The organism is Bacteroides xylanisolvens (genome assembly GCF_018289135.1).
Lineage (GTDB): Bacteria > Bacteroidota > Bacteroidia > Bacteroidales > Bacteroidaceae > Bacteroides > Bacteroides xylanisolvens.
This window is the reverse complement of the sequence record NZ_CP072216.1, coordinates 461,372-519,042: the sequence shown is the minus strand read 5'-3', so window position 1 is coordinate 519,042 and position 57,671 is coordinate 461,372. Positions and strand designations below refer to the sequence as shown.

At 38.5% G+C, this 57,671-nt stretch carries 47 protein-coding genes, 1 tRNA gene and 1 pseudogene (2 of these 49 running past the window's edge); 5 read left to right on the top strand and 44 right to left on the bottom strand.

All coding sequences use genetic code 11. The features are described from left to right. The 5 genes from INE92_RS02320 to INE92_RS02300 all read right to left on the bottom strand — a co-directional run. Nucleotides 1–590: the 5' portion of a glycoside hydrolase family 18 gene (locus INE92_RS02320; RefSeq protein ID WP_015532717.1), read on the bottom strand. It extends 481 nt beyond the left edge of the window; only the first 590 of its 1,071 coding nucleotides appear in the window; it begins with the start codon at nt 588–590; the stop codon falls past the left edge of the window. A gap of 29 nt (nt 591–619) precedes the next feature. Next, nucleotides 620–2,260: a SusD/RagB family nutrient-binding outer membrane lipoprotein gene (locus tag INE92_RS02315; RefSeq protein WP_118407693.1), complete on the bottom strand. Its 1,641-nt coding sequence runs from the start codon at nt 2,258–2,260 to the stop codon at nt 620–622. Between the two features lie 22 nt (nt 2,261–2,282). Continuing rightward, nucleotides 2,283–5,603 carry a SusC/RagA family TonB-linked outer membrane protein gene (locus tag INE92_RS02310; RefSeq protein ID WP_195435602.1) on the bottom strand — a complete coding sequence of 1,107 codons (3,321 nt, stop codon included), beginning with the start codon at nt 5,601–5,603 and terminating at the stop codon, nt 2,283–2,285. 253 nt (nt 5,604–5,856) lie between these two features. Then, nucleotides 5,857–6,777 carry a FecR family protein gene (locus INE92_RS02305; RefSeq protein ID WP_004314747.1) on the bottom strand — a complete coding sequence of 307 codons (921 nt, stop codon included), beginning with the start codon at nt 6,775–6,777 and terminating at the stop codon, nt 5,857–5,859. A 172-nt stretch (nt 6,778–6,949) separates the two neighbouring features. Next, nucleotides 6,950–8,245: an InlB B-repeat-containing protein gene (locus tag INE92_RS02300; protein WP_008019074.1), complete on the bottom strand. Its 1,296-nt coding sequence runs from the start codon at nt 8,243–8,245 to the stop codon at nt 6,950–6,952. Nucleotides 8,246–8,622: 377 nt separating this feature from the next. On the opposite strand from INE92_RS02300, the gene INE92_RS02295 reads away from it, so the two are divergent. Beyond that, nucleotides 8,623–9,186, top strand: coding sequence for an RNA polymerase sigma-70 factor (locus tag INE92_RS02295; protein ID WP_009040768.1), 564 nt, complete (start codon nt 8,623–8,625; stop codon nt 9,184–9,186). A 440-nt stretch (nt 9,187–9,626) separates the two neighbouring features. Here INE92_RS02295 and INE92_RS02290 read toward each other — a convergent pair whose 3' ends face one another. The 14 genes and pseudogenes from INE92_RS02290 to INE92_RS02225 form a co-directional block, all read right to left on the bottom strand. Further along, nucleotides 9,627–10,760 carry an AMP-binding protein gene (locus tag INE92_RS02290; RefSeq protein ID WP_195435590.1) on the bottom strand — a complete coding sequence of 378 codons (1,134 nt, stop codon included), beginning with the start codon at nt 10,758–10,760 and terminating at the stop codon, nt 9,627–9,629. Nucleotides 10,761–10,780: 20 nt separating this feature from the next. Further along, nucleotides 10,781–11,806 carry an o-succinylbenzoate synthase gene (locus INE92_RS02285; RefSeq protein ID WP_195435588.1) on the bottom strand — a complete coding sequence of 342 codons (1,026 nt, stop codon included), beginning with the start codon at nt 11,804–11,806 and terminating at the stop codon, nt 10,781–10,783. Between the two features lie 172 nt (nt 11,807–11,978). After that, entirely contained in the window at nt 11,979–12,803 is an 825-nt protein-coding gene (menB, locus tag INE92_RS02280; RefSeq protein ID WP_004310001.1) for a 1,4-dihydroxy-2-naphthoyl-CoA synthase, read from the bottom strand. A 3-nt stretch (nt 12,804–12,806) separates the two neighbouring features. Next, complete coding sequence (menD, locus tag INE92_RS02275) at nt 12,807–14,474, bottom strand: 2-succinyl-5-enolpyruvyl-6-hydroxy-3-cyclohexene-1-carboxylic-acid synthase (protein ID WP_008643120.1); 1,668 nt, start codon at nt 14,472–14,474, stop codon at nt 12,807–12,809. A 19-nt stretch (nt 14,475–14,493) separates the two neighbouring features. After that, entirely contained in the window at nt 14,494–15,609 is a 1,116-nt protein-coding gene (locus INE92_RS02270; protein ID WP_195435586.1) for an isochorismate synthase, read from the bottom strand. After that, entirely contained in the window at nt 15,606–16,838 is a 1,233-nt protein-coding gene (locus tag INE92_RS02265; protein ID WP_004315182.1) for a Cof-type HAD-IIB family hydrolase, read from the bottom strand. The genes INE92_RS02270 and INE92_RS02265 overlap by 4 nt, the downstream gene beginning before the upstream one ends. A gap of 84 nt (nt 16,839–16,922) precedes the next feature. After that, nucleotides 16,923–17,285 carry a DUF488 domain-containing protein gene (locus tag INE92_RS02260; RefSeq protein ID WP_151926930.1) on the bottom strand — a complete coding sequence of 121 codons (363 nt, stop codon included), beginning with the start codon at nt 17,283–17,285 and terminating at the stop codon, nt 16,923–16,925. Between the two features lie 65 nt (nt 17,286–17,350). Further along, nucleotides 17,351–19,108, bottom strand: coding sequence for a helix-turn-helix domain-containing protein (locus INE92_RS02255; protein WP_195435571.1), 1,758 nt, complete (start codon nt 19,106–19,108; stop codon nt 17,351–17,353). Between the two features lie 154 nt (nt 19,109–19,262). Then, nucleotides 19,263–20,030: an N-acetyltransferase gene (locus INE92_RS02250; RefSeq protein ID WP_008643116.1), complete on the bottom strand. Its 768-nt coding sequence runs from the start codon at nt 20,028–20,030 to the stop codon at nt 19,263–19,265. A 50-nt stretch (nt 20,031–20,080) separates the two neighbouring features. Further along, on the bottom strand, nt 20,081–21,016 hold the full coding sequence (rlmF, locus tag INE92_RS02245; RefSeq protein ID WP_008643115.1) for a 23S rRNA (adenine(1618)-N(6))-methyltransferase RlmF: 936 nt from the start codon (nt 21,014–21,016) through the stop codon (nt 20,081–20,083). A gap of 376 nt (nt 21,017–21,392) precedes the next feature. Beyond that, a pseudogene (locus INE92_RS02240) lies at nt 21,393–21,614 on the bottom strand (MATE family efflux transporter); the annotation flags it as partial. Continuing rightward, nucleotides 21,611–22,312, bottom strand: coding sequence for an epoxyqueuosine reductase (locus INE92_RS02235; RefSeq protein WP_008643110.1), 702 nt, complete (start codon nt 22,310–22,312; stop codon nt 21,611–21,613). The pseudogene INE92_RS02240 and the gene INE92_RS02235, both read right to left, overlap by 4 nt. Beyond that, complete coding sequence (locus tag INE92_RS02230) at nt 22,309–23,436, bottom strand: GyrI-like domain-containing protein (RefSeq protein WP_004315189.1); 1,128 nt, start codon at nt 23,434–23,436, stop codon at nt 22,309–22,311. The genes INE92_RS02235 and INE92_RS02230 overlap by 4 nt, the downstream gene beginning before the upstream one ends. 518 nt (nt 23,437–23,954) lie before the next feature. Beyond that, a tRNA-Ser gene (locus INE92_RS02225) sits at nt 23,955–24,039 on the bottom strand. A gap of 133 nt (nt 24,040–24,172) precedes the next feature. On the opposite strand from INE92_RS02225, the gene INE92_RS02220 reads away from it, so the two are divergent. The 3 genes from INE92_RS02220 to INE92_RS02210 all read left to right on the top strand — a co-directional run bounded on the left by INE92_RS02220 (nt 24,173) and on the right by INE92_RS02210 (nt 29,041). Then, nucleotides 24,173–26,674 (top strand): endonuclease MutS2, encoded by a 2,502-nt coding sequence (locus INE92_RS02220; RefSeq protein ID WP_004315190.1) that lies wholly within the window; start codon nt 24,173–24,175, stop codon nt 26,672–26,674. An 86-nt stretch (nt 26,675–26,760) separates the two neighbouring features. Further along, on the top strand, nt 26,761–27,813 hold the full coding sequence (gene corA, locus INE92_RS02215) for a magnesium/cobalt transporter CorA (RefSeq protein WP_004315191.1): 1,053 nt from the start codon (nt 26,761–26,763) through the stop codon (nt 27,811–27,813). Nucleotides 27,814–27,832: 19 nt separating this feature from the next. Further along, complete coding sequence (locus INE92_RS02210) at nt 27,833–29,041, top strand: L-serine ammonia-lyase (RefSeq protein ID WP_008775057.1); 1,209 nt, start codon at nt 27,833–27,835, stop codon at nt 29,039–29,041. A gap of 65 nt (nt 29,042–29,106) precedes the next feature. Here INE92_RS02210 and INE92_RS02205 read toward each other — a convergent pair whose 3' ends face one another. From INE92_RS02205 to INE92_RS02085, 25 genes are all read right to left on the bottom strand, one after another. Continuing rightward, the gene (locus tag INE92_RS02205) at nt 29,107–29,607 is read right to left on the bottom strand and encodes a PepSY-like domain-containing protein (RefSeq protein WP_151921440.1); all 501 of its coding nucleotides are present in this window, start codon (nt 29,605–29,607) and stop codon (nt 29,107–29,109) included. A 37-nt stretch (nt 29,608–29,644) separates the two neighbouring features. Continuing rightward, nucleotides 29,645–30,091, bottom strand: coding sequence for a PepSY-like domain-containing protein (locus tag INE92_RS02200; protein ID WP_008021510.1), 447 nt, complete (start codon nt 30,089–30,091; stop codon nt 29,645–29,647). A 346-nt stretch (nt 30,092–30,437) separates the two neighbouring features. Continuing rightward, nucleotides 30,438–30,794 (bottom strand): hypothetical protein, encoded by a 357-nt coding sequence (locus tag INE92_RS02195; RefSeq protein WP_015532616.1) that lies wholly within the window; start codon nt 30,792–30,794, stop codon nt 30,438–30,440. Between the two features lie 1,105 nt (nt 30,795–31,899). Continuing rightward, on the bottom strand, nt 31,900–32,868 hold the full coding sequence (locus INE92_RS02190) for an NAD-dependent epimerase/dehydratase family protein (protein ID WP_151927930.1): 969 nt from the start codon (nt 32,866–32,868) through the stop codon (nt 31,900–31,902). Next, nucleotides 32,865–33,986: a glycosyltransferase family 4 protein gene (locus INE92_RS02185; protein WP_151927931.1), complete on the bottom strand. Its 1,122-nt coding sequence runs from the start codon at nt 33,984–33,986 to the stop codon at nt 32,865–32,867. The genes INE92_RS02190 and INE92_RS02185 overlap by 4 nt, the downstream gene beginning before the upstream one ends. Nucleotides 33,987–34,010: 24 nt before the next feature. Then, entirely contained in the window at nt 34,011–35,078 is a 1,068-nt protein-coding gene (locus tag INE92_RS02180; RefSeq protein ID WP_008643085.1) for a glycosyltransferase family 4 protein, read from the bottom strand. Beyond that, on the bottom strand, nt 35,078–36,343 hold the full coding sequence (locus tag INE92_RS02175; protein WP_008021503.1) for an O-antigen ligase family protein: 1,266 nt from the start codon (nt 36,341–36,343) through the stop codon (nt 35,078–35,080). The genes INE92_RS02180 and INE92_RS02175 overlap by 1 nt, the downstream gene beginning before the upstream one ends. Beyond that, nucleotides 36,327–37,481 carry a glycosyltransferase family 4 protein gene (locus INE92_RS02170; protein WP_008021500.1) on the bottom strand — a complete coding sequence of 385 codons (1,155 nt, stop codon included), beginning with the start codon at nt 37,479–37,481 and terminating at the stop codon, nt 36,327–36,329. The genes INE92_RS02175 and INE92_RS02170 overlap by 17 nt, the downstream gene beginning before the upstream one ends. Beyond that, a complete protein-coding gene (locus tag INE92_RS02165) occupies nt 37,478–38,587 on the bottom strand; it encodes a glycosyltransferase WbsX family protein (protein WP_008021498.1) in 1,110 nt (369 codons plus the stop codon). The genes INE92_RS02170 and INE92_RS02165 overlap by 4 nt, the downstream gene beginning before the upstream one ends. Before the next feature lie 76 nt (nt 38,588–38,663). Beyond that, nucleotides 38,664–39,320: an acyltransferase gene (locus INE92_RS02160; RefSeq protein WP_270828079.1), complete on the bottom strand. Its 657-nt coding sequence runs from the start codon at nt 39,318–39,320 to the stop codon at nt 38,664–38,666. Between the two features lie 86 nt (nt 39,321–39,406). After that, on the bottom strand, nt 39,407–40,312 hold the full coding sequence (locus INE92_RS02155; protein ID WP_008021494.1) for an alpha-1,2-fucosyltransferase: 906 nt from the start codon (nt 40,310–40,312) through the stop codon (nt 39,407–39,409). Between the two features lies 1 nt (nt 40,313). Continuing rightward, nucleotides 40,314–41,555 (bottom strand): protoporphyrinogen/coproporphyrinogen oxidase, encoded by a 1,242-nt coding sequence (locus INE92_RS02150; protein ID WP_008021492.1) that lies wholly within the window; start codon nt 41,553–41,555, stop codon nt 40,314–40,316. A 354-nt stretch (nt 41,556–41,909) separates the two neighbouring features. After that, nucleotides 41,910–43,025, bottom strand: a complete 1,116-nt coding sequence (locus INE92_RS02145) for a WavE lipopolysaccharide synthesis family protein (protein ID WP_015532609.1) — start codon at nt 43,023–43,025, stop codon at nt 41,910–41,912. Beyond that, complete coding sequence (locus tag INE92_RS02140) at nt 43,010–44,461, bottom strand: oligosaccharide flippase family protein (protein ID WP_008643076.1); 1,452 nt, start codon at nt 44,459–44,461, stop codon at nt 43,010–43,012. Before INE92_RS02140 ends, INE92_RS02145 begins: the two co-directional genes overlap by 16 nt. A 310-nt stretch (nt 44,462–44,771) precedes the next feature. After that, on the bottom strand, nt 44,772–45,485 hold the full coding sequence (locus INE92_RS02135; RefSeq protein ID WP_008643074.1) for a glycosyltransferase family protein: 714 nt from the start codon (nt 45,483–45,485) through the stop codon (nt 44,772–44,774). After that, entirely contained in the window at nt 45,482–46,339 is an 858-nt protein-coding gene (locus INE92_RS02130) for a phosphotransferase (protein WP_008021484.1), read from the bottom strand. The genes INE92_RS02135 and INE92_RS02130 overlap by 4 nt, the downstream gene beginning before the upstream one ends. Beyond that, nucleotides 46,329–46,907 carry an HAD family hydrolase gene (locus INE92_RS02125; RefSeq protein ID WP_008021481.1) on the bottom strand — a complete coding sequence of 193 codons (579 nt, stop codon included), beginning with the start codon at nt 46,905–46,907 and terminating at the stop codon, nt 46,329–46,331. Before INE92_RS02125 ends, INE92_RS02130 begins: the two co-directional genes overlap by 11 nt. Next, nucleotides 46,907–47,617: a glycosyltransferase family 2 protein gene (locus INE92_RS02120; protein ID WP_015532607.1), complete on the bottom strand. Its 711-nt coding sequence runs from the start codon at nt 47,615–47,617 to the stop codon at nt 46,907–46,909. The genes INE92_RS02125 and INE92_RS02120 overlap by 1 nt, the downstream gene beginning before the upstream one ends. 238 nt (nt 47,618–47,855) lie before the next feature. Continuing rightward, nucleotides 47,856–49,268 (bottom strand): undecaprenyl-phosphate glucose phosphotransferase, encoded by a 1,413-nt coding sequence (locus tag INE92_RS02115; protein ID WP_008021478.1) that lies wholly within the window; start codon nt 49,266–49,268, stop codon nt 47,856–47,858. Between the two features lie 19 nt (nt 49,269–49,287). Beyond that, nucleotides 49,288–50,424 carry a Wzz/FepE/Etk N-terminal domain-containing protein gene (locus tag INE92_RS02110; RefSeq protein ID WP_008021475.1) on the bottom strand — a complete coding sequence of 379 codons (1,137 nt, stop codon included), beginning with the start codon at nt 50,422–50,424 and terminating at the stop codon, nt 49,288–49,290. A 15-nt stretch (nt 50,425–50,439) separates the two neighbouring features. Then, on the bottom strand, nt 50,440–52,854 hold the full coding sequence (locus tag INE92_RS02105) for an SLBB domain-containing protein (RefSeq protein WP_203462749.1): 2,415 nt from the start codon (nt 52,852–52,854) through the stop codon (nt 50,440–50,442). Further along, nucleotides 52,832–53,428, bottom strand: coding sequence for a UpxY family transcription antiterminator (locus INE92_RS02100; RefSeq protein ID WP_203462750.1), 597 nt, complete (start codon nt 53,426–53,428; stop codon nt 52,832–52,834). Before INE92_RS02100 ends, INE92_RS02105 begins: the two co-directional genes overlap by 23 nt. Nucleotides 53,429–53,764: 336 nt before the next feature. Further along, nucleotides 53,765–54,730, bottom strand: a complete 966-nt coding sequence (locus INE92_RS02095; RefSeq protein WP_195436464.1) for a tyrosine-type DNA invertase cluster 3b — start codon at nt 54,728–54,730, stop codon at nt 53,765–53,767. Between the two features lie 186 nt (nt 54,731–54,916). Beyond that, the gene (locus INE92_RS02090; protein ID WP_195436463.1) at nt 54,917–56,113 is read right to left on the bottom strand and encodes a heparin lyase I family protein; all 1,197 of its coding nucleotides are present in this window, start codon (nt 56,111–56,113) and stop codon (nt 54,917–54,919) included. A 123-nt stretch (nt 56,114–56,236) separates the two neighbouring features. After that, complete coding sequence (locus tag INE92_RS02085; RefSeq protein WP_008643053.1) at nt 56,237–56,788, bottom strand: DUF4738 domain-containing protein; 552 nt, start codon at nt 56,786–56,788, stop codon at nt 56,237–56,239. A gap of 240 nt (nt 56,789–57,028) precedes the next feature. Between INE92_RS02085 and galB the strand changes: the two genes are divergently transcribed. Next, on the top strand, nt 57,029–57,671 hold the beginning of the coding sequence (gene galB, locus INE92_RS02080) for a beta-galactosidase GalB (protein WP_195436462.1). 1,805 nt of this gene lie beyond the right edge of the window; 643 of the gene's 2,448 nt are visible here — the first part of the coding sequence; it begins with the start codon at nt 57,029–57,031; the stop codon falls past the right edge of the window.

The following is a 57,671-nucleotide window of genomic DNA, read 5'->3' as shown; positions in this document are numbered from 1 at the left end:
ACTTTATATTGCTCATCACACTTAGGTCCCAGGTATTTACTCATTACATCAATAAAAGTACGCATCATCTCTGTGGTATAACTATCTCCGCCGAAACTTGGTTCATAATCCAAATCAAATCCATCCAATCCCCATGTATAAATAGAATCAACCAGATTCTCAGCGTATACTATCATCGAATCTAAATCCTCTCTTCCTTCTCCAGTCGTAGCAAAATATTTATCCGGCCACATTGTCAATAATACCTTGGTACCTCTGCGCTCTTGAAGGAATTTCACATCCTCCCGATTCTGTTTATTATTCACATATCCGGTAAAGAATGAGACAATATCAAGGCTATCAGGGATACCTCTTAACCGAGTCTGCATGGAAGAAGTAGCAGGACTATAATTCATCCATGCAAAGAATATCTTATGATCCGAATTCTTGTAAGCAATCAATGCAGCCTCTTCTTCCGGTGTCAATTCTTTATATTTCATTTCCGGTAAAATAGTCGGTTCAGCTTCAATCCAATCGCTGCATCCGATAATCTGAGTCACCATAAACAGGCAACACAGAAATTTTATTATCCGATCGTTTTTCATATCCATATAAAACTATTAAGATTATACACTATTTTTTAATTCTGATAAGGTTTATCATTTCTTTTATCCCACCAAAGTTTCGTACCTCCATTGTCGGCGCCATCCAGCAATTCGGCATTATTCACAGCTTCCTGGTATAAATCAGGATAGTCTTTCGACAAGTTGGTAGGATAAGGCAATCTTGCCACTTGCTTTTTAGTGTCGATACGCCCGCCACTATTATTTCTGGCCACCCGAATCACTCTCGGACATCCTGTTCTTCTGAATTCGCTCCATGCCTCTTGCCCGTCGGGGAACAGGGCAATCCACTTTTGAGTAATGATTTTTTCCAATCTTTCATCAAAATTGGTAGCATCCGCCCAGTTCACAGACACCTGTCCCGTACTACTGTCACTATAACTGGAATTTTTGGGGTCAACATAACCTTTTGGCAAAGTAGTCCGCTTCATGTACGCAGTTGCATCTCCCGCTTTTGCCTGGGTAGCCCCCAGAGGTTGGGAAAAAGCAGTCGCAATCCCATTTTCATATAATGTTTCTGCGTCTCCTCCCGCATTCCATTTACGCAAAGCAGCTTCCGCACGTAGAAAATAGACTTCCGCAGCATTCATAAACTGGATAGGCGTACTTGAAGAGACATTCAGATTAGAAAATACCTTATAGTCATTTCCATTAAACATACTACCGCATCTGATTCCGTTATATTCTTTAAATCCGGAAACTTCCGATTTGGCAAACCAAATATCCAGACGAGGATCTTCATACCCTTTCAAATAGCCCTCCAGGGTTGCTCCCAAACGACTGTCATTGTAAGTGTAACAAATCATATACAAAGGATTGACCGTTGCAGAGCCATCCACTTTTAACATGGCATTATCCTCATTATCAATAAATACACCGTCTCTTATTGCCTCTTCAGCTTTCTGCTGGGCCATCGTTTCGTTTACATAAACGATACGAAGAGCTAGGCGCAACTTCAAAGAATTGGCAAACTTTACCCACTTTTCAAAATCACCGCCATAAATCTTATCATAACTTACCAATGGCTTGGCACCGGGATTATCTTTGATAAACTCTTTCAATATCCCGATTGCCTCATCCAGTTCGCTAAAGAACTGTTCGTAAATGTCTTGCTGTGAAGTGAACGGCACATCGGAAGCAGGTGCGAAATCCTTATAAGGAATCGGACCATACATATCCGTGATGCGGTGCATACCGAAAACTTTCAAAATCTGTCCCACTGCAAATGTGGAAGGGTTGATATTCCTTTTAGTATAAAGGGTATACCAAGGACTCATATAATTCTGATAAGCCACAGTATAAGCCGCCGCACACCAGTCGGGATACATATCATACGTCGTATTGTTTCTTCCGTTACTATCAAACATGTTGGAAGCTCCCTGATGCCCGGAAAAGATATCTCCGGCAAGGCTAAACATTTTCTGATAGTTATTGACATCTATATTCTGGTCTTTTGTAATACACGGATACATCTGATACTGCATCTGCGTTATCATCGAGCCCGTACCCAAGTTGTCATATCCCAGCTCTTCTTCCGTCACAGCATTGGGATCGGTATTTGTCTCCATGAAATCTCCTGTACAAGCTCCTAATATCCACAAAGAACAAGCAGAAACCAGAAGCAGACTTTTGCCGAAATATCTATTATTTAGTATCATTTTCATCTGTTTGTTAATTTAATTATAATGTAAATTTAAGACTCACACCGAAGCTTCTTAAACTCGGCATCATGAAATAGTCTATACCTTGATAGAAAGTACCCACTGAAGAGGTTAGTTGCGGGTCAAAAGGAGCCTTATTATAAATCATAAACAAATTACGTCCGGTCACGGACAGAGTCAAATCCTTCACAAAGTTCTTGAACAATGGTTTGAAACGATAAGAAAGCGAAGCTTCCCTCAAACGTATATTGGTAGCATCATATACATAATTGGACAACACGCCTGTACCTGCCCCCACTTGAGTATAGTAAGTTTCTGCATCCATCAGCACTCCGTTTACAAGCACGCCACCATTGTCACGCGCCTTTGCACTCTGTTCAGATGCACCGAAAGAATCCAGAACAGCTTGTGTGGCAGAAACCACTTTTCCGCCAATCCGGGCATCAATCAGGAAGGAAAGCGTAAACCCTTTATAGCTGAACGCATTGTTAAATCCCAAAGAACAATCCGGATTGGTATTTCCCGCATAAATCAAATTCTCATTGTCCACCATCATGCTCAAGGTATTCGGATTCACATATACATATCCGTTTCCGTCTTTTTTCACCGAATTGACATATATATCACCGATAGAACCACCTTCATCAATATAGTTACGGAATGAATAAGAAAGTCCTCCCATGTCGAAATGTGAAACATTCATATCGGCTCCGGTAAACGGATTAGGAATATTTCTCACCAATTCCACAATTTTGTTTTTATTGTAGGTTACCGTAAGTTTCGGTGAATAATTGAAATCTCCGAATGTCAAATCCGCATCAATAGAAGCCTCAAGACCTTTATTGTTTACTTTACCGGCATTCACATAGAAATTGGCATAACCGCTGCTTTCCGGTGCTCTGAACTTAAACAACTGGTCGTAGGTGTTAGCGTTATAATATGTTATGTCTAATCCTAACTTGTTATTCAGGAAACGGGCATTCAAACCAATTTCAAACGACTGTGTCTTTTCAAATTTCAAATTGTCGATAGGAAGGTCGGGATTGATACTTACACCACCGCCCGGACTAATCGGATAAGACGGAATAGTAATTCCGGCAAGTGACATCGGCACATTTCCTACCTTAGCATACGACAGACGAAGCTTGGAGAACGTCAATATTTTCTCCGGCACTTTGAAGAACTCTGTCAACACAAAAGACATACCTACCGACGGATAGAAGAAACTCTTGTTCTTGGTATTGGCAAGCAACGAAGTCCATTCGTTACGTCCGGTTACATCAAGGAATATTTTTCTTTTCCAATCCACAGAAGCACTAAAGAATACGGCTTGCGACTTCATCTTTTTACCTTCCTGATATTGGGGTTCCGGAGTCAGGTTGTTCAATGTAAACTTATTGGCTACACTGGCGAGAGGTGCTCCGAATTCTAGTTTGTTAGAATTGGCCGTATAATCGAATGAAGCATTCTTAAAGCTGGCACCCGCATTGACTACAAATCCCCAGTCTGATACCGTTTTCTGGAAATTGGCAATCACATCTCCATAATCCTGTATATTCTTTTCCGTTGCCAACAAGTACGAGCCTTTATCCGAGCTGGAAGCCAGCAACAGCAATGTAGAAGCATAATTTTTGATTTCATTCTTCTTGTTATCACGGTCCGTACGGAAACGGGCACTGATGTTAAACCATTCATTGAACGTATATTTCAAACTTCCACCAATAATAAAACGTTCATTATGGTTTATATTGAAATTGCGGTGTGTAATCCAATATGGATTCTGGATGCTTCTCTTTTGGTCGCCATAGGGCCAGAATTGAACCGGGAATCCTCTGTCCGCACTATAACGCTCATAAGATTTATACTTATCTATATTATCACCGCGAGGAAACAGATAAATCGGTACAATCGGATTATAATAGTCACCTTGCGAAAGCATATTCTGCGCTTTCTTGTTCGTATACATAAAAGTAGCTCCCAAAGAAAGTTTGTCCGTAATGGTATATGTACCATTATAGGAAACATTGTAACGGTCGAGGTTGTTATTATGAACTACCCCACGGGCATTGTAAGAAGAAAGGGAAATATAGGATTTATGATTCTCCGTTCCCAACTGTGCCCCGATACTGTTAGAGAAACTCATACCCGTGTCAAAGAAATCTGCCGGATCATAATTCGCAGGAGTCTCCAGCTTCGGCCCCCAACTGGAAAATTCATCCGTACGACTTCCGTACGTATTTTGCAACTTTGGCAAGAGAAGTGGTTGGTAGAAATCGGAATAATGGGAAAATGAAATACGAGGCTTTCCGTCTTTCAGTCCTCCTTGTTTGGAGGTCAACATGATTACTCCATTCGCAGCCTGACCACCATAGAGAGCAGCTGCCGAAGGTCCTGTCAACACAGTCACTTCCGCAATATCCTCCATATTGATATTGGAGATACCGTCACCTTCGTCTACTCCTCCATACTGTGCATTAGAGGTAGCCCCTCTCCGCGGGAAAAGATCGGGAAGCGGTATACCGTCCAACACATACAATGCATTATTGTTTCCTTCCGCGTTTACAGACTTGCTACCACGCATCACCACCTTTGTGGACCCACCAATACCGGAAGCCCCTTGGCTAATTGTGACACCTGCCACCTTACCGTTCAACGCATTCGGCACACTGGCTTCCTTGACAGACATAAACTGTGCATCGCCCAATTTCTGCACATTATAACTCAATGCCTTGTCCGAACGCTTGATACCCAATGCAGTGACAACGACTTCATCAAGCACTGCATTGTCTTCTTGAAGTACAATATTCAAAGTCGCATTTCCCGTAATTGTTACATTTTGAACCGTGTATCCTACATAAGAAAATTCAAGGACATCTCCTTTCTTCGTCCTAATCGTAAAATTACCGTCAATATCTGTAATTGTACCGACATTTGAACCTTTTACTTTTACATTTACTCCAATAAGAGGTTCGCCATTCACATCCTTTACTATACCTTTTACCGGAATAGTCGCATCTTCCATTGTTTTCTGTACGAAAGGTTTTGCGGAAAGAATAATCTGTTTATCCACCACCGTATAAGATATAGAAGTGCCTCGGAATATTTCATCCAGAATATCCTGTATCTTGCCGGAATTATTATTCACTGAAACAATGCGGTTCTTCTGAATCGCCTTATCATTATAAAGGAACACATAATCCGAACTTTCCTCTATCTTATTCAGTACCTGTTCAATAGATACATTATTCATCGAAATGACTCCCCGTATACGTTGGGCATAGCCATTTGCTGCAGAAAGTTGCAATACGACTGCAAAAAGTAATGTTAGACTAATCCTCATAACTAAAGGAAGTTTTAGATTTAAAGCATATTTAAAGCATAATGCAATAAATGAATGATTTTTTTTCATACATTTGTAGCTGACTAAAGTTTATTACTAAATGAACTAAGGTGTTGATTCCGGTTAGCGTTTGCGAGACCCTGTACCGTGAATCTTAGATTTGGGAGAAGACAGCCGTTGGTAGCGGCCCTCCTCCCTTTTTTGATTATCAATATGTGTTATATCATAGGCTATTTGTTTTTTCAGATGATTACTAATATAAATCTACTATTATTTTCGTCTTTGTAAATGTATCATCTTCCCGTTGTTCGGGAGTCAAAATCTTCCATTTCAGGTTTGCCGACTTAGCTAAATAATCTAATATCTGCGTCAATGTTTCCGTTCTGAAAGTAGCCCGATAGCTATACTCCTTTCCCAAATGATTATTGAATTCAATATCTACGTTGAAATGACGTTCCAGACGCTTGATTATTTCTTCCAACGAAGCATTCCGGAATATCAATTTTCCATCCTTCCAAGCCACCTTCCCATAAACATCCACTTTATTTTTCTGCACCTGGCGGGTTTGTTTGTCATAAACCAATTGTTCGCCGGGAATCAATGTAATCGTCTCCTGCCCGGGAGTCACTACATTGACTTTTCCTTTCTCCAATACAGTTTCTATGTAGTTATCGTCCTCGTAAGCTGTCACGTTAAATTGCGTACCATACACATATACACTCAACCCATTTGGCGTATTCACATAAAACGGACGCTCCGGTTCTGCCTCCACTCGAAAATAAGCCTCACCAGTCAGTTCCACATTGCGGTTGTCTTTTTTGAAAACAGTAGGATAACGCAACTTACTACCTGAATTGAGCCAGACAACAGAATGGTCCGGAAGTTCATAACGCACCACCGTTCCCATGGTAGAAATAACTTCTGCGTATCTTATTTCTTCTTCCGACTCTGCAAAATATAAATATCCCAAAATCAATGAAGCCAATAGCAACGGTATGGCCAGAAATGCAGCACAACGTATCAGTTGATTGTGCAGTCTCATTCTTTTCAGCCCTCTAATCTTCATTTGAGACTGTCGATAAGCAGCTAATGCATCAATCGACTCCATTTCTCTAATATCATCACCCAAAGCTTTCGCCTTGCGGAATGATGCCTCCAGTTCTTTATTATTCATACTTCCTTTTTTTATAATTGCAACTATATTAATAGTACAATCGACTCATTGAAAAGGGACATCAAAAGCCAATCATTTTTCAATAATCTGAAAAAAACATCCGTAGACTCTTTAATCTACATATAAGGAAAATCTACGGATGTTTTTCCATTCTCTTCTCTATTGATATAGACTACAACGGTCCTGTATATTCAAATCCCACAATATTAACAGAAGGATACGACGCATCTGCCCGCAAATTTAATACCCCCTCTATAGTATAAATATCACTAACCGCATCATATTTTACAATAAACGAACCGGGATCGTCAGAGTCTAAGCTTCTATAGCTGCCACCGCCTGTTACTGTCACATATGCACTATTTATTTGGGCTTTAGAATATTCTCCCGGTTGTAATTCGGATAATTTCAAACTTAATTGTATACGATTACTATCATCATCCGAAAGTATTAGCGTCAAACTGCCATACGAATATTTATATGCATCAGTCATTGTTAAATAGACATCAGTATTAGGCATAGTTTGAACTTCTACATTTACATTTTCATTCAGTTTTTTCAGATTACTTTCCCAAAAAGCGATTTGTTCCTCAGACAATAACACTTCAACTGTCCGGGCTTCTCCATCTATTGTTGTTTGGTTACCACAATGAAGCATAAAACCATCTTCATATAGCATAGCCTTCAACTTCAATGAGGACAAATGATTATTGTTACAATATAACTCTTTAAGATTTTCACTTTTTCCTACGGACAAATTGCTCAATTTATTATGGCTACAATCAAGTTGTGCAAGTTTAGGCCATGCTACATTTAATGTAGTCAATTCATTTCCACTAACTTTCAACACTTCCAGTCCTGCAAATTCAACCAATTCATCCACACTTTTTATTTTGACTCCATTCACCCCACCGGTAATATCAATAGCTTTTACTGCTGACGCTTCATCAGGGGAAAGTACACCGTTACCATTCGTGTCCCACTTCGGGTAAGTAACTCCGTCTATTTCCTGCTCTGTATCCATTCTGGATTGACAATAAGCTTTCAATGCAGGGTCGGTTATTCTTTCAAGCACATCATTTCTTATCATAAATGTAGCTACAATTACTACATCCTCCATAGGCATAGTAAATGTGGAAGGATTTGCCTGCACATTCTCAACTATAGTATTACCGACTCTCACTTTCCATTCTTTAAATAAAAATCCATCAGCAGGAGTAGCCGTAACAGTCACAGCTTCTCCCGCTACGGCTATTTCCTTATCAGCTGTTGCAATGGCGCCACCATAACCGGCAAATGCAGTAATTGAATGACCCTGCTTGTCTTCATCTTCTCCACACGAAAAGAATATAACACAAACTACAGCCATCAATAAAAAACTCAATCGTTTCATGTTTTTCAATTTTTGTTGATTAATAAATTTATTACTAAATGATTCAATGTTACCAACAAACTCATCTTGTTTCACTAAGGCGGTGAATTATCCTCACTTATCCACATTCATACTGATGATAAACTCACTTTCGATTCCCGGCAGTGTTTGCGAGACCCCGGACTATGAATCTAAAAACAAAAGAAGAAGATTGTTAATCAAGGTTCGTAATGTTATTCAATTGAAATATATATATTCCATAGGCTATTATTTTAAGTTCAACAACATTAATAATACAAATAGGATTCCTAAAAAGGACAGAGAAATCAAACTTTTTTTTATTTTTTTCCGAATTCAGTTAAAATGAAACGATAATACCAACTGAAACACAAAAAAAGAATGGGAAATTAGGGTTAATCAATTATTGTATTATATATTTGTAGCAAAATGAAAAAACACAGAATCCCTAAATAATGAAAATTTCTTTTTCCAAACAGACTAAAGAACGGGCTTTCAAGCAACTTTATGAGGAATATTATGCCCCATTTTGTTTGTATGCCAAAAGGTTTGTTGACGATAAAGAAACACGTGAGGACATCGTTTCGGATGTATTCACTTCATTATGGGATAAACTGGATACTGACTCTTTTGATCTTCAATCGAACACTGCATTAGCTTACATTAAAATGTGTGTGAAAAATAACTGCCTGAATTTCTTGAAACATCAGGAATATGAATGGAGCTATGCGGAAAATATTAAGAAGAAAACTCCAATTTACGAAACAGAACCGGATAGTATATATACTCTTGATGAACTATACAGAATGTTGTATGAAACATTGGACAAACTTCCGGAAAACTATCGTACAGTATTTATGAAAAGCTTCTTTGAAGGCAAAACGCATGTAGAAATTGCAGAAGAGATGAATCTCAGTGTGAAATCCATCAACCGTTACAAGCAAAAGACAATGGAACTTTTGCGCAATGAACTGAAAGACTATCTGCCATTGTTACTTTTGTTATTCTATCGCACATAACAGTCTCTCCTTATCATCACATACAAACTATTACTTTTCCGTCTGAAAAATATTAATAGTAAAGTTGCTTTTGACTAATAGCAAACTTCCAATCCTTTATATATAAAGTTACTTTTGACTAATCATAAACTATAAATGCAAGCTTCGTTTTTATAATCAAAGGTTGCATTTATAAAAATGAAACTTGCAATTATATAATCAAAGCTTACAATTATAGTTTATAATAGGTAAAAAACAAGTTTACTATTAACCCAAAACAAGTTTATCTATAATGAAGAATAACTTTACTGTTAATGATTCAGGCGTAAAATAGCAGTAGACCGTTATACAACCGCTATGAGAAATAATGAGAATGAGTATGAGAAATGAAAATGCTGAATCACCCGGGAGGTAAGCCTAAGTCAAATTTACAAATTCACTAGTTTTACCGGGGCCCCCAACTACATTACATCATCATGTAGTTCTATGGATGGGAACTGATGTGAATGGGAAAGGTGTGATAATGCCAAAGTGCGGCATCCGACACGGTCTATTTTACCGTTTTCCGTCTGTGGGATAAATTTTGTAATAAAAATATGTTTGGGACGATAATATGGTTCCAATGTTGTCTGCAACTTATTTTCTAACTCTCTTGTATCCAACTGTCCCACTATCAATAAGGTTACAGCCTGCCCTAAACGCTGGTCCGGAACTGAGGTAATAACAAATGGCACAGGAATAAAAGGACGAAGCAATTTCTCCATTTCCTCCGCCTGAATTTTAATTCCTCCACTATTTATCACATTGTCTTTCCGACCTAGAATCATAAAACTTCCATCGGGATAAATATGTGCGATATCATTGGTCTGCAATATTTCATCACAGACAAGGGGGGCATCAATCACCAATGTGTTCTCTACAGATAAAGACAATTTTACTGAAGAAAACGGATAATAATGTTCCGAAGCCAATGTTCCGTTCAGCCGACGAAGAGCAATATGAGATAAAGTTTCAGTCATGCCATAAGTAGAATAGGCGGCAGTCGGAAGATGTTTGATCTCCGCCTCTAAAGCCTCATCAATAGCTCCACCACCTATAATCAAAATATCCGTCTGTTTCAATCGCTCTTTCTCTTCGGGAACTTGCAACGTATTATAAACTTGCAGGGGAACCATTGCCACAAATCTCAAAGGCTCTTTTATATCCGCTAAAGGATGACCGGAAGCAGGACGTACAATCAAATTCAAGCCTGCAACCAACGAACGTACGACCACCATCATTGCACCAATATAACGAAGATTCATACAAAGTAATGCCGTCTCTCCTTTCTTCAAATCCAGAAACTCACAAGTCAGACGCGCACTTTGCATCATCTGGTCTTTACGTACAATCAACTCTTTAGGTGTACCCGTAGAGCCTGATGTATGAACAGTGATGACAGGAGAATCGTTAAACCATTCGTTCAGGAAAAGATATAAATCCCAACTAGCAGGAGAATGAGCCTCCGCTCCTCCTGCTATTAATCGGCTTATATCCTCAAAAGCATATTCTTTTCCTTCCAGTAACAAGCGTTGTTGTTTTCGATCAAATATCATCGGATTATCCTTTAACACCATCATTTACAAAACCACAGGCAATCTTTTCTTATTTCAAGAGGCACTTCCACGTTGTCTGTAAAGAGCGCCCCTGTTCCCAGTCCCTGTGGCAACGGATTGCTAAATGTTGCACACCACTGGGCAATGGCATTCAGACCAATGTTTGATTCCAGAGCGGAAGTTATCCACCAGCCGATCTGTTGTTTTTCAGCTTCGGTAATCCATTCGTCTCCTCCGCATATTCCTCCATGAAGAGAAGGTTTAATAACGATATATTGCGGACGAATTGTTGAAAGCAGCTCCTGTTTCCTTTCCAGCGTATTGCATCCTATCAGTTCTTCATCCAAAGCAATCGCTAATGGAGATTCGGCAGCAAGCCGAGCCATTTCCTCCCATTGTCCGGCACGGATTGGCTGTTCGATAGAATGTAAATCAAACTCGGACAGACGTTTCAGTTTTTCCATTGCGTCCACGGGTGAGAAAGCACCATTTGCATCTACACGCAACTCTATTTCTTTAGAAGAGAAATGCGTACGAATATGGCGCAACAATGTCAGTTCTTCTTCGAAATTGATAGCACCTATCTTTAACTTGATACAACGAAATCCGGCTTCCATCTTTTTCTCAATCTGGGATAACATGTTCTGAAAATCTCCCATCCAAATAAGGCCGTTAATCGGAATACCAACTTCTCCACGTGAGAAAGCCGTATCACATAAAGCCCAGTTTCCTGCAAAGAAATGCCGGATGACCGTTTCCAGACCAAATAAAATTGAAGGATAGTCACACAAGCCATCCATATCCAATCTGCCTTGTTCCCTCTCTACTTTCCGGCAGACTTTCACTAATATATCTTCGTAATCAGGAAGATCGTCACAACTTAAAGCGGGCAAAGGTGCACACTCCCCTATTCCCACTCTGCCAGGGAAGTCAGGAGAGGTAAAATGAAGATACCAAACTTTACGCGTAGTATATGTTCCTCTGGAAGTCCCGGCAGGTTGCTTGAAATGGAGCAATCGGGGAATAATTTCTATTTTACAATTCATCGTGAATAATTTTTCAATTCACCACAGAATAACACAGAGCCTCACGAAGTTTTAACAAGTTATATCTCTTGCAGTTCTCCTACCATTCTCTCCTCCACAGTCTTGCTTTGCAGAAAATCGGGCTTAAACGCAGGAAAAGCAAACTCTGTGGTACTCTGTGGCAAAGCCGATTTTAAGGGAATTTCGGATATTGTTTGAAGTTCGGTTTACGTTTCTCCAAGAACGCATTCTTGCCTTCCTGTGCTTCATCAGTCAGGTAATAAAGCAACGTTGCGTCACCTGCCAATTCCTGAATACCTGCCTGACCATCCAGTTCGGCATTCAATCCTGCTTTAATCATGCGCAAAGCCAACGGACTAAGCAACATCATTTCTTCTGCCCACTGCACATATTCGTCCTCCAACTGTTCCAAGGGAACTACTTTATTCACTAATCCCATATCCAATGCTTCTTGTGCATTATACTTCCGGCAAAGGAACCAGATTTCGCGTGCTTTCTTCTGACCGACCACACGTGCCAGATAAGACGCACCGAATCCGGCATCAAAGCTACCTACACGAGGACCTGTCTGACCGAAAATAGCATTTTCCGACGCAATGGACAAATCACATACCACATGAAGCACATGCCCGCCACCAATAGCAAAACCGTTCACGGCAGCAATCACCGGTTTCGGGATGCTGCGAATCTGCTTTTGCACATCCAATACGCTAAGACGAGGCACACCGTCTTTTCCGATATATCCGCCACGTCCTTTCACATTCTGGTCACCACCCGAACAAAATGCCTTATCACCGGCTCCGGTAATCACAATCACATCAATATCCGCTTCTTCACGGCAGATGCGCAATGCGTCACTCATTTCAGCAGTAGTTGTCGGAGTAAACGCATTCCGATAGCGCTCACGGTTGATCGTGATACGGGCAATTCCATTATAATAATCAAAAAGAATATCGTCGTATTCTCTAATGGTTGTCCACTCTCTTTGTGTTGACATAATCTATTTTTGTTTTAATTGATGATAATAATTTTTCAACATGCGCGCGTCCTTGTTTTTGTTGGTAAACACCTCCAAGAGCACAGGCTGCTCCATAGCTTCCGGTTGAGTGAAAGTTTTCATCGCTTCAGCCAGTTCTTCGTCATTTTGCGCTTGCAGATAGAGAAACCCACGCTCTTCTGCCCAACCTTTGGCCGATGTTTTATGAACTGCCGCAATAAATTTATGTGAGGTACCCGACATATCCAATCCCGGCAAGGTATGGAAAATCTCTCCTCCTCCATTATTTAACAGAAGAACACGCAGATTGGAGCGAACATTGACGTTCCACAACGCATTCATATCATAGAAGAAGCTCAAATCTCCGATAGCTATAAAGTTCAGTTTGTCGGAAGCCGCCGCATAACCGACAGCCGTAGACAGCGAGCCTTCAATACCGTTTGTTCCCCGGTTGCAACAAACTTCAATCGTAGAAGGAATTGAGTATAATTGCGCATAGCGCACCACCGAACTGTTTGCCAGATGCAACGCACATGACTCCGGCAAGGCTTTCAATAACGTACCGACGGCAGACATCTCCGAATAAGCAAACTCCGGTTCGGGAATGATCTTGCAATAGTTTTCCCATACACGGGGATATTCAGGAGTCCGATTGTCCAGCAAACTGGCTATCTTCTCCAGAAACTCGAACGGGTCCATTTCGATCACCGTAGTTAATGAGCCATACAAATCGACCACCTCACCGTCCGGCGATACGTGCCAATGTTCTTTAGGCGGATGCTGACGGAGCAACTTCTTCAATCGTTTGGAAACGACATGTCCTCCATAAGTAATCAGCAGCTCCGGAACCATCTGATCTACCTTCTCTTCGGGCATGGCATAAAGCGCCGCATCGAAGTTCTTTACCGGAATACCGGGAACTGTCTGGTTGCCGATATGTTCCGTCAACCAGGCAAAATGTTTATATAATAACTTGATATATCTTTTTTCAAACAGATAGATAAGATTCATCTGACCGATGATAATCATACGCTTCTGGTATTTATTCATCCGGTCGACCAAATCGTTATAATCACGATCGTAGACGTTCAACCCCTGATAACGGGTTATGACGCGCACTTCTGGAAGCGAATCGACCGTAAACTGGAACAATGGTTCAGAAATAGGGATATTGATATGTACCGGTCCTTTTCCATGATGGTTCGTCTCCAGCAATGCTTCATTCACCAGACGATTGCAATACCATTCATCTTCTTCCGTATGAATCTCCGGAAGGTTTACCGACTTCTTGACCAGCGTCTGAAATACGCCTGGTTGTGGTACAGTCTGTCCGTCCATTTGTCCGATCCAGGCAGCGGGACGGTCTGCAGAAATAATGACCAGAGGAACATTTTGATAAAATGCTTCTGCCACAGCCGGATGAAGGTTTAATAATGCAGTACCGGAAGTGCAGCAGACAGCAGCAGGCTTACCACCATTCAACGCAAGACCGATGGCAAAATAGCCGGCACTCCGTTCATCCGTCACCGGATAGCAGGTAAAATTCGGATGGTTAGACAAAGTATGCACTATGGGGGTGTTACGACTACCCGGACACAACACAACCTTAGTAATCCCATGCGCCTCAAGCAACGCAACCAACTGGAGTATGTTCTTCTTGTCTGTATACATGATGATAATTATTAATAGTTTATGATTTTAAAGGAGGCACTGCAATCAGCCGTTTGATGGTTTGCAACTTTTTCTCCGTTTCCAGCCATTCGTCATTCAGTTCCGAAGAGGCCAATAATCCACCGCCGGCATAAAGAGTGAGTTGTTTATCTTCGATATGCATACAGCGCAGGTTTACATACAAGTCTGTTCGCCCTCCCGGATCGAGCCATCCGATAAAGCCGGAGTAATAGCGGCGGTCGTAACCTTCATTCTGCAAAATAAACTGATAGGCTTCTTCCTTCGGCAAGCCGCATACGGCAGGTGTCGGATGCAAAACTTTCAGAAGGTCTCCCAAACCTTTATTATCTTTCAAAGCGAACCGGAAATCGGTTTTTAAATGTGACAAAGCACCGGCATAAGCAGGATATGGCCCGTTTTCCGTAGCATGGATATCCAGTGAAAGAAGCTGACGACGGATATAAGAAGATACATAATCCTGTTCCTTCCGGTTCTTTTCATCCCATACTTGCGGCAGTCTGCCATCTTGCAAAGGCTGTGTTCCGGCCAGCGCAACCGTATGCCATTCGTCTTTCTCACCCGATAAAATGATTTCGGGAGTGCTTCCCAGCCAGATCCCTGTCTGCGGAGTATAACATAAGTATATATACGAATGAATATAACGTTTACAAGCCGCCCGAAAGATGGACGAAGGAGAGAAATCAGCTACTTTATCAACTGTAAGATGACGGGAAAGCACTAGTTTATCAAAAGTCCTGTCACGTAACGCATTTATAAAGGTATGAAAGCATGCCGTATATTCTTCCGTGGAAGAAGTCAGAAATGATTCTTGCCCTTGCAGGCGCAAGGCTATCTCCCGGTCTTCTTCCGTATCATCATCCACCGGTAAAGGCTGCCCCCACTGATCGGGTTGAATCAATACAACCGGACATGACTCACTCACCTGAAACGGAGCAATTACAAATCCTCTCTGTCCGTTCAGTTCTTTCAAATCGTATATCAAACGGACCACTCCTTCCGCCTGCGTCAACAGACGGGGAACTTTCTCTCCGGGAATACGGTAAACAGCAAACGGCTGCTTCCGCTGAATAAATGCATCAATAGTTGTCAAGTTACTTATTTCTTCGTCGGTCATCTCTTTTTCATCACACTGTTGACTACCCGTATGGAAGACACCAGTTTGTTTGTTGAAGTAAACACGTCTACATTCCATACGTGGGAGGAACGTCCTTTATGTACAACTGTTCCTACTGCACGCACGGTATCTCCTTCATGTGCAGAAGATATATGGTTTCCGCTGACCTGCATTCCTACTACAATCTCGTCCGGCTGGCAAAGAATCATCGAACCGAGTCCGGCAACTGTTTCCGCCAACGCAAGAGTAGCTCCACCATGCAAAATACCAAAAGGCTGACGGGTACGATGGTCTACCGGCATCGTTGCTTCCACACGATCTTCGTCGGCGTATGTATATTGAATTCCCAAGTTTCCCATTAATGCATGGCGTGCCTGCGCATTCAGTTGGTCAAGGGGAATTTCGGCTGCACGCACTTCGGCTATAATAGCCTTCTCCACTGCAACGGCCACTCCGTCTTCCTCATTCGAAGCAGTCACATAGTCGGCACAGGCTTTCACCGAGTCTTGTGAATGTCCCATAGCTACGCCCAGCCCGGCCAACTGAATCATTGTTACGTCACACACACCGTCGCCCACAGCAATCACTTCCTCACGCTTCACATCCAGTACCTCCAGCAAAGCACCCAAAGAGTTGGCTTTGTCGATAGCGCAGGGAACTACTTCCAGAAAATATGGTTCCGAACGGAATACGTCCAACGCTCCGTTCAATCGTCTCTTCCAGTGATCTTCCAGACCAACCAGTGCTTCTTCGTCATCGCTCACCAGCATACACTTACAAGGAGCAAAATCAACGGCAGCAGAAAATTCTTCTTCTTTGATTATTTGCAGGTTATTCAACCGGGCTTCATTTTGGATATGTTCATTTTCAGGAGAATCCGTTATGATCGTATCATCATGATAAGTGAATAAGGCAAAACCGTTTTTACGGGCTTTCTTTTCCAGATACGGCAACATTTCGGGATTAATCCGACGTTCAAACAGAATTTCCCCGTTTTGTGCATTGATAATCTGACAGCCATTATAGGAAAGGATAAAACCTCCATAGTTTCCAAGTTCAAGCATCTTGGCCAGCGGCATCAGGCCATAAGTAGGTCTGCCGGATGCCAGCACAATACGTACTCCCATTTGCTGAACCTTCAACAGGGCAGCCAATGTACGCTTACTAATTTCTTTCGCATCATTGAGGAGTGTTCCGTCTACATCAAGAACCAATAATTTATACTTCATGATTACACGATTTTGATTTAGATTACAAAGGTAGGAAATTGAGTGAACGACAGAAAGCGTAAACAGATAAAAATTACTTTAATTTCACTCTTTCAAACGCATTTCCAGATAATCGCGGAGGATACGGGCATGATTATACACCGGTTCTTTGGAAGCGTAAAGCAATGTTATCACCGGATGCGGCTTGATAAGAGTCAGAAAATCAGCCATTGAGGGAGAAGCATCTAGTTCTTTCTGATACTGTATGACAAAGTCTTCCCAGTGTCCGGGAATATCTTCGTGAAACCATCTACGCAATGTGGAAGACGGTGTGATGTCTTTTGCCCAATAATCGTACTTAAGCCATTCTTTCTTCATTCCACGTGGCCATAATTTATCTACCAGTACCCGGTAGCCATCTGTTTCTGAAAAATCTTCGTAAACCCGCTTTATCCTTACCTGTATCATCTCTATTAATAGTTAATTATAAATAGATAAACCGGAAAATGCGAAAATTGTTTAGCAGAATCCACTCAATTCTGTAACGAATCCTGTGCTTTTTTAAATTCGTAAGGAGTCATTCCCGTCTTTTTCTTAAAAAGATTGTATAAAATCGGGGTGCTATTAAATCCGGCCTCATCTGCAATGGCACGTATCGTATAGTTAGGATGCTTTTTCATCAGTTCAATGGCATAATTAATGCGCAATTCATTGATATATCCATTGAAATTGGTCCCGGTACATTCTCTTATCATCCTCGCAAAACGTGCGTTATTCAGATGTACGATTTGTGCCAGATCTTCTCTCGACAATTCTGAAGAAAGATATAACTGTTTCTGAATAACGATATCATTCAGTTCCTGAAATATCTTCTTATTCTCTTCTTCTTCCCCACTTTCTTTATCTGTATCGTTAGCAAGTTCTTCCAGTTCTTCGGGTGAAATACGTTCCGGTTCAACCTCCGACACAACAGCCAGTTGTTCGTATACTTCCGATAACTGGTTCCCATCTTTTCTATTAGCAAATTTCTCGTTTATAAGCCTGGCAAGCATCCTGTTCTTATACTCGACTATATGATTGAAATGCCACAAACGCCAAACGACAAACAGAGTCAGTACAACAATACATGCAAGAAAACAGAGGGTAATATTCCTTATTTTTAATTGAAAAGCCTGTTCGGCAATATATTCTTCTTTTTCAGAGACGCCGTACATTGCATTCAATTCCAATGCAGCATTGTTTCTATCCCGGGTATTGATACTATCTGTTATAGTTAAAATCGTTTCACGTATCTCGGCAGCTTCTTTGTATTTATGCATACCCAAATATGCCTTCACTTCCTGTCGAAGGACAGTCAGATACTGTTCATTCAAAGTATCCTGCTGGGTTCTCATCAATTCCTTGAACCCCCTGCAATTATCAATAACCTTTTCATATTGTCCGGAAAGCACTAAATAAGGAACCGAGTACATTTTTCCGTCGGGAGTATGAGATTCTTTCTTTGATAAGTATTTCTGATAATATTGCTCCGCCTTCTCATATTTCTTCTCCATGCAATAGATGTAGGCTAATTTGGCATATAAATAACTATATTGACCGTCTATATAATCTTCAGAGATTTGAGGTACTGCCTTAAGCCGTTCAATTTGCTTTTCACGCTCAAAACCCACTTTCAATGCCTCTTCAATTCGAGAATCATTCATTAAAAAGCTCATTTCTGCTCCATAGTAATAAGAGAGCAACATCATTTCCCGCTTCTCCTTTGAGCCCCGCAAAAGCTCAATAGTCCGGTTAAAATAATCGTATGCTTTATCTTTAAAAGATAATCTCCAATTATTCTCTCCCATACAGAAAAATAACCTGGCTTTGGCTTCCCTGTTCCCTAACTCTTGCGCCTGCCTGATTCCATCTAATGCATAACGCATACTTTCATTATATTTGCTCATCATTGCCGAAAATTCAGCCAAATGTACTGTCATTTTCAGCATGTGTTTCGGATCTTTTTGATATAGGGAATCAAGCAAATAAGCTTTCCTTGCATACATAAATGCTAGTTTATTCATATACATATTACTATATGATAAACTACGCAATTCATTTACAACCCGCAAAGGAATCGTTTTCCTGTTCTCCGCTTCGTCCAGTAATTGCAGAGCACGCCTAGGTTCGGGAATATAAATATCCCTGATATATTTCTCCGTATACAGAGAATCATCTGTTAAAGTTTTATCAGCCCTCGAAAATTGATTATGTACAAATAAAAGCACCAAAATACATACAAAAAAACGCATAAGTTCTTACCGTGTTTTAATCATTCAACATCCAAAGATATGTATTTTCCATAAAAAGTGCAAGGTACATCTTAATTTTGCAAAATTAAAATAAGAAACATTAGCTATCTTCTTATCCCAATCCTAGTTTCTGATAAATCTTCATCTCACAGAATCACAAGCCTAAAGCCTTTCCCAACCGGGCTTCAATACACACGCTCAAATCGGTCGTAACAAACTTACCATTATAAAAAAGAGTAAAGATAGTGGCTGGAGTAGGCGCATTTTGTGCCTGTTCCATGGTTTCTAATTCTATTATTTTTAATGGGAGATCCTTACTCTTGGCTGCATTGACCAAAGAACCGCGAACATGGAATTCAGTAAACGGACAACGATGAGTATAATACACTACTATTCCATCCCGGTCAGGACACTCACCTGTCAAGACACTGTCGTTGAATGAAGGATCGGGAGCAGCCGGATTTATTTTCAAAGCCAACAAACTGAATCCGTAAGGAAGTTTTTCTATAGTTTGGAAACCTTGTCGCAGCAGCCATTTTGTATCACTCATAAAATGAAATTTAGAAGTGCCCACTACGGTAACTAAACCATCTTTTCCCTGCAATTTCGCATCATCAATAGCAGACTGCAGCAAAGCCTTACCATGCCCGCATCCTTTATATTTACCCGACACCCAGAAACAATTTATCATCAGATAATTAGGAGCACTGACAGGAACCCACGCCTTTTCAGCAGGACCATATTCGATGAACACTTTCGCCCGTTCGTCAATACGTCTGAAAACATAACCATTATCAAACTCTTTTTTCAGCCATGCTTTTTTTAACTCATAACTATCTTTGCATTTCTTATCCGAAAAGGCACAGCATATATGTTCGTCCGCAATATTCTCCTTCGTCAAAGTGATGTAATTTGTTTCCATAATATTTTATTTAATAGGTTTAAAAATAACAGATCAATAAGCACTCATTATTATGAGTTATTAGAAAATCGCCAAGCTAATATTCTGCTGCTTTTAGTTCCCTGCTGCATTCTGATAATCTTATACTCCGATGCATTCACAGACTTCAATTTAGCACATAGCTTTTCAAGATTCTTTTCTTTTGAAACCAAGCTGGTAAACCATCCACAGTTCTTCTGATATTTCTGACTCTCGGAGATCATATTCAGTATAAAACGGATTTCTCCACCCTCACACCAAAGTTCATTTGCACTCCCGCCAAAATTTAATTGTACTTTTTTCACCTTCGTCCCCTTCAGGCTACTCAATTTGCGCAAGGTTCCGTCTTCCGCTTCTTCCTTCGAGCTATGAAACGGAGGGTTACAGATCGTAACATCAAAATACTCGCCAGGCATGATAATTCCATCAAAAATTTTCCGACTGTCTTTCTGAAGTCGCAAGTCAATCTTATGTGCCAATACCGGGTTGCAAGTCACTATCTTCCGTGCATTCTCAATCGAGACCGGATCAATATCACTGCCCACAAATGTCCATCCATATTCTGTGTGCCCTATAATCGGATAAATACAATTTGCACCTACCCCAACATCCAGACATCTGCATTTCGTTTTCTGTTCGTTCGCATCTTCCTCCTCTGTCTGCAAATCGTTCGCTACCCTATCCGGCTGAATAAGATCGGCAATATAATGAATATAATCCGCTCTTCCAGGAATGGGTGGACACAAGTATTGTTTCGGTATATCCCAGTACCGAATGCCATAATAACTGATTAATAATGCTTTATTTAAAGCTTTTACTGCTTGCGGATTAAAAAAGTTTATAGTTTGTACACCCAGAGGATTAAGTGATACGAATCTCTTAAGTGGAGGATAATTTTCTATCAACAACAGAAAATCGTATTGACCATTGTGCTTATTTCTTATATGTAACTCACCTTTTTGCGCCATGTCGGCAAAGATACAGAGAAATTTCCTGTCTGCAAATTTTCCCTAACTCTTACCTCATAACATCACTAACATTCGGTGTCTTTTTTCGGTTCTTCTTTTATCTGCCGAGTTATAGATTATGTTTCAATTTTGCAAGTCTTTAATTACTAATATTTAAACTTAGACATAAGATGAGGGGGTCCGAAAAGGATACCCTCTTGGCACCGACTTATCATTGGACTTTGTTTAGAGCAAGATATGGTGAGGCTTGCTTGATAAATCCTATCTATACACAATGGGTAAATATGTTAGAAAAATCTCAAAAAGAAATATCATTTTGGAACAATTTATTGCCGAAATGTGAAATTAATAACTTAAAAACAAAAGAGGAAATCGCAAGAATCTGAGCTCCGACACTGAAACCGAAAGCAACCATAAATATAATCAAGTAGAACACCCCCGAGATGGCAGATGCTCCCAACTCGATCTCTCCGACACGACCCAGAAAGGCTGTGTCCGTAACGCCTATCATCATCTCCATCAGCAGGCTGATAAGAATGGGAAATGTGATACCCCCAATTTGTTTATAGGTATATTTTATGTTGTTATTTCTCCTCATTTTGTTGATTGTTTACAATACCGACGAGTATACGGGCAATGAACTAAACACTTTAAGCAGGTGCTGCATCCATATACATCGACGATTTCATCTCTTGAAACAGAGGTGCTCCAAACCTTACCTTTAAGAACTTTTCTCTCGCAGATATTGACACAAGCAGTGCACTTTCCGCAATGCGGATGGAGAGTCTCACACAAAAACGTTTCCAACGGGGCATCGGTTAAAACTGTACCGAGACACTGTGCCGCACCATATTCAGGAGTGATTAACAGATTGTTTTTTCCAATCCACCCTAATCCGGCGAGCAAGGCTATCGTTTTATTCGGCAAAAGAGACTCTTTATGTGCTGCATCAAATTTTCCCTCGGCAATAAGGTTTTCATCCGATTGCGAAAAAGCGTTGTATCCTTTTTCTGCTATATACGCTGCCATGTTATCTGCCAATTTATGAGTCCTGTTTTCGGTAATGGAGTATTCGTCGTCATCGAAATTATAATTGTCATCTATCCGGGCCTGTACGTAATCGGGGGTATCACATACTTCTTTTATATATCCGGCTGTCAGCGGAAGTGCAAATACAATGGCATGAGGGAATTGCCTGTTTTGTGTTTCACTCAAGTGTGATATATCAACAAAGCGTATCAGTTCTGCTCCTTGATTTCTTAATTCGTTTTCTATCTCTTGATTCAGGTATTTCATGTTTCTTTTCTTGTTACAGGGATATAAATAGCTGTTATCAACTCCGAAGCCGGAGTTTTCTCAGGTGTATTGATATACGTTTCAAAAGTGAAAGGCTCTCGCAACGTATAATCACTTGTGGGCAACCAGTCAAGGTAGATATGGCGATACACCCTATTTAGCTCGTGGTATAATCCTTTGAAACGAAAGATGGCATATTCGCCCGAAGAAATTTCATACATGCCAAAGCCTTTAGGGGTCTCAAATGATTGAGGCAAGGTTACTCCAACCATAAAACGGCTGTGCTCCTCAGGCGTAATCAAAGGATAATCAAGAGTCAGGCTTACATATTGGCATCCTTTTGATGGCAGTTCATAGTTTTCGGAGAATTGTAACAACTGTTTCCATAAGAGAGAAAAACTATGACTGATGTTATTTGTCCTTTCCAACTTCAAATAGGCAATGCGCATGTTGTGCACTTTCTTTATGCTCAACTCAACCTGTATTGGATTCTTTCCTTCGGGGCGAGCATTGGAATGTTTCTTGCGAAATTCTGGTATAGAACAATTAAAATAACTTTTAAATGCTCTTGAAAGCGTATGTTTATTCTGATAATTGATTTGACTAAGAAGTTCAGGAACACTTGTATCTGTCGATATTAACTTAAATGCAATGTACTCCAATCTTAGCCGGAAGATGTAATTTCCAAGACTATCACCACAGATTGCTTTAAAAAGTCTACGAAAATGAAATTTAGAAATACCTGCAACTTGGGATAGCCTGTCTGAATCGAGGTCGTCAAACAAGTGGCAGTTAATGTATTCCTGAACTTTTATAATTAATTCGTACTGCACATGGGCAGTGTTGATTTTTTGCTTCCATCTTTTGATTTCCGGCAATCGTTTGGACATAATTTCCCTTAATTCCGATGAAGAATAGCTTATTCCGACCTCTCTATAATATTCTTCGGGGAAAAGCCCCCAAAGGTAGATGAGGTAATCCATTGAGAAGTCATACGACTTAACTCCATTTTTTAGGCAGTAGTCGCAATATTCCTCATTCTGACCTTCCTCTAAACTGGCATAATCTATATCTAAGGGTATTCCACACGTTTGGCAATATTTTGTTTCAGTATTAATGTTCATACACGTCTCATTATTTAAGTGCAAAATTACTCAATAAATTACGGAAAGGGTTACCCTAAATGGCTATCTTTTACTTTATCATAATCTCCTCCAAGCAGGTAAATCACATTTTTGTATAACACGTTCATCAACTTTTTGCGGATCAAGCTTTTTAGGTATAAAAGTAGTATATACTTCAAGCTGATAGCATTGATGCAGTACTATATCCCGTTGAATACCATCGATAGATGTTTCTATAAATTCGAATATGTCCTAAATAGACACTAGTGGTTTAAAATAGCCGTTCTCTATATTGGATACTATGTATTCTAGTGTTCTTTTCTAGAGGTATTGCATATCTGCCTCTATTTTTACATTTTCGGTGAATGGCTCCAAATATTCAGGCTGATCCAGTATTCAGACTGAGCCGTCTAAATGATGTCCGGTAGAGCAGACATAATGGGATAAAAAAAGTCCCACAAATCATTGAATTTGTGGGACTTGACTGTTCATTGCCCGGTTTTGTCCGGATAGTTCAGCGGAGAGACAGGGATTCGAACCCCGGGTACCTCGCAGTACAACGGTTTTCAAGACCGCCGCAATCGACCACTCTGCCACCTCTCCAAAACTCCTTTATCAGAAGTGCTTTCCGTTGAAAGCGGTGCAAAGGTACGAATCATTTTTAAATCTGCAAACATTCTGATAATTTTTTCGCGAATTAATCGTATTTTTGCAGTCCATTAGTAAGAACAAAGATATGATATACCCTCAAAATTTTGAGCAAAAGATAGGATTCGACCAGATCAGACAGTTACTAAAAGATAAGTGTCTTAGCACTTTAGGCGAAGAAAGAGTTACAGACATGACCTTTTCCGAGCAACATGAAGAAGTAGAGGAGAAATTAAACCAGGTAACAGAGTTTGTCCGTATCATCCAGGAAAAAGACGGATTTCCCGATCAATTTTTCTTTGATGTCCGCCCTTCACTAAAGCGAGTGCGGATAGAAGGAATGTATCTGGACGAGCAAGAACTATTCGACCTGCGCCGTTCGTTAGAAACCATCCGCGACATTGTACGTTTTCTCCATCGGAATGAAGATGAAGAAGAGAACGACACCCCCTACCCCAGTCTGAAACGACTGGCAGGAGATATAGCCGTTTTCCCTCAACTGATAGGAAAAATAGACGGCATCCTTAACAAATATGGAAAAATCAAGGATAATGCTTCCACCGAATTAGCCCGTATACGTCGCGAACTTGCCAGTACGATGGGAAATATTTCCCGCTCGTTAAACAGCATTCTGCGCAGCGCACAATCCGAAGGATACGTAGATAAAGACGTAGCTCCCACCATGCGTGACGGACGTTTGGTGATCCCCGTCGCACCCGGACTCAAACGAAAAATCAAAGGTATTGTACACGATGAATCCGCTAGCGGGAAAACAGTGTTTATAGAACCGGCGGAAGTCGTAGAAGCCAACAACCGTATTCGCGAACTCGAAGGCGACGAACGACGCGAAATTATTCGCATCCTTACCGAGTTTTCAAACATTCTCCGTCCGTCTATCCCGGAAATCCTTCAATCATACGAATTTCTGGCAGAAATAGATTTTATCCGCGCGAAAAGCTATTTCGCCATACAGACCAATAGTCTGAAACCCGCTGTAGAGAATGAGCAACTACTGGACTGGACAATGGCTGTGCATCCTTTATTACAACTTTCACTTGCCAAACACGGAAAGAAAGTCGTACCACTGGATATAGAACTGAATCAAAAACAACGCATTCTTATTATATCCGGTCCGAATGCCGGAGGTAAGTCCGTCTGCCTCAAAACAGTCGGTTTACTGCAATATATGTTGCAATGCGGTATGCTCATTCCCTTGCACGAACGCAGTCACGCCGGTATATTCAGCAGCATCTTTATCGATATTGGTGATGAACAATCTATTGAAGACGATTTGAGTACCTACTCTTCTCACCTGACCAATATGAAAATCATGATGAAGAGTTGCAACGAGCGGAGCCTCATCCTGATTGACGAATTCGGTGGAGGTACGGAACCGCAAATTGGAGGTGCTATTGCCGAAGCCGTTCTGAAACGTTTCAACCAGAAAGGAACATTCGGAGTCATCACCACCCACTACCAGAATCTGAAACATTTTGCCGAAGATCATGAAGGAGTAGTGAACGGAGCCATGCTTTACGACCGCCATCTCATGCAAGCACTTTTCCAGCTACAAATCGGAAATCCCGGAAGTTCGTTTGCCGTAGAAATCGCACGAAAAATCGGATTGCCGGAAGATGTCATTGCAGATGCTTCGGAAATCGTAGGAAGTGAATATATCAATGCCGACAAATACCTTCAGGACATCGTGCGCGACAAGCGTTACTGGGAAGGAAAACGTCAAACTATCCGTCAACGGGAAAAACACATGGAAGAAACCATTGCCCGCTACCAAACGGAAATGGAAGAGTTGCAGAAATCACGGAAAGAGATCATCCGGCAAGCAAAAGAAGAAGCGGAACGGATGCTTCAGGAATCCAATGCACGCATTGAAAACACAATACGCACAATCAAGGAAGCACAAGCTGAAAAGGAAAAGACACGCCAGGCACGTCAGGAACTGACAGACTTCCGTACTTCTTTAGATGCGCTGGCTTCTAAAGAGCATGAAGAGAAGATTGCACAGAAAATGAAGAAATTAAAGGAGAAACAAGAACGGAAGAAAAATAAGAAAAACGAACCGAAAGCCGCAGTCTCTTCCCCGTCAAGTGCTCCTAAAGTAGTACCGATTGCAGTAGGTGAAAATGTAAAAATCAAAGGACAGACAAGTGTCGGCCAAGTGATGGAAATCAATGGTAAAAATGCAACCGTTGCTTTTGGAAGCATAAAAACGACCGTAAAAATAGACCGTTTGGAACGTACCAATAACGCACCCAAGACGGAAGGAATCGCCAAAAGCACCTTTGTCAGTAGCCAGACGCATGACCAAATGTACGAAAAGAAGCTTAGCTTCAAACAAGACATCGATGTGCGTGGAATGCGCGGAGACGAAGCTCTGCAAGCAGTCACCTATTTTATCGATGACGCCATATTAGTCGGCATGGACCGTGTACGCATCCTTCACGGCACAGGAACGGGAATACTTCGTACATTAATCCGCCAGTATCTGGCCACCGTACCGGGAGTGAGCCACTATGCTGACGAACATGTGCAGTTTGGCGGTGCCGGAATCACAGTAGTCGATTTTGACTAACCTGTAAACAAAACGTCCAAAGAACTTGTTCTCATTTAGAAAACCACTACCTTTGTTACAGTGGTTTTCTAAAACGAGAATAAAGCATGAAGAATAATCTGTTAAGCGAAAAGCTTATTTACACAGGAGACAGTCTTACTCCTACCCACTTACATCTTTGTACTTACAATGCTACCGAGATGCAGGAAAGCGCCAACGACACCTTTCAAGCCATCAAGGGAACACTGAACAGCGATCGGATCAATTGGCTACAAATACACGGAATGAAAGATACGGAGACTATCCGTGAAATTTGCAGTCATTTTGAAATAGACTTCCTAGTCCTGCAAGATATACTGAATGCGGATCATCCTACCAAGATAGAAGAGCATGACAAATACATCGTCCTGATCTTAAAAATATTCTACCCCAACGAACATAAAGAAGAAGACGAACTGGACGAGTTGCTCCAACAACAAGTCTGTCTTATTCTAGGTAATAACTACGTACTTACTTTCCTCGAAAAAGAAACCGACTTCTTCGATGATGTCAGTTCCGCTCTGCGCAATGATGTCCTGAAGATACGCAGCCGCCAGACTGATTATCTACTTAGCGTGCTGCTCAACAGCATCATGGGAAACTATATTTCAACAATCTCTTCCATTGATGACGCACTCGAAGATTTGGAAGAAGAACTGCTCACCATCACCAGCGGTGATGACATCGGTATTCAGATTCAGGCATTACGACGCCAATATATGCTGATGAAAAAATCCATCCTTCCACTAAAAGAACAATATATCAAGTTACTACGGGCAGAAAACCTGCTCATTCACAAAGTGAACCGTGCCTTTTTCAATGATGTAAACGACCACTTGCAATTTGTATTACAGACCATTGAGATCTGCCGGGAAACTCTTTCCTCATTAGTCGATCTGTACATCTCCAACAATGATTTACGTATGAACGACATCATGAAGAGATTAACCATCGTATCCACCATCTTTATCCCTTTGACATTTCTGGTCGGAGTATGGGGAATGAATTACAAATGGATGCCCGAGCTCGAATGGCAATACGGGTATTTATTTGCCTGGATTGTAATGGCAATTATCGGTATTATTGTATATTTGTACTTCAGAAAAAAGAAATGGTATTAACAAAAACACATCATCAGTCATGAAATCGATAAAAGAGCTATATAGAATAGGCACAGGACCTTCCAGTAGCCACACTATGGGACCGCGCAAAGCTGCCGAAATGTTTCTGGAACGTCATCCGGATGCTGCATCTTTTAAAGTAACCCTTTACGGCAGTTTAGCTGCTACAGGCAAAGGACACATGACGGATGTAGCCATTATAGACACTTTGCAACCCACTGCCCCGGTAGAAATTGTGTGGCAGCCCAAAGTCTTTCTACCGTTCCATCCGAACGGAATGACATTTGCAGCTCTGGATAACAACGATAAAGTGCAGGAGAATTGGACTGTTTATAGCATCGGTGGTGGTGCACTGGCAGAAAACAATGACAATCCAACCATCGAAAGCCCCGATGTATATGGTATGGAAAACATGACTGAAATACTCCAATGGTGTGAAGATACCGGAAAAAGTTATTGGGAATACGTAAAGGAATGTGAGGAAGAAGATATATGGGACTACCTGGCTGAAGTATGGGCTACCATGAAAGATGCCATTCACCGTGGACTCGAAGCAGAGGGCGTACTACCCGGACCACTAAATCTCCGGCGGAAAGCTTCCACTTATTACATACGTGCTACCGGATACAAACAATCCCTGCAATCCAGAGGGCTCGTCTTCTCTTATGCTTTAGCCGTAAGTGAAGAAAATGCTTCCGGTGGCAAAATAGTAACCGCTCCTACCTGTGGCTCCTGCGGAGTCATGCCCGCCGTACTTTATCATCTTCAAAAAAGCCGTGACTTTAGCGATATGCGCATTTTACGTGCGTTAGCCACTGCCGGTTTGTTTGGCAACATCGTCAAATTCAACGCATCCATTTCCGGAGCAGAAGTAGGTTGTCAGGGAGAAGTAGGTGTTGCCTGCGCAATGGCTTCGGCTGCCGCCAATCAATTGTTCGGGGGCAGTCCTGCACAAATTGAGTATGCAGCAGAAATGGGCCTGGAACACCATTTGGGAATGACTTGCGACCCGGTATGCGGATTGGTACAAATTCCCTGCATCGAACGAAATGCATACGCCGCCGCACGTGCGCTGGATGCTAATCTTTATTCAGCTTTCACCGATGGCATGCACCGTGTCTCTTTCGACAAAGTAGTGCAAGTGATGAAACAGACCGGACATGACCTACCGTCACTCTATAAAGAAACAAGTGAAGGAGGATTGGCCAAGGATTACAAACAAATGTAATTATAAAAAAACAACGGGCTATTCTTTTTTATAGAAATAGCCCGTTGTTTTTTTATAATTAAAAGTTATTCAGTTGGCGGCCAATTCGTATCGTCTCCATTACTGATATCTTTCTCATGTATCAATCCGCCATCCTGCGTGAAATAAAGCGAGTAGCGTTGGCTACCTTGTTTCACCTGAATCACAGATTCCATCGGATTCTGTGGAAATGTTAACACATATACATCTGTCACTACCCACGCGTTATATTTAGAATCCATAAAAGCCGTATAAACAGCCGGCACCAACTGATCAATACTGTTCAGTTCATTTTCTGTCATCACCCAGTTGGCATTAGTATCAAACCAGACTTCCAATTCATCATTGCTCACCCAACAGTCAGCTACATAATAAGCACCTTTCATCTCCCATTCTATATTCTGAGCAGCCGGATATACCTGTTTCAAGGCCTCCGTAATATTACTGGGCGGAACAAAAGTATCATCATCGTCATTATCACATGCGCCGAAAGAAAGGGCAGTCATAAGCAACACTACTGCCCATGCGCTAAACTTAAATCTCCACATAGTTATCTTCTTGTTTAGGTCTATTTACTGCAACTAGTTAATCATCAGCCTTGATAAATTTTCCTTTCTTATCAAATTTGAAAGAAAGCCCGGTAGACAATTCAATCTCATACCCTTTGCGGTCACGTTCCACTTTCGTCACTCCTTCATTCACAAAATTATGTGCTTTCAGGTAGTTGACAGCGAATCCCGGAACAATACTAACAGGAACAGTCTGCCCTTTCTTAGCACTTACCTCTTCCCAGTTTCCCTTACTGTCAAAATCAATTTCCGTACCATCCATCAATACCACTTCATACTTGGTAGATTCCATCATATCCTTATCAATTTTGATATGGGCAACCTGTGGTTTTGTAAAATTACTATTGATAAAATTACGTGCCGGAAGCGGCAACTGATTCATGTCTTTAGTTATCACATCTTTTGCGAATGAAAACTGCACGGCTACCAGAGCCAGTACAAGTAGAGATAGAATTTTCTTCATAATCGTTATTCTTTTAGCGTTAATACTATACTTTATTCTATGCTACAAATAACGATACAGATTCCGGAAAGATTTAGGAACATTATGAGTTTGCTCTTTTTTTGTATTCTTTAACCATCTATTCTATTTTCCACTCCCCTATGGTACAACGTTCCCTTAAAACGCAATATACCAACGATCCTCACAGACAGTTGGTATATTTCACATATAGATACATATCAGTTTTTACACCGATACGAGGGTCAAGTTAAAAATATACCGCTGTACGATTTCTAACCTGCAAAATGTAGGGATTTCATGAGTTTATCATGAATCTAGGGACCTACATATTTCTTCATTTCAACATTTATTTTATACCATCCCAATGCATTACTACCACCCACTCTTTCGGTTGGTAAGTTCCGTGAAAACGGTGCGGAATCGTAGCAACCACCAAATCACAATTGGAAGCTAATACGGTTCTTAATTCCTTCAGCAACATATCCATTCGAACAATTAAATGAAGATACTTCATCATACACCGTATCACCCGTACATACTGATAAATGTACATATCCTCTCCCCGTCTTATCTCACTCAGTGTATTGGGAGAGATAGCAAATTCGCTGGAAAAGAAACTGTTACTGAAAATACGATCCGTTCCCATTAAAGCCAATACCAAATTGCTTAAAAACTCGTATGGTTTCTGTTTTTCTTTTGCCATGTCATTCTATGATTAATAATTTATAATATTTCAGTTTTTATTACTTTATCAAATATTGTCCACATAGGGAAACAATTAGCGATCCACTGCTAAAATCAACTGTCACTAACACTATTCGCAAAAAAGCATATTACGTGAGCTTCCTGCATTTTTTCGAGCACACAAATTTTCGTCCCTAAAAAAGAAACGAGAGTTTATCTACTGGATACAAGCAAGTTATAAATCTCACGCACCTCTTCTTTCCCCCACCAACGTGCCCTCCTTTCAAAAGGACAAAAGGACATAAGGACAAAAATCCCCTATGGTACTATAAAAATTCCAATGCCAACGACGAAGCCTATTAGTTGGGAAAGGAATTCCAGAAAGGAGCTCCTTTATTTCCCCGAAATTCGTACAATAATCTTACCTTATTGTCGAATGATTGTATTATTGAAGGCGAAAGCAAACGCGAACAAGATATCGCTCTTCTTTCCAAGCACGGTCCTTTCACTAAATAATCCTGACAATATACGTAATTTCGTTCAAGAGTTGACCAAGCATTTCATGACAGACAAAACGATTCAGGTTGGCGCAAAACACGATTTCAACATTCGTAAGGTAACACGTCTACAAAATCATTTAACATAATAAAGATCAGCAATATACCTCATGATTCTTATACTAAGATGAATAAAAACAGTCATATATGTCCTTTTTGTCCTTTTGTCCTTTTGGAGAGTCGGAAAAACATCGGAAGATTTGAAAAAAACATCTCAATGATTGAAATCAAACATTGGGATATTTCGATACAAATCTCCCAATGTTTTTTCTTTATATTTGTGTGTCTAAATACATCACTATACGTAAAATTAGGAAATATCAACGATCTTCACAGACAGTTGATATAGTGGGAAATTCACATCGGCTTTAACCTCCGATGTCAGGGCGTAGATTAGAAATGCGCCGTCGCGCTATTTCTAATCCACAATGTAGGAGAATCATGCTGTAAACAGCATGAAGCTAGGGACCTACATTTTTCTTCATCTCACATACGAAACACTCACGTGTTTATTACATCTCAACATTTTCAACATTTATTATATATACCCAAATTGTTTAAGAAAAATCATCTCAAACACTGACCATCATTATCTCTATACCAATCCTTAATAGCTTCTTCAAATGTATAATGAAACTTATACCCCGAATCAGCCAGTTTCTTTCCGCATATATTAGTAGAGATCATTAACTTCTTCACACGAGCAGGACAAATACCTAAAGCTTTTCCCCCTAACGGACCGACAATACTTGCAACTGTCATTAGAAGACTTCCCGGCACCTTGACAATGGTACGTTGTAGTCCCGTAGCCTTTTTCATCGTTTCTACTATTTGCTCGATAGTAAAAGCCGATTCAAATGTACAGTTATATAACTCTACTCCTTCACTATGATTCTCCAACCGGTAAAGCATAAAGCGAACCAATTCTTTCACATAAATGCAAGCTTTAATCGTATCTTTACGGCCCGGATAGAAGAACTTACCGCCACGGATACCCCAATACAAACGGGTAAAGTTACCATTTTCCCCTTTACCGAATACCACACCCGGACGAACAATAGTAAGTTGTCGTTCGTTCGGCTTTTTTGCCTGCCAAATCGTATGTATTTTTTCAGCCACTAACTTAGAAATTCCATAAGGCGTGTTCGGTGTGGGAAGCGTCTCTTCTGTTTTCAAATCTTCTGCTGCACCATAAGGAGCTATGGAACTGGTAAAAACGATTTTCTTTATCCCGAACTTCTCGGCAAAAGCGCATACATTCTCTGCACCACGAATATTCGTCTCAAAATAAGCCTGGTCCGGATGCCCCGGGGTACGATGAACGGCTGCAAAGTTAAAGATGACGTCTTCGGAAGTAACGGGAATATCAATGTTTATTTCAGAACGAACATCACAATTGATATATGTAGATTTACCTTCATGGTTATTCTCCACAATATCCAGATTGTATATTTTTGTACCCGGATATAAATTATCAATTAGAGCAATAAGGTGCGTACCGATAAAACCGGAACCGCCAAATATAAAATAACTCATTTCAATAGATGATTAAATTCATTATATTTTAACTCTACAAACTCCTTTATTTCCTTCTTAAAACGTTCTTCCGAAAAAGTCTCCGCATGGTTACGTATTATTTTAGGATCAAACGATGTTTCTAGTTTTTCAAATCTTTCTACTGCATCAATAACCGATTCTACAGTTTGTTCATAAAAGAAAAGACCTGTTACTCCTTCTTTTACTGTTTCCAAAGAACCTCCCCTGCCATAAGCAATAACAGGAGTCCCACATGATTGCGCTTCAATCGGAATCATACCAAAATCCTCATCTGCTGCAAAAACAAAGGCTTTAGCTTTCTGCATCTTTTCTTTTAGTACGGCAAATGACTGATATCCCATAACAGTTACATTATGCCCGGCAATCTTACGTATCTTTTCCAAATTAGGACCTCCACCAATCACAACCAGCTTTTTATTAGGCATACGACTGAAAGCTTCGACAATAAGATCTATTTTCTTATATCCCACCAAACGACTACTAGTTAAATAGAAATCTTCTTTCTCTACGCACAAATCAAAGTTAGAAATATCAATATTAGGGTGAATTGTTACAGCATCCCGCCTATATGTCTCCTGAATTCGACGTCCCACATAATCTGAATTACTTATAAAATAGTCAACCCGGAAGCTGGATATCAAATCCCATTTACGAATACGGTGAAGCATATATTTAGCCAGATATCCTTTCAAGCCTTTTGTCAACCCTGATTCTTCCAAGTATTCATGATACATATCCCATACATAGCGAATAGGAGAATGACAATAACAAATATGCAATTGATCCGCTTTGGTTAGAACTCCTTTGGCTACAGCATGAGAAGATGATATAATCACATCATATCCCCGTAAATCAAACTGTTCTATTGCAAACGGAAATATAGGCAAATACATCCTATGCTTCTTTACCCCTAAAGGTAACTTCTGAATGAATGATGTATGGACTTTATTCCAGTCAATCCCTAATTCGTCACAAACTTGTTTTTTAGCAACTAAGGTGTAAATATCTGCGTCTGGAAATACATCCGCAATAGCTTTGACTACTTTATCTGAACCGCCAACGGTTACTAACCATTCTTGAATGATGGCAATCTTCATCTTATTTCAATTTTAAACAATAACTTACTGATTTAAAACCTGTACATACGTATCTACAATAGAAGATATCATCTTTTCCATCGTAAAAGTTTTAAGATAAAGTTCACGAGAATTTATCGAATATCGATTCAACAAATCAGCATTTATCGATAATTTTTTTATTGCATCTACAGCTTCTTGTTCTGTTTTAAACACAAGCCCATTATAATCGTGAAGTACAACTTCATTATTACCAACCACATCTGTAGCGACTATTGGAAGCCCTACTGATGCAGCTTCAATTAGGGCATATGGTAAACCTTCAAAACGAGAAGTGGATAGATACAAATCAGCGTTCTTAAGATAAGACATGGGGTATTCTGTGAATCCAATAAAATTTATATTAACATGCTCTTCTACACTTTTTTGTTTTAATCGCACAAAGTCTTCTCCATCTCCCACCCACACAAATTCTATTTCATGATTATTTCTTAATGCTTTTGCTATTCTATATGCCATATCCATATTTTTTGCAAAATCAAAGCGAGATAATGAAATTATTACAAGTTTATTATCATATCTATTAAATTTAAGTCCCTCATCAGCAATAGCATTATATATTATAACTGATTTATCTGTAAACAAAAAACGCATCGATTTCCCAAGTTTAAACTCGCCATTTGACACTAAAATAAATTTATTTGTAAGATATCTTAAACTACGTCCTATTATTTTATGTATACAGGATATAAAATATGAAGAATAATTATTCGTAATCCCATGAAAAGTATGAACAACTTTAATCTGCGGCACAATTATTTTCAAAATTCGGGAATATAAACCTGCACCATTTCCATGAGAATGAAGTATACTAATATTGTTTTCAATAATAAAGCGTCTTAATAAGAATAAGTATTTAATACTGAACTTCCTATATGGAATATTTATACATTTCTTTATTTTAGGATGCTCCTGCCACAAATTGCCATATGGCTTACCCTGAGGGAAAGCTACATAAATATTGAAATCAGAAGGTAACTCTTCAATCAATTGATGAACATGACGCGGACCTCCTCCAAAATCTGCTCTAACTGTTATCAATAATATATTCATTACTCTAAATTCATTTGATTGTTTTTATTATTCTGTTTTTCACTAGCCATAATTCCCAAAACAATTAATACTTGACAATACAATAAATCCGAAGTTATTGCAGACCCAGAAATTAAACTACCTATCAAAAGTCCTAAAAAGTAAGTTGTAGAAATTAAACTCCATGGTCTAAAAACATTTGTACAAAGTTTAAATATCTCTTTCCAAAAAAGAATTGAATAAATGCTAGCAAACACTCCTCCATACCATAAAAATTGTACAAAATAATTCTCTGGCAATAATATAAAAGGATATTTTACTTTTAATGCTATCGACCGTACAATATCTTCATAAAAAGAATAATTGTATCCATATCCAGTCAAAATAAAGAAAGGATTATCTATCAAAGAAGAAAAAAATAATTTCCAAGCGCCAATTCTAAGTTCAATATTTCCTTCATTTCCTGTTGTACTTATAGCCTCTTGAGTATATAATATTTTATTTACTAAAGGAATATATTCACCATAAATACTCACCACACTAATTAAAATAATTAGAATTACAATATACCCTACAAAATATTTCTTTTTTCTTATTGTCTTAATTACTAGACCACATATTACACACATGAAACAAACTAAAGCTTCTCTACTAACAGAAGACATCAAATTTATAACAGTAAACATCAGTGTAGTAAGAAGCATTGATAATTTAATTTTTTTGGAGAAGAACAATACTAAAGCAAATGTAAATATAAGACATGAATAATCTCCAAAGACACCGTGGGCTGATAAACCTGACGAAACAAGAGACATTGATTTCAAATCAAAACATTTATTACTCAAACCTGAATTGAAACCATTGCCACTCCAAATAGAAACCGATTCTGACAGCTGAAACAAAAATAAACATAGACTTAAAAAAGAGCATAAAAAATATGAGTAAAGAATCTTACACAAAATTCTAGGGTTACATTTATATTCAACATAAGCCAAATATCCAAGAGGAATATAAATTATTCCTTTAATAACTTTCAGTAATGACGATATTTCAATAACATAAATAAAAGAATAAATAGTTGAGACTAACACTATTCCCCACATAGCCAAAACTATTCTCTGAAATTTAAGTCTAATAAAAGGAAACAATAAAGGAAAAAATACCAATAAAAATATTTCAACTAAATATAAATTAATTTCCCCCAGTTTTAACTTAGGCATGAAAGGAGTAAATATGGCCAAATAAAGAATTAATTTGCCTATGTCCAAATTAAAGTTGTTCTTCATACTGCTTTTCTATTGCAGAAGCAATAATTGCACTTCCATGTTCCCAACCTTTTTCCGTTTCCGCATAATCTTCCCGCAAATATCTCTCCATTTGTTTTATTATATACGGTTTTTTATACAGAAGCAAAATTGAATCAACAAGCTGTTTTACGCTTCGCGGCTCTATTAGAATTCCAGAATACTCATCAACAACTTCAGAAAGTCCTCCTACATTAGTCGCAATTACAGGTTTGCAATATGCAAAAGCAGTCATAATCACTCCACTTTGTGTAGCATCGACATACGGACAAACGACTATATCTGTATTAAATACATAATCAGCAATTTCCTCATTAGTAAGAAATTTGTGTATAAACTTAAAATTGCTATACTTAAGATAAGGATCTATATCGAAATATAACTCGCCTGATCCAGCTATCGTTAACTCTATATCTTGATAGCCTTGTTTTACTATTTCTTCAAATGCGGAACAAAGATATTCTATACCTTTATATTGAGAAATTATCCCCCAAAATAAAATCTTGAACTTTCCATCTTTTTTCTTATTACACGGTCTATAAACTTTCATAAATTCAAATGTACTCAAATTGGAACAAAATACATCTTGAGGAGATAGTTTATAATTTCTAATAAAAGCTTCATATTGCTTCGTATTAAAAATAACTTTATTACGAATCAGTTTAAAAGCAAGATAACGAAACAATATAAGCCACTTTTTTTTATATCCAGAATGAGGAAAAGGATCATGAACTAATAATACTATTTTATGATAGTAAAACAAAAACAACAATACAGTATAGGGAGCCGTTGTATCAGTTAATATAACACTAGGTGATATTTTTCTCACAACTCTTACCACATCATAAGCTTTCTTTATTGCGTTAAAAAAATTTTTATTAGTCAAAGAATAAATCAAGTAGGTTTTTTGAAGATTAAAAAATGAAGAGAACTTTGTCATTTCTTCATAATCTATAGCCCTATTGATTCCTCGTCTAATATTCTTTATACCAAATTTATTAGGAATATCCTGTCGACAATCAGTGACATAATACAAATCATAAGTTGTATTTAAACGCTTCACAATACTTAGATTTGGTTCCAATAATGCCATTTCAGAAACAAAAGCCACTTTTTTCATTTCCCTAATGTACTATTCAATGCCTCATGTAAGGCGTTAATATATCCCTTCCCAAATGTAAGATCAGGTTCCATATAATTACCTTCTCCCCATTCATTCCAGGATTTCAAAAAGATTAATTTATTTCTTTTATATTGAACTGTCTTAAGGGCATCTTCAACATGCAATCTAAAAAATTCAGGGGATTCATTTAAAAACATACTGCCTTTCATTCCACTTCGTGGAGTATGATCCCAATTAGGTACAATGCATGGAATCACATCTTCACTCCCATCTATATTTTTATTTATCAAATACGGAATGCACTTTTTATAATCAACAGCAAATTGAGGATAATGATAAAACAAAGATCTTATTTTCTGACGTATATAATATAATATTTTTCCTCTTTTATTTTGAGCATCAAATATGACACTAGCTAAACGCTGAAAAGTCACAGCATTATATCCTTTTTCAATAAACATCTCTTTTTTATTAATGCCACCTACTATATTAGCTACTATATAAATGCCATCCAACCACCCAGCCTCACGAGCCAATTGTTGAAACATATCAATATACTTCAGTGGTAAAGACACTGGATCATAAACAACTAAAAGAGGCATTCCATCTATCTTTATATATCTTTTATCCCTAAAAGCACGATTTAAATAAGAAAAATGCATTTCAATATCCTCCTCTCCCGGATATGTTTGTTCCATTAATAATTTATCTCCTGTGGAATCTTTATCAAATGTTTTAGAATACCAAGAATGATTAGCCCATGCTAAACAAAAAGGAAAATCAGGTTTACCAGATTCAAGAACTTCATCAAATACATCTTGCATAAGTCTCTTTCCATTTCCAAACCAATAATGCCAATAACAAAACCCAAATATTCCAGCTTCTTTTGCAAGTTTTACCTGCTGTTCTCGTACAACTGATAATCTCAAATCATAATAGCCCAAATCAGCAGGAACTCGCGGTTGCCGATGTCCTTTAAATAAAGGCTTAGCTTTACCAACATTTGTCCATTCTGTAAAACCATTTCCCCACCATTCGTCATTTTCTGAAAATGGATGAAATTGAGGTAAATAAAATGCAATAACTTGCGCTTTTCTATTCATATATTAATTTTATCATCATTTTTTCAACTTCGTTGTTGACAGTTAGCAATATTTTTACCTATATTGCAAATTCTTTTCAATCTAGCAATGTCATCATTTTAATGACTTTAGCTGGTACTCCCCCTACTACTGCTCCACTTGGAACATCATGAGTTACCACAGCATTAGCTCCGATTATTGCCCCATCTCCAATAGTCACCCCTGAAAGTATACGTGCACTCTCACCAATCCAAACATTATTACCGATCACAACAGGACCTTTTGCATAAAGTGGTCGCAACGATGGAGGAGTATTTAATTCTGACTCTATATTTTTACCATGAGAATTATCAGAAATATAGACATATCTACCTGTTAACACATTATTACCTATTGTAATACTATGACAAGCAGTAATATGACAATACTCCCCAATTCTACAATGACTGCCAATCTGAATAGAAGGAGTGTAATCGTATCCAGCATATTTATCCCATGCCGTAAGCACTATTCCACGAGAAAGAATTGTACCATAATCTATTTTAACATATTGTAGCCCTTTAAGCTGTCGCGCGTGATATATACGACCTTTAATGTCCTTGAAATGCCAATGGATAGCATAATTAAATAATCTACCACATACTTTGCCTGGCAATAAAAAAAAATATTGAAAAATATTACATAATGAAAATACGATCTTCGACAACATACTCATATTTCTTATTTTTCCAATGATTTCCTTAACAGTTTTCACTTAAAATATTTTTACATAAAAAACGATAAAATAACAGAAAGTTCAAACCATGGCATCAAATTTATTTAATACATTCTAGCACTTATTTACAATGAAATCCAATCTTCACACATTATATCACAAGTTGAAAAAAACGAATTGATTGGATTGAAAAATCTTTTGGGCCCAACAACAATCTTATCCTGATTTGCATTAAGCCATGCTGCCCACCAACTATAAGTACTATTTCCTATAATATTATGCTTAGCACATGACATCAACTGCATATCTCGAAAATTACGTTTCCCTGATACCTCATTCCAATCTACTAATATGTATTCAAATTCAGGAAGATTATCTTTTACCCAGCAAGGATTATCCGTGAATACATAAAAATGAGGGTTATTTATATGCTTTCTCATATAATCAATTGCTTTCATATAATAATCGACTGTACATAATCCTTTTCCCATCAATTCTGATTGCATATAATCATCACCTTTACGTAAGTGAATAGCTACAGAATTTTCCTGCGACATTTTTGCTGCAACCTCAATATTTTTTAATTCATCAAAAGGCAAAAAAGTAAACTGTTTACGTATATCATCCTCACAATGTCTAAAATACTTTTCGCTTTGCCAAAACCCCTTATAAATACAATTTCTAGTAGCACATTTCTCCATGTCAGGTACATATCCATACATAGGTTCGTCAATGTATACTTCATCACCGATAAAATTATGCCATTTCTTCATAAACTCTTGAAATCTTCGCTCCAAGCCATTTCGCGGTAAAGAAGGAAATACCCACTTAAAATGCCCCTCCGGCATTACTTTTATATCTATCGAGGGAAAAGCATCTTGAAGTCTAACCAATTCAAATGCCCATTGAGAACGTGGTTTAAAGTTACTTTGATCAAAACAGACATCTAACCCCTTAGCCATCAGCCCCCGACCAAAAGCATAATGAAACATTTGATTTGCCAATCCAGCATTTACATTTACGGCTATCATACTACTTCAATTTATTATTACACAAATCTAGAGCTGCCCCCATTGCTACATCCATATTATAATACTCCCATTCAGCAAAACGTCCAAGAAGAAATAGACCTTCTGGCTCAGTAACACATTTCACACTATTGACAAATTCACGTGTATCTTTTGCTTGGATTGGATATGTATAAGGAGCATAGTTATGTGCTATATATTTGGGATGATATGGTATACGAGAGAGATTATCAATAATATCATTCTTACTAATCTCATCTGTAAACTCAATGGTAGCCGACATTACTCCATTCGCACGATTTGACTCTGCAAAATTACCTGTACAAATGATACGGTGTGCCTCATGAATATGACTTGGCATATAAATCCAGCTATATGGATTATCTTCAATCTCACAAAGTACAGTTGTGGTACCATGGGCTTCAAGAGCTTCAATACCTTCAATATAAGCCGATAAGTCAACTCCTTTAACTATTAAAGGTATTGACTTCATATTGCCAGTAAAAATAACTCTATCACAAATCTCTCCGTTCACAGACCATCCTTTTTCTATTTTTTCAATAGATTTTACATCTACATTATAATGTATTTCAAGTCCTTCTGAAAGGCGGTTAGCGACAAACTGCGAACCCTCTTTTTTCGGATAAAAAAACGAACTATGTACAAAAGACCTTTCCTCAATATGCTTAAAATTATTATAAATAATATCTTCAAGTGTAGGCATTGGTAATTTACCAACCAACCACGACAGTGGAACGTTTGTCAGTGGACGACGCCAGATCTTTTCATTGTATGGTCGAAAATATTCACGATAAAGTGTCTCACCAAAACGAGCTCGCAAAAATTCTTCAAAATTAGTAGGTTCTACAGGCTTATTAGTAGCCATTAACACAATATCATTAATAAAATTTTTCATCATCTCATCTGAAAGTTGATAAGCATGATTCTCTATTGGATAAGCAATTATGGTATTATCAGCCATTGAAACAACTGAATTTCGATCTGCCATAGTAAACTCGTCTTTTTTGTCAAAATGACTCCAAAACCAATCCAATACATCCTGACGTTTTGTGTTAAAGACATGTCCTCCAGTGCGATGAAACAAATGTCCATGCACTCTATCACATTTTACCATCCCTCCTGGACGCGAATCTGCCTCAAATAGTTGCACATCATGTCCATACTCCTTAAGAACCTGCCCAATACTCAAACCTGATATACCAGCTCCGACAATAATATATTTCATATTCATATTATTTATTATTAATTTCAAAACTCTTCTTGTACACAAAAATTAAAGGAATTACAGTCCCTACAGCTACATATAACGGACACCACCATCCTGTGAATTCACTACATCCTAAATGCCATAAATGACCTTTTACTGAAGGATATTTTGCTAATATATTATAACCCAATTACATACAGCAAAGCAACTAAATTAAAGGCCAACATATACCCAATAAGAATCTGTAGCGATTGGTCTTCACAGCATAAAAAACTTAACACTATAAATCGGTCACTTATTACTAAGTAAAGTGAAAGGTCCATCGTCGTATAATGGCTAGAACACGAACTACAGAAACTATTAAATTTTTCATTATTCTATAGTGTAATTAGCCTTCTCGTTTTCCATCCACTCTTCATATATATACTTATGGTTCATGATATTAATAAAATCAGATGAACTTATATGCCGAAATGGATCTCTATAATTGTGCTTACCATCGTATTCACAGTAAAACTGTCCCAGGTCATTGAGTCCATACTTATTCCACAATGTCAATAAGTCCTCCGAATCTACAATATAGCAATACTCACCTAGAAAATTCCACCAATCTTTGAGACTTAAATCAGAATTATGATATTTCTGAATAAAGCGTTTGGTTATATTTATTTCAGACGCTGGCCACTTAGCAAGAGTTTCACCCGTCAGTACTCGCTTTGTATCGAAATTATCTTTTCTATAACAATGAATATTCCTATCATCATATGGAATATCAAATAAGTTTATAAGATCATCAGTATATCCAAAATAGAGAAAATCTTGCAGCCACATAGGATTAAACATTTGCCCCCAATTACCAGCTTGTGTTATTATACGTCCTTTCAATCCATAAACATTACTAGAAGAAATCGTATTTAATTCAACAAGGCTCTTAAGATATTCAAAAGCAAATTCACGATAGACACGTAAATCTGATCTATTCTTTAATGCAAACTCTGCTCCCAATTCTTTAGCTCTTTTCAATCCAGCCAAGCTTGTGCAAATTTGATAGTTTACATTCCCCAAGCCACACACAGGTATATCTTTATTCAAAACAACTTCGCACCCTAATAATTCCAAAGTCCGTACTATAGATGGGTCTGTATAATCCCAAGTACTAACTATGATAATTGCTCCCGGAAACAATCTTCTATATAATTTAATAGTCTCAAAAGTAAATTCATCACGCATCTCTATCAACCCTTGAAGAACAATAGCAAATTCACCAGAAGTAGTTGTAGTCTTTATATTACTAGGAATAAAATAATCTGCTTTTTTGGGGCGAAGTTTATAACAAAAATAGTTATCTGAATATTTTTCAAAACTACGAGAAAAAATATCTAGCATAACCTTTTCATTTCTACATAAACGAATCATCAATGAAATAGTACATGAAAAAAACTTTCGCAATATACTCTTAATCAACTGCATTTTTATTTCTTTAAACATTTATTTTGAACAATCGCAAGGCCTTCTAATATCAGCGAATCCTTTAGCAATAAAAGTGAAAGTACATATATAAAAGCTCCTACGCACATCATTATAATGCACATCAATAAATTATTCCAATTTAATGACTGAAGCACAAACAAGCCTCCCCCCATTAAAATAACAGCGAATAAATAATGTATTATTGATTTATCGAATAACCTAATAGAAATATACTTTCTTCCCATGATGTACAACCCTGTAGTTGCAACTAGTTCTGCAGCTAAATACCCCATAGCAGCACCATAATGCTTGAATGTAGGAATAGTCAAAAAACACACTAAGAGGTCTGTAATACATGCCATTAAAGTTACTTTCACCATAATATACACTTTCCCTTTAGGATAAAGAGTCTGCATCCCAAATACATTTGAAAGTCCCACTAAAACCAGCAAAACAGATAAAATCTGAGAAACACCTATAGATGGTATAAAACTATTACCACCCAAAATAGGTATAGCATATTGACTAACAAAGAACAGTCCAACAGATATTGGTAAAGAAACTCCAACAGTAAACGAATATACTTTTTGAGAGATTGTAGCAAATTCTTCATCTCTTCCTTCAGCCATCAAATTCGAAAACCGAGGTAGCAAAATTGCAGTTAACGAATCTACTATTCCAAACACTAGTGAAAACAATTTTATACCACCATAATAATAACCAACATATACATCATCAGTCATAAATCCTAAAATTACTGGATTAAGAGTAAGATATATAGTAGATAATAAAACTAATAAAAATGTTATACCTACAGACTTTAAATGCTTGTAAGGATTAATACTACGTCGATCAATATTACATATACACAAATATTTACGTAATCTAATAAAATTGAATACACTATTTCCTACCGATGTAAGAGTAATTGTAATACCATACCATAGAATATCATTTTTTGTCTTTACTAAAGTAAACAATAATATAATCCCAATCATACGGACAATCAAACCACGAACCGTAATATATTTAAAATCTTCAATGCCTTTATAAAACCATTCACATCCAATGGTAGTAAGAAAAATAGAAGAACTTAACAACAAGAAAAGAGGTAAATCTGTTTGTATCTTGGGAACTGTAAAACATAAAATAGCAACGACCAAATAACCAATCAAGGTAGTAATTCCATGTAGAGATAATATCTCAATCGTGGTAACATTAAGTTGCTTTCTATCGTTTCTCACTCTAGCAATTTCTCTTACTGCATATAATGGTATACCTAATCCTACAACTAAACTGATATATGATATTATTGATTGATAAAAGTTCACTTCTCCTATTCCTTCTGCTAACAAAATCCTAGATGAATATGGAAACGTTATTAAAGGAAATAGAATTCCAGAAATAGTATTCAATAGATTGAAAATATAATTAGCTGTTATTGATCTTGACATAAATATTAAAATATTTGCTTTATAAACAAGTTACATAGACCACTATTTCCTTAACCCTTCTTATACATTAATCATAGAAAGCCATACTAACCTTCTTTATCATATAAGTTATCGCCCAAAAAACATTTATTGGCTTTGTGTGTTAAAAATCACTTTTATCAAATATACTTCACAATAGAATACTAAAAACGGATTGTATTCATATATTCGATCTTGAAATCATTTTCTATTATTATATCAATAAAAGAAATTATCAATACAAATTGATTGTATATTTTATAAACGATACATCGACCAGCTATAAAACCATTTAATACTTCCATAATCTATCCAGTAAATAATAATTATAATCTCTTTCACTTCCCCAATCTTGGAAGTCTTTCACCTCAAAAGGCCTAAAAGGAATATTATCCAATAGCATAGCATAGACTATATGCGACATAAAAAGTTGTTCATACAAATATAATCTCTCATAATATTTGCAGAACACAGCAGCATCATCAAAAATATAACCTCCTGCATTAAAGAAACGGCTGATGATTTTTTTTTCTATTATATTTGTTATATAGAACTGATCATCAAGTTCCACATAACTCTTATTTCTTGGATTCACCATTTCCAACTTATCAAGTGGATAAATAGCTATACTATTTGCAATGGTAAAATCTCCACAAAAATAGCCATCAGGATCTTTCACAAAAATTGCTCCTTCTATGTTCTCGCAATTCACAGTCCGATAGACAGTCTCAGCCTGGCTAGTGGTTGGCTCATCAAGAACTACGACCTTAGCATTACTCAGTCCCAACTTTTTAAATTGCAATTTCAGCAATAATGACAAATAGTATTTTTTATCATATTTTTCAAGAATTGTAAAATAGATATTATCAAAACGATTTAAATCTAACCCTTGAATAGATTTTATGCAAAGCGAGATTCCATCAGGAGCAAAGTTAAATATATAAGGCATATAGTTCTCATACTCAATATTGTCAGCTCCTATAGGAATAATCAAACTAATACTCATAAAATTGAATTGAGGACATTTTTTAAGAATGCTACAGTTCTCTCCTCCTTAGCATATTGTATAACACGTAGGAAATTCATCAACTGAAAAGTACTATAATACTTATTATACCAATCATAATTACTATAATATATATCTATCTCTTTATCTATCTTGTCTGAAATTATTCTCATCCGCACAGAATCAAAATCATGCCCATACATAAGCTGCGACCAACCATAATTTGAATCTTGCCTAATCTTTACTAAATCAAGTAATGGAGATTCCAAAAATGAGTCCAGAAAGTCTATCAAATAGTAATTATTTCCATTAAATAGTATATTTGAAAAAGTCAAGTCTCCATGACACTGTCCAACTGGTATGTTTATCTCTTCATCTAGTTCATTGAATACAATTGAAGACTTCTCTAGAATTATCTTAATATCTGTATCCTTACTAATAAAATCATTTTTAGCAACTTTATCACAAACATCATTATATTTATTTATTACAACATTTTTATTAATCGGAGTCATTTTTGAATTTTCAATTTCAGAATCAATAAAAATTTTCAATGCCTTGATAAAATAACTAATCTGGTCAAATCCTGCATCTTCAAAATAATCTACATAATTCTTACTATATATATACTCCATCTTAATATTTAGATATTCATCCATACGTTCAATACCATATATTTTCGGTACACGAATATGCTGATAAGCTATCTTTGAAGCATTACACTGTTTCAAAGCTTGCTTATACAATCGTGGAATATAATTCTTATCACGAGTACTCTTGTTAATAAACAAGCTATCCCCGCCATTAACAATGTCTATCTGACAACCAGAATGCCCTCTTATTTCAATCTCCATAATAGTTTGAATTAACAACTATATAGTTTATACCTGCTGACTGGGCTGCCTGTACACCCACTTCCGAATCTTCAAAAACAAGTGCCTCATTAGGTTGCATAGAAAAATGCCTTAATACTGTCCTATATATCTCAGGGGAGGGTTTTCCTTGTCTCACCTCCTCACCCGCCAAAATAAGATCAAATATATCAGTTACCTCAATGTATTGCAATGCTTTTTCTAAATTTTTACGACATGCAGTAGAAGCTATCGCTGTTTTACCTCCAGCATTGTGAAAAGTTTTCAGTATAGCTAATAAAGAATTATTCACTTTAAAATATCTAAAAAAATCGGGGTAACAATTACCTTTAAACTCACTTATTTTTTGAGTTACAACCGGATCTGTTATGCCAACAGTTGCCATAAACTTTTCAAACCTAAAACCAAAACAATGACGATAGTCTACCTCTTTAAGAGCTAATCCCACCTGATTAAAAGCCTCTTGATAAGCCATAAAATTAGCTCGAAAAGTATCAACTAATGTACCGTCAAAATCTACAATTAACAGTTTTATTTCACTTCCGAGCATTACATATATCGTTTAAGTTCTTCAGGTGTCCCATAAGAATAATAATTTTCCATTAAGCAAAGTTTGACAGTTTCTCCATTCTTCAACAAATAATTATAAAGTAATGACACATAAAATTCCGATTTATTAGGTATTGAATTATCTAATAATTGATGCGCAACTTTTAAAAAACCTTTTCCTGAAGAAAAGAAATACGCTCCACAAAGAGCATGATTAGATATTACCTCTTTCTCTGCTGTACGCCTTACTATATTATTAGCATCAATCTCAGCATAACTATACTTTGGAAGGTCTGATTCAAATGATACCAACAAGCCGCCATTGACCTCATCTACAGGTTTTGCTAATATTTGACGAATATTTTCAAGAAAAGCCTTACTAGAGAATTCCAAATCACAGTCCATAACTATAACAGAATCATTAGGGTCTATTGCAGACTCAGCCATCAAACAAGTTTCAACTGCACCACGAGTGGTATTAAGTACAGAAAAAACTTTAGCATTTGGCAACTTGTTTTTTATATATTCGTTTATATGATATCTATCAATATGTTCCTGACGAACAATAAATGAATACTTCAAATTTATATCGTCCATAATTACGCTCCTAATAGCTCTAACGAACAAAGGTATCCCCTTCAATTCAATCAATGGCTTTGGTGTAGTCCAACCTTCTTTAAGAAAACGTGTTCCCTCACCTGCCATTGGCATGATAATATGTAAACTTCGCATAGTCCTCTATAATATTAAGTGCACATTATTTAACTATCCAACCTTTTCAGCTTAAGATAACTAAAAGTGTACTGATTGATTAGTCATTCCCTAATAATTAATTACAATATTTCCTTCGTTAATACACTTTCTTAAAGCTAAAGATTTCATTAGCTATATTATATCAACATTGAGAAATTGATATCTGTATCTGCTCAATTTTAATCCATTCCTTATCTTAATATGCATTCTTTTCTCCAACAACTACATTTGCTATAGTCTTATAAATGATATATATATCAAGTAGCATTGTCCAATGCTCCATATACCAAATATCAGCTTTAACACGTTCCTCCATCTGTGAGAGTTCTCTCGTTTCACCACGAAAACCATGTGTTTGAGCCCAGCCGGTTACTCCAGGTTTTATAAAGTGCCGCACCATATACTTATCAATCAAACGGGCATAAGTCTCCGTATGAGCCAACATGTGTGGACGTGGTCCCACTATTGACATATCACCCCTAAAAACATTGATAAACTGGGGAAGTTCGTCAATATTAGAACGACGAAGGAAGTTCCCAAAGCGAGTTTTACGAGGATCATCAGCCGTAGCCTGTTTACTGTCAGCTTCATCATTCACTTTCATAGAACGGAATTTATAACACACAAAATCCACACCATTCAACCCCGTACGCATTTGCTTAAAGAATACAGGACCGGGAGAAGTCAACTTTATAATACTTCCCACTATGAGATAAACAAAGGGAAAAACTGTAACCAGAAAAAAACCGGAGAAAACAACATCAAACATCCGTTTCAACATACGGTTCTCCATCTTACCCAAAGGTTCATAACGCAGATTCAAGATAGGCATATTGCCAACCATACTGTGCCAGATACGACGCGGAAAACCTTTACATACATTAGGAACACCGTGAAAATAAAGCAAATGGTTTTCACAATAATTCATGATAGAAAAATTGTAACGTCCCTCCTCCATCGATAGAGAACAAAAAACATGCTTGATGCTTGGATGTGCAGACATAAAATCTGAAAAACCGTCAGGATTACCCAAATAGGAACATTGAGAAGAAAGAGCATCATTCGGTTTTATATCAAAATAACCCACGACTTCATATAGGGAAGACGCCAGAGAACTTTCCATCTCCTCATACAACACCTGCATATTATTGCCTCCACCTATAAAAACAGCATAACGTCTATGCTTGCCCTTAGCACAATAAACTATCAGAAAATGACGGATGATAATGCGATAAATACTTAAGATAACAAAGAGAAAAGAGAAATATGCAACAAAGAAAAAAGGAGAATAGATAGAGATTCCACTAAAAGTCATGATACATGCCCAAAAGATGGAAAAAGCTATAGTATTCTTCAACACGCGCAACACAAGTTGGTCAGGGCGAATTCCCCGACTATCCCAAACCCTCCCACGAGAACCGGAACAGGCCAGATAACAGAGACTTAACGAAGTCATCATCCAGGAAACCCTACAAGAAAAAGGTAAAGAGACAAATACTTCTTCCCAAAAGAAAAGGAGAAAGAACAATACCAAATTCAGAATGATCAGATCTCCCAGAACTGCTATAAATTCTATAAATTTATTGATTTGACTGGTGGTTGATACCATATCACATTAAAAATTGATTTTAGGCACATACTTCTTTGAACTTGCTCAGAAGGTCTTTCCCGAACAAATTCCAAGAGATTACAATACAAACTGATAGGAAAACAAAAACTAAAACATATACTTTCCTACTGGTTCCCGAAGGATATAATGGTACAACTGCAGGCTCTACAACAGCAAAAACAGGCTTCTCCTCCTGAACTTTAGCTCTGGCAACCTGAAGCTGACCGGCAACCTGACTATATACCTGGTAAGCCAAACTCATGTCATTCTGCAAACGTTCCTGCTCGGTACGAACACTCTGCAAAATGATATTGTCATGAGAGTCCATATAATCGGCATATTTTCTCTGCGCTTCGTAATATTCCTGCTGACGTTCTTTAAACAATTTCTCCAAATAGAGACAATCCTCTTTAGATTTGGAGGTACGATAGTCTATGATATATTCCTGCAACTTCTTAACTACAGAGTCAGCAACAACTGCAGCAACTTTAGAATCCTGAAAAGTTGCAGTAACGGAAGTCATTGAAGTTTTCTTATCCACAGAAGCGACAATCTTTTTCTTTAGTGATTCAATCTTCTGAGATTCCTTTTTGGATAATTCAATGGTACCTTGACTCGCTTTATCCGAAAAAATAGATTCATCCTCATCTTCGATAAACAAAGACTTTACTCCGCCAATTACCATACCAGGAAACCCGATTACATAACTCCACCAGGGAGAAGATTCTTCATCTAAATAAGAACTTAAAGAGATTTCCTCACTCCCTGATACAGGGACTTTCATATTAGAAAGTTCCAACAAAAAGGGAGTAGAAGAGACGATATCTGCAGATAAGGAAGCATTCAAGGCATCGGTTCCATCTCCCATAGAAACTCCACTTCCTAAAAAGGAAGCAGCCAAACCGGATAAACCACCACCTTTGTTATTACCCATTTCCGGAGAAAGAGTAACTTCAACCGTATACTGCTTAGGGATACTTATCGCAACAATAACACCAATTATCAGTCCGATACCGGCCGCTTTATAGATCTTCTTACGAATACCTATAACCTTACGAAGAAGATCCATCAAATCGATTTCAAGCTCCTCGTCATTGTGATTATTATACACCTGTTTTGTTTCCTTTTCAGATGTTTGTTCCATCAAAGTAGACATAAATAAAGGTATTCGTTATTTCTTGATTAAATTAGCGATAGAAGCAACCATCATTCCCAAAGTACTGAATGTAGTAGCATAACCTAAAATGTTGCCAATATTAGTCCTTTTCTTTGCCTTACTAGGTACAATTATCTCGCAACCCGGTTCAATCTGTTTCTTACCGCTACCTTTTACCTTAGTTACCTGACCATTCATATAAACAATGAACTTCTTGCTCTTCTTCGCATTTTCAGAATAGCCACCAGCTTGATCCAGATAATAATCAACTTTCTGTCCTTCTATATAAGAAACCGTATTAGGAACCATCACAGCACCATTGATCGTAACTGTATTATTGTTCTTCGGAATAGAAATCACATCACCCTCACGCAAGACAATATCCGCTGTACTGCCAGGATTAGCTAATGCTTTCTCCAAGTCAATGCCAACACTAAAAGTATCTTCCACACGAACACCCAAAGAGTCCATCATAGCCTCACCCAACTGTCGGCTCATCAAACGGATCACATCTCCCATACGTTTCTTCTCACCTGCAGTAGCGACACGAGTCAACTTGGCACCGCGTAAGTAAGCATAATTCGTAGCACCTCCAGCTTTATTGATCAAATCTGAAAGGCGTTCTTCACGATTGGTCATGGCGTATGAGCCTCCGAACAGGATTTCACCTTCAACAACCACATTCTGTTGAGCCTGATAACCCGGACTACGACGTACATAGACCTCATCATAAGGTTGAAGTACGAAACCCGGTGTGCCGTCGACGACAAAGCCTTCTTTCAGGGAGAATGTATATATCTGACCAATAGTATCGTTATCTACTGTACTACGGGGATTCTTAATTCTACGGGATACATCCACACGAACAACAGAAGCGGCTTCACGCAAGCCTCCGGCCTGAATGATCAAGTCTTCAAGAGTCATATTATCCGCATAAGGATAGGAATCTGGTTTGGCTACTTCGCCGTGGATTACAACATCTCCCCTATCTTCCAAATCATGGATACTAGGAATATAAAGAATGTCGTTTTTCGCCAGGATGATATTTTGGGAAGTACCATCCATGATGGCTTTAATGTCAACAGGGATAACTTCAGTAGTAAGGTCCTCACGTTGACGATAAAGGACAGCACGGTTAAGGAAAGCATCACCCGTCAAGCCTTGGGCTTCGTTCACCAGTTCGCGAACGGTATTCAGTTTACCGTTTAGCTGGTAGATACCGGGACGGTAAACGGCACCACGGATTTCAAGCTTATTAGTGAAGCGGTTAAGGATAGCCTCGGCAGTCACAACATCACCATTCCGCATTTTATAGACACTATAATCAAGGTCTTTAACTGTGTTTACTTCATACTCCTGTCCGTTTTGGCGTACGACACGCAAGGAACGGGTGTAGGCGTCGGCCTCAAAGCCACCGGCATAACTGATTAGAGTAGATAAATTTTCGTCCTTCTTCATTTCGAAACGCATCGGACGTTTCACTTTTCCATCGATCTTAACCAATACGTCATAAGCAGGAACAATCACAACATCGCCTTCTTGCAGACGAATGTCATCCTGAATGTTTCCTTTCATGATAAATTGGTAGACATCGATTGTGGCGATATTCTTACCGTTACGCACCAGCTGAACATTACGAAGGCTTCCTATGTCACTGACTCCACCGGCACGATAAAGCGCATGGAAGACTGTGGCAAAAGAAGAGAGAGAGTAAGTGCCCGGCTGGACTACTTCACCCATCACATTGATCTGGATAGTACGGATACTACCCAAAGTCAGACGGATGTCAGAAGTAGGGTCATTCGTATTATTAAGACCATTATATATCTTGTTTAATGTTTTTTTGAGGTAGTCATTGGCTTCAGCAATAGTCAGGCCGTTCAAGTTGACGGGACCTATTTTCTGAATGTTGATAGTGCCATCAGGAGAAATCTGTTGGCGGATAGTGTTCTGGCTGGCTCCCCAGATGTCGATAATCACTTCATCACCGGGACCGAGACGGTAATTTAAAGGGGTGGCGATGTTGACACTGGGTTCAAAAGTCAGGTTACGAGTATTAAAGATGTTACGTCCGAAAACCTGATTACTACGTTCAAGATCTTGAGTACTCGGATGGTCTTCCAGCATATCGGAAGTGTTCTCCTTCATTTCTTCACGTAAGCGTGATTCATTGACATCCGTGCCGGTAGCGTTGGAGGCATTGACATTGTTCTGTTGCTCATAAAGCTGCTTCACACGCATAGCCTGTTCTTTGGTCACGCCCTTACGGGCAAGTTCAGAGGCTAATTGTTTTTGTTCTTTCCCTTGTCTAATCCCCTCTTTGACATATTCCAATACCTGGGAATCGCTCATATTTTGAGCCATCAAAGGAGAAAAAACTCCTAACAGTAGAATGAATAGAAATACGTTAAATTTTTTTTGTGTCGTCATTACTAATCTTTGTGGGTTCTACATAACCGATTGGCATATCTACACAAGCACAGCCAAGCATATTTAAACGAACGGCAATCTTACTCTTCCCCCCGACAGTCACGAGTTCGCCGACAAGGCCGCTCAAAGGACCTTTTATGACACGAACTTTCTCACCACGCGCTAGTGGAGTATCATTCATACAAACTGCTTCTTCGGAATAATCGAGCATGAAACGGAAACGCGCCATCTGCTCATCAGGAATAACGGCAGGAGTGCTTTCACCACGCATCACCATATAACGGCTGACCGTGGAAAAGCTTAGGACTTCCATACGCTCTTTTGGATTGACATGAACAAAAACCATCATTGGAAGCAAGACTGTATCAACCATCTTTCGACGGTCGCTCCATTGATGGATCTGTTGCTGAACGGGAACAAAAGAATCAATTCCCATCTTAGACAAACGCTCGGATACTTTCTTCTCGTGATGCATTCGAACGAGTGCTACATACCAGCGTTTTGAGTGTGCTACGCCTTCCCCTGTCCCACTAATAGGCCCGGCATTTACTGATTTTGGTTTCGTTAAAATCATATTTTTTTACCCCATGTGATTCCGTTACTTCTTAGGTAACGGATAATACATACACGAAGCGTACACTATGATGAAAATAGAAATCACACACATGACAAAGGCGTAAAATATGGAAAGGCCTAATACTCAACAGGGAAAATCTAGAGATCAGGCAATAAAAAGTATAGAGCATGAAAATAAGGTTATTTCATGTTCGGATAGTTTTTTGCTCTATGTTTCAGATAAAACGAAAAAAAGTGGAGGAATATTTGCTTTCTATTCGTGTTTTTGTCTATCTTTGCGTCAAATTTAAGTTCCGTTACCTAAGAAGTAACACACATATTTTAATTCTGATGATTAACACTTTACAGTTTTCACGCTACCTACACAACAGTTTCTTATGTAAGATAAATTTCCTTTATTTACCTCTGTACGTTCTTTAAGCCCAAAGCCTTTCAAGTAGATTTGTGTGGTTTTAATAGATTTGTGCCCCAATGATTCACTAATCATTTCAATGGATACTCCACGATACTTCGCAGTCGTTGCCCAGGAATGACGAAGCGTATAGGAAGTGACGGGGGATTGCAAATGTAAAGCTCTTGCCAAGTCCTTCAGAGAATTATTAAATCGACGGAGAGCGGACTGATATTCCCGGTAACCTCTTTCATCCGTCCGTTTTTTATCCCCACGAAGAATATCAAACAGATAATCCGGACAGTCAGGATGAGAATTTTCCTTGCTACGAAGCTGATTAATCATTTCCTTTGCAGTATTCAGCACTTCCACACTCATCGGAGTTTTGGTTTTGATACGATTGTATCGCAGTACATTCTGATCGAGTGCCGATTTCTCCAGATGAGCTAAATCCGCGAACGACATGCCACAAAATTGGAACATCAGGGCGGCAATAGCTTGCGTACGGCGTAAACGTTCCGATTTGGGATCTTCATACAGAAGCTTATGCAATTCCGTAGCAGGCAAAGCCTTCTTTTGCCAGACATCCACACCTGTATAGACATCATGAAACAGTCGCGGAATATAAGGCGCACTGCCCGCTTCCACTCCCCGATTGTAAATACTACGAAGCATACGCATGTACGTAGAAATCGTATTGAGCTTCAAGCCACACTCATAAAGATATTGCCCGTAACGTCGTAAACGTTCACGGGTGATCTGTCTGAACGACACATTAGACGTGCCGCAAAATTTGCTGAAAGAAAAGATGGCATTCTTGTAGACATGCGCCGTGGAATACCGTCCCTCCTTCCGCAAACGACCGATGTAGAATTCCGCACACCGGCTAAATCCATTTTTGCTCATCATTTGCATCACTAATAATTTTATATATTATACCATTTGGCAAGCAACAAAAAAACAAATCTTTTTGCAGACTTGAAGCACACTTGACAAATGCGATATTATTTTTTTAGATTATTAACCTATAAAAAAATATCCGGATGCCCACTAAACGGACATCCGGATATCACTCTCTTTCTACCTTCTGACTAATTACCTCTCTGAATAGTTTGCCAGATTGTAACATACCGGCTTCGTGCTATTACCTACGCGATAAATACCGAACTTAAAGTAATAACCATCATCGTCGTTACGTCCAATCATGATTTTCTCATTGTCCACAATGTGTTTATTAACCTTTTTCCCCTTTTCCTGATAGTCCATCTGTACATCGAGCATACCCGGCTTTACAATTGTTTCCGCCTCTTTGCCATAGACTGTCCAATCGATATGAATACGGAATGTAATCCAACAATCTTTCGGAAAATCGGCGAAAGGCATTTTGTAAGCAATGGTCGATGCTTTATATGTAGATGTCACAGGTTTCATAACCGGTGTCTTTTCCGGATTTGCGTTGCAACGGTCGTCTTTATCTGTCAACCATTTACGGTCGGAATTTGCTTTGATATAAAACCATCCGCCTGAAAATCCGAATGCCAATGGAGGATAGCCACCTTGTTCCACCAGCCATCCGTTAGCCTTTCCGGCTTGATAAACGGGATTGCCTTGTTTGTCTTTCACCGGATTACCTTGCTTGTCCAGCTTGGGTTTCTTTTCGTATCCCATGTTTTTCTTAAAAATAGTAGTCTTGTCCAGTTCCATGAACTCATCAGCTGTCAGTTTCTTCACTTCACCCTGTGGAGTCTGTACCAAAGTACGATCCGGCATTCCATGCCATTGGGCAAAAATGGTAGAAACATCACTGCCTAATGTAGAAGGGATATATACCGAAAACTCATAATCGCGGGAAGCACCTTGCGGACAAATACCTTTTCCATGATGATATACAGTTTTCATTATTTGTGCTTTCTTATATGTATCGGCTGGTTTGCCTTTGAAATCATCGGAAGTTGCATAACAATAAGAAAATTCCGCACGCCCTTTTGTTTCCCCCGCTGCATATCCGGATAATGTGTTATCATCTTCTTTCAGTTCAAAACGATAAGAAGGTTTTCCGTTGAACATAAGGTTGAAATCACGTTGAATGGCATGCGCTTTTTTAGTTCCGACTGCTACCCAGCAACCATCTATAATCTGATTGACACATGCCGAATCTGCCTGTACATTTACACGCTCGGTCAGTGGCACCAAAGTCTGTGTTTCTATAGCCGGACCGGGTTTCTCGACTTGTTCAGCCATCGCCGTGCATCCTGATGCCAGCACGCAAATAATAAAAATGCTTTTCTTCATTCTATTCGATATTAAGTTTGTTGACGGTGCAAAAATACGAAAGGCAACCTCATCGGTTGCCTTTCGTTTGTCTCAAATGTTTTCACATTTGTGTAATTTTGCTGTCAACACCCGCCTGGAGGCTTAATTGGGTGCTTCATCGTTCAAATCTTCTTCAAGCATATCTACTTTCCGTATACTCATTTTTCCATCGGCGGTGATCGTTATAGAAAGCGGCATATACAAATCTGTCTGCGGATAACAAACACTTGCGGCATATACAATGCCCTGCGGAGTGGTCTTGTCGTATACAATTCCTTCCAATATAGATTTCGAGAGAAATTTTGCATCGACTACGGATGAAAAATCATTCTTGGTAAATGTCTTGTTCAATACCGTTTCGTTACCGCGTGTCAGGTGCAGCACTATTTTATTGTCGACATAAGTATCTCCCATCTCATTTGTTACATGAGGCAGACTTTCGTCCGGAGTACGTGAAACAAAGGAATGATAATCTTTTCCTTTGAACTTAAAGTTAGTTTCGCTCTTAGACGTCTGCATACGTTGCAATCCGTGAGCATCTATACTGTCTATTCTTGCCAGTAGCGACTGATTATCTGAAGTTCCTTTTTTACCACCACATGCACTCACAGCCACTGCCAACGGCAATAAAAGCCAATAAACTAGTTTTCTCATACGTAAGTTTTCTGTTTATAAATAGATGGCAAAGGAACAAAAAGAGCGGGATATTTACAAGTGTAACCGACATTTTTCCTACATTTGAAGGAAAGAAGGAATGGAAATACTATCACAAGGGGGGCTCGACAACAGTGGCAAACCGGCCAGTGCATTTAATGCTTTCAAGAGATAAGATTATTGAATCCTTTTTTATAACTTTACGCCGAATCCAAAATATTTTATACCTGAAAAGTAAAAATGAACATGAAACACCCCAAACAGTTATTAGCTGTACTTTTGATGGCCGCCGCCTGCACTATGCAAGCGCAACGCAGTGAGGCACTGCTAGAGAAGAACTGGAAATTCAGTAAAGGAGATTTTAAAGAGGCTAGTCAGCCGGAGTTCAATGACACTAAATGGGAATCGGTTGTTATTCCACACGACTGGGCGATTTTTGGTCCATTCGACATGAACAATGATCTTCAGAATGTGGCAGTGACACAGAACTTTGAGAAAAAAGCTTCCTTGAAGACAGGACGTACCGGCGGTCTTCCTTATGTAGGTACCGGATGGTATCGTACCAGTTTTGACGCCCCTGCCGACAAAGAAGTGACACTGCTCTTTGACGGTGCCATGAGTGAAGCGCGTGTCTACATCAACGGAAAAGAAGCTTGTTTCTGGCCTTTCGGCTACAATTCTTTTCACTGTAATGTGACTTCTTTATTGAATAAAGACGGTAAAAACAATACGCTTGCCGTGCGTTTGGAAAACCGTCCGCAATCTTCGCGCTGGTATCCGGGAGCAGGTCTGTATCGCAATGTACACCTGATTGTGACTGACAAAATCCATGTGCCTGTATGGGGAACGCAAATCACGACTCCTCACGTCAACAAGGATTTTG

Bases quoted from the DNA above. Each gene is read 5' to 3' on its own strand.
- INE92_RS02145 (WP_015532609.1), bottom strand. From the start codon at position 43,025: ATGTTTAAAGAAATAAAAATGCAGTTGATTAAGAGTATATTGCGAAAG.
- INE92_RS02250 (WP_008643116.1), bottom strand. From the start codon at position 20,030: ATGGAAACAAATTACATCACTTTGACGAAGGAGAATATTGCGGACGAA.
- INE92_RS02135 (WP_008643074.1), bottom strand. From the start codon at position 45,485: ATGAGTATTAGTTTGATTATTCCTATAGGAGCTGACAATATTGAGTAT.
- INE92_RS02150 (WP_008021492.1), bottom strand. From the start codon at position 41,555: ATGAAATATATTATTGTCGGAGCTGGTATATCAGGTTTGAGTATTGGG.
- INE92_RS02165 (WP_008021498.1), bottom strand. From the start codon at position 38,587: ATGAATAGAAAAGCGCAAGTTATTGCATTTTATTTACCTCAATTTCAT.
- rlmF (WP_008643115.1), bottom strand. From the start codon at position 21,016: ATGGCGCAAAAAGGTGAGTTACATATAAGAAATAAGCACAATGGTCAA.
- INE92_RS02210 (WP_008775057.1), top strand. From the start codon at position 27,833: ATGAAATCGATAAAAGAGCTATATAGAATAGGCACAGGACCTTCCAGT.
- corA (WP_004315191.1), top strand. From the start codon at position 26,761: ATGAAGAATAATCTGTTAAGCGAAAAGCTTATTTACACAGGAGACAGT.
- INE92_RS02180 (WP_008643085.1), bottom strand. From the start codon at position 35,078: ATGAATATATTATTGATAACAGTTAGAGCAGATTTTGGAGGAGGTCCG.
- INE92_RS02205 (WP_151921440.1), bottom strand. From the start codon at position 29,607: ATGTGGAGATTTAAGTTTAGCGCATGGGCAGTAGTGTTGCTTATGACT.
- INE92_RS02095 (WP_195436464.1), bottom strand. From the start codon at position 54,730: ATGATGAGCAAAAATGGATTTAGCCGGTGTGCGGAATTCTACATCGGT.
- INE92_RS02285 (WP_195435588.1), bottom strand. From the start codon at position 11,806: ATGAATTGTAAAATAGAAATTATTCCCCGATTGCTCCATTTCAAGCAA.
- INE92_RS02290 (WP_195435590.1), bottom strand. From the start codon at position 10,760: ATGATATTTGATCGAAAACAACAACGCTTGTTACTGGAAGGAAAAGAA.
- INE92_RS02185 (WP_151927931.1), bottom strand. From the start codon at position 33,986: ATGAAGATTGCCATCATTCAAGAATGGTTAGTAACCGTTGGCGGTTCA.
- INE92_RS02110 (WP_008021475.1), bottom strand. From the start codon at position 50,424: ATGTCTACTTTGATGGAACAAACATCTGAAAAGGAAACAAAACAGGTG.
- menB (WP_004310001.1), bottom strand. From the start codon at position 12,803: ATGTCAACACAAAGAGAGTGGACAACCATTAGAGAATACGACGATATT.
- INE92_RS02155 (WP_008021494.1), bottom strand. From the start codon at position 40,312: ATGATAGCCGTAAATGTAAATGCTGGATTGGCAAATCAAATGTTTCAT.
- INE92_RS02100 (WP_203462750.1), bottom strand. From the start codon at position 53,428: ATGATTTTAACGAAACCAAAATCAGTAAATGCCGGGCCTATTAGTGGG.
- INE92_RS02140 (WP_008643076.1), bottom strand. From the start codon at position 44,461: ATGTCAAGATCAATAACAGCTAATTATATTTTCAATCTATTGAATACT.
- INE92_RS02220 (WP_004315190.1), top strand. From the start codon at position 24,173: ATGATATACCCTCAAAATTTTGAGCAAAAGATAGGATTCGACCAGATC.
- INE92_RS02295 (WP_009040768.1), top strand. From the start codon at position 8,623: ATGAAAATTTCTTTTTCCAAACAGACTAAAGAACGGGCTTTCAAGCAA.
- INE92_RS02265 (WP_004315182.1), bottom strand. From the start codon at position 16,838: ATGAAGTATAAATTATTGGTTCTTGATGTAGACGGAACACTCCTCAAT.
- INE92_RS02190 (WP_151927930.1), bottom strand. From the start codon at position 32,868: ATGAGTTATTTTATATTTGGCGGTTCCGGTTTTATCGGTACGCACCTT.
- INE92_RS02235 (WP_008643110.1), bottom strand. From the start codon at position 22,312: ATGAAATACCTGAATCAAGAGATAGAAAACGAATTAAGAAATCAAGGA.
- INE92_RS02130 (WP_008021484.1), bottom strand. From the start codon at position 46,339: ATGGAGATTGAAATAAGAGGGCATTCTGGTTGTCAGATAGACATTGTT.
- INE92_RS02105 (WP_203462749.1), bottom strand. From the start codon at position 52,854: ATGACGACACAAAAAAAATTTAACGTATTTCTATTCATTCTACTGTTA.
- INE92_RS02120 (WP_015532607.1), bottom strand. From the start codon at position 47,617: ATGCCAATGGCAGGTGAGGGAACACGTTTTCTTAAAGAAGGTTGGACT.
- INE92_RS02090 (WP_195436463.1), bottom strand. From the start codon at position 56,113: ATGAAGAAAAGCATTTTTATTATTTGCGTGCTGGCATCAGGATGCACG.
- INE92_RS02125 (WP_008021481.1), bottom strand. From the start codon at position 46,907: ATGCTCGGAAGTGAAATAAAACTGTTAATTGTAGATTTTGACGGTACA.
- INE92_RS02085 (WP_008643053.1), bottom strand. From the start codon at position 56,788: ATGAGAAAACTAGTTTATTGGCTTTTATTGCCGTTGGCAGTGGCTGTG.
- INE92_RS02170 (WP_008021500.1), bottom strand. From the start codon at position 37,481: ATGAAAAAAGTGGCTTTTGTTTCTGAAATGGCATTATTGGAACCAAAT.
- INE92_RS02305 (WP_004314747.1), bottom strand. From the start codon at position 6,777: ATGAATAATAAAGAACTGGAGGCATCATTCCGCAAGGCGAAAGCTTTG.
- INE92_RS02255 (WP_195435571.1), bottom strand. From the start codon at position 19,108: ATGCGTTTTTTTGTATGTATTTTGGTGCTTTTATTTGTACATAATCAA.
- INE92_RS02315 (WP_118407693.1), bottom strand. From the start codon at position 2,260: ATGATACTAAATAATAGATATTTCGGCAAAAGTCTGCTTCTGGTTTCT.
- INE92_RS02230 (WP_004315189.1), bottom strand. From the start codon at position 23,436: ATGAACATTAATACTGAAACAAAATATTGCCAAACGTGTGGAATACCC.
- INE92_RS02175 (WP_008021503.1), bottom strand. From the start codon at position 36,343: ATGAAGAACAACTTTAATTTGGACATAGGCAAATTAATTCTTTATTTG.
- INE92_RS02115 (WP_008021478.1), bottom strand. From the start codon at position 49,268: ATGGTATCAACCACCAGTCAAATCAATAAATTTATAGAATTTATAGCA.
- INE92_RS02260 (WP_151926930.1), bottom strand. From the start codon at position 17,285: ATGATACAGGTAAGGATAAAGCGGGTTTACGAAGATTTTTCAGAAACA.
- menD (WP_008643120.1), bottom strand. From the start codon at position 14,474: ATGTATACAGACAAGAAGAACATACTCCAGTTGGTTGCGTTGCTTGAG.
- INE92_RS02270 (WP_195435586.1), bottom strand. From the start codon at position 15,609: ATGACCGACGAAGAAATAAGTAACTTGACAACTATTGATGCATTTATT.
- INE92_RS02200 (WP_008021510.1), bottom strand. From the start codon at position 30,091: ATGAAGAAAATTCTATCTCTACTTGTACTGGCTCTGGTAGCCGTGCAG.
- INE92_RS02195 (WP_015532616.1), bottom strand. From the start codon at position 30,794: ATGGCAAAAGAAAAACAGAAACCATACGAGTTTTTAAGCAATTTGGTA.
- INE92_RS02310 (WP_195435602.1), bottom strand. From the start codon at position 5,603: ATGAGGATTAGTCTAACATTACTTTTTGCAGTCGTATTGCAACTTTCT.